Origin of the sequence: Pseudomonas sp. IT-196MI5 (assembly GCF_949767415.1) — a bacterium.
Classification (GTDB): domain Bacteria; phylum Pseudomonadota; class Gammaproteobacteria; order Pseudomonadales; family Pseudomonadaceae; genus Aquipseudomonas.
Genome location: NZ_CATKPZ010000022.1, coordinates 454967 through 512487 on the forward strand (window position 1 = coordinate 454967; position 57521 = coordinate 512487).

Sequence of the window (57521 nt, forward strand, 5' to 3'; positions counted from 1 at the left end):
GTCCGGCTGATGCGTGCGTGCCTTGGCCATTTATCGTCCCAAAGCGGAAAATCGCGTCATGCGCGGTTTTTCTGGAGTCATTCAGTCATGGCCAATTCAAACTCCCCGGCGCACAACGCCTCCACACCTGAAGCGTCCCGACAGGCTCAAGGGCAGTATCAAAACTTCACGCCGGTGCAACGTTTAAGCTTTGGCAAAACCATGGGCATCCTGTGGAACGCGCTGTTCCACAAACCGCAAAACACCCGCCCGAGCGCGCCCGTCCCGGTGCAAGCCCTGACACAAGCCGCGCTGATCGCCGCGCCCAACCACAGCGTCTATCGTCTGGGCCACTCCACGGTGTTGCTCAAGCTGCGCGACAAGTTCTGGATCACCGACCCAGTCTTTGCCGAGCGTGCCTCGCCCGTGCAGTGGGCCGGCCCCAAGCGTTTTCACCAGCCGCCGATCAGCCTGGAAGAATTGCCACCGATCGAAGCGGTGATCCTGTCCCACGACCACTACGACCATCTGGATCATGCGGCCGTGCTCAAGCTCGCGGACAAGACCAGACACTTCCTTACCCCGCTGGGCGTAGGCGACACCCTGATCAAGTGGGGCATCGACGCCAGCAAAGTCCGCCAACTGGATTGGTGGCAAGGCACGGAGGTCGATGGCATCCAGTTCATCGCGACCCCGTCGCAGCACTTTTCCGGTCGTGGCCTGTTCGACAGCAACAGCACCCTCTGGGCCTCGTGGGTGATGATCGACGGCGACACACGTATCTTCTTCAGCGGCGACAGCGGCTACTTCGACGGCTTCAAACGCATCGGCGAACAGTACGGCCCATTCGACCTGACCCTGATGGAAACCGGTGCCTACAACGTCGACTGGCCGCACGTGCACATGCAACCCGAACAAACCCTGCAAGCCCACCTCGACCTCAAGGGCCGCTGGCTTCTGCCCATCCACAACGGCACCTTCGACCTGTCGATGCACGCCTGGTACGAACCCTTCGACCGCATCCTCGCCCTGGCCTGGGAACGCAACGTATCGATCACCACACCGCAGATGGGCGAGGCGTTCAACCTGATGCATCCGCAGCGTGGTGGGGCGTGGTGGCTGGCGGTGGAAGGGGAGTGTGAGCGGGTTGTGCAGAACGCGTAGAGAAATTAGCTGAGTTGTAGACCTCAGCTAAAAACCACGTCAATTCGGCCTTCTTTGCGTGAGCGCGGGGCCGACTTGACCACGATTTGCACATCACGCCCGAGAAGTAACAGGCAATCCATCATCTTGGCCTCACTGATTCCACGAAACTTTCCGCGCAACATTTCGGAAAGCTTGGGTTGTGACAGACCTAAAATTTCGGACGCCTGAACCTGGGTCAAATGGCGAGCCTTGATGATTTCGCCTATTTTTGCGGCCAATTGGGATTTGACTCGCATTTCATTGGCGTTGGGTGTCCCGAGGTCTTCGTAGACGTTGCCACTGCTTTCTTCGATTTCAATCATTTCAATTCCTTTCGCATAAACGGGCCCTTCTGTAGGAGCGAGCTTGCTCGCGAAGCACTCAAGGACACCGCGTTTATCCAGGATTTGCGCGTTATCGTTAACGACCATCGCGAGCAAGCTCGCGCCTACAAAAAACGATGCCAGCACCGCCTTTTGATTTATGCGAAATATATCAATATAGGAATAATCGTCAATCGATGAATCGGCTCACTCCACCATCGCAAAATCCGCCCGCCCAACCGGATTCGGTGTAGACCCCCTCACATTCATCCCTCGACCCGGCGCAAACCCCGGGAAGAACACCAACCCTTCGGCTTCAAGCCGATAGGCCAACGCCAGGCGCGTGACATCCCGCACCTCCTGTCGCGCCTCGAAGCGTTGAATGGCCTCCACCGAGACGCTGGACTCCCGCGACAGCTCTTGCACACTCCAGCCCAGCATCGCTCGGGCCTGGGCGCAGTGGGTTGGGGTGAATTGGAAGAGGGCGATACGTTCCAGGGTGATTTTCATCGCTTGAGAGGCCATGGTGTTCTCCGGGCTCGAGAGTGTTGGTCAAAATATACTGTGTTTTTGTACAGTTGTTTTGAGCCCGGATCAAACGCATTTTTTGATTTTTCTTTTCAGGCAGACGAACGGCGCTGTGCTTATTTGCCCGCCAACCCCGGCGCTTCGCGCACGATAAAGTGATCCAGATTCTCGATATTGGCGCTGAACACCCCGAACGTCTGCTCGGGGTTTTTCTTGCTCGGCACCTGCTTCAGCTCAGGCGTCACCCCATAAAAGAAGCCATACAACTCCCGCCCGCTCTCGATGGCGTGCTTGATCTCTTCCAGGAACGCCTTGCGCTTGCGGTAGCTGTCGATGAGCTTTTTGCTCAGGTAGACATTGACCGAGTACGGCTTCTTCTCGAACCAGACCTTCTTCTCGAAGTCGATGCGAAAGCTCTGGGTGTAGTCCTTGATCTCCTTGACCTTGCCCCAGTAAATCAGCCCCTTGTTGTCCTGCAGGTATTCGATCTTCTTGAAAAACGACGCGTAAGGCGCGGTGTGCTCGCCAATCTTCAGCGGTACTCGCTTGAGCAGATCCTTGTCGTCGAAGTTTGAAACGAAACATTCCACCGGATGGGCGAAGACGCTGGTCTTGTCCGGGGCCGAGTCCTTGCCCGGTTGCTCGACGTTGTTGGCCACTTTAGGTGTCATCGGCTCATCCCGAGCCCCATCCGCAATCACCACCGGGATGGACGACTTACGCACATACTCACGCGGGGTCAGTAACAATTCCGACGGGAAATGTTCCTCGCGGCTGTCATCCGTTTCCGCCTCATCCGCACCCGACGCCGGCGTCTTCAAACTGACATAAGGGCAGCCCTCGACGTGCCGGGTACTCGGCAAGTTCTTGAAGTGCGGTGTGCGCACGTAATTCACGTTCTTCGCGTTGAACGTGCCCAGCGCATTGGCCGCATCGAACGCCAAACGACAGGCATCGTTGGGGCACTGGAAGTGTTCCCTGGCGGAATCGAAATCCATCGTCTCGTCGAAATTCAGGTCCCGAACGTCGTAGATTGACAACTTGTCGTTGAGGCTGAGGCAGTAGGCGAGGTCGAATTTCATGTCGGCTTCCAGGTCCTTTAGGTGACCAGCTTCCAGTGATGGCGCATTCGAAGCAATAGCTACACTGAGATCACTTCGATATCGCCGAGTCTGCAGAGTCCATCAAGGAGGTAATTGATCACTGATCACTGTAGGAGCGAGCTTGCTCCGGGCGGCGTTCCGACGATGGTCGTTAACGATATCGCGTGTTTACTGACTTAACGCGGCGCTCTTGAGTCCATCGCGAGCAAGCTCGCTCCTACAGACAGACAGACAGACAGAATTTTTAAATGAACAGCATTACATCAACGAGGGCGGTTAATGAGCCATTCAGATGCATCGCCCCCCGTTTCGGAGCCGGGCCGGATAGCTCGCCGGGATGAACAGAGCGGTTGGCGCCGCTGGCTGCCGGGGCTGGGCATGCTGCGTGAATACCAACCGGCATGGTTGCGTTACGACATCGTGGCCGGCCTGGTGTTGACCACGATGCTGGTGCCCGTCGGTATCGCCTATGCGGTGGCTTCGGGCGTGCCCGGCATTTATGGTCTTTACGCGACCATCGTTCCGCTGCTGTTCTATGCCTTGTTCGGCCCCAGCCGAATTCTGGTGATGGGGCCGGATTCCTCCCTGGTGACCGTCATCCTTGCCGTCATCCTTCCACTCTCCGGCGGCGACCCGCAGCATGCCGTCGCCCTGGCGGGGATGATGGCGATCGTCTCGGGAGCGGTGTGTATCCTGGCCGGTATGGCGCGCCTGGGTTTTATCACCGAGCTGCTGTCCAAACCGATCCGCTACGGCTACATGAACGGCATCGCCCTGACCGTATTGATCAGCCAATTGCCCAAGCTGTTCGGTTTTTCGATTGAGTCCAACGGTCCATTGAGAGACTTATGGTCCATCGCCTCCGCGGTGATGGAGGGAAAGGTCAACTGGACCACCTTCATAGTGGGCGGGCTCACTCTGGCGGCGATCTTGCTGCTCAAAAGATGGCCGCGGTTGCCGGGCATCCTGTTCGCGGTGGTTGGCGCGACGGTCGCGGTGGGAGTACTCGACCTTGCGACAAGCGCCGGCGTGAAGGTCCTCGGTTCGCTCCCGCAAGGCTTGCCCGGTTTCGCCATCCCCTGGATCACCAGCGCCGACATCGTCCCGGTCTTGATCGGTGGGTGCGCCGTCGCACTCGTCTCGTTCGCCGACACCAGCGTGCTCTCCCGTGTCTATGCGGCGCGCACCCGCACCTACGTCAATCCGAATCAGGAAATGGTGGGCCTCGGTATCGCCAACCTGGCGGCCGGTTTTTTCCAGGGTTTCCCGATCAGCAGCAGTTCGTCGCGTACGCCCGTGGCCGAGGCTGCCGGTGCCAAAACCCAGATGACCGGCGTCGTCGGCGCACTGACGGTTGCCTTGTTGCTGCTGGTGGCGCCGGACCTGTTGCAGCATTTACCGTCCAGCGCACTGGCGGCGGTGGTGATCGCCTCGGCCATTGGCCTGATCGAAATCACCGACCTGCGCCGGATCTATCGCATCCAGCGCTGGGAATGCGGGCTATCGATTGTCTGTACGGTCGGCGTGGCCGCGTTCGGCGCGATCGAGGGCATCGGCCTGGCCATCGTGATTGCCGTCATTGAATTCCTCTGGGATGGCTGGCGCCCGTACTCCGCGGTGTTGGGCAGCGCCGACGGGGTCAAGGGCTACCACGACATCAAACGCTACCCCGACGCGCGCCTGATCCCCGGCCTGGTCCTGTTTCGCTGGGATGCGCCCTTGTTCTTCGCCAACGCCGAGCTATTCAACGACCGAGTGCTGGACGCCGTGGCGGCATCGCCCACCCCCGTGCGCAGGCTGGTGGTCGCTGCAGGCCCCGTCACCAGCGTCGACGTGACCTCCGCCGACATGCTCGCCGAGCTTGATGACACGTTGCATGCGGCGGGTATCGAGTTGTGCATCGCCGAGATGAAGGACCCGGTCAAGGACAAGCTCAAGCGGTTCGGATTGTTTGCAAGATTGGGGGAGACGGCGTTTTTTCCTACGCTCGGGGCGGCGGTGGACAGCTATATGGCGAGCTACCAGGTGGATTACAGGGAGCGGGAAGATCAAGGGAAAGGATTGGCGTGAAACCCGCGAGATCGAAACAGAAACTTCACAGCAAGGAGCGAACCATGCCGAACAACTGGCCCGCCGGGATTGAGCACGTTGTCGTGCTGATGATGGAAAACCGATCATTCGATCATCTGCTGGGGGATTACACCCGCATCAACCCCGCGTGTAACGGTATCGACCGGAACGCGCCCAGCACCAATGCGCTGAAGCTGGCCAATGGCAAATCGACGGTGATCACCCAGGCATCGGAGTTCCCGGAGAACTACAGCCTGTGGGCGCCGCCACCCCCTCTACCTCCGGCGCTGCCGCCGAGCAACAGCGAAGGTTTCGACCTTGGCCACGAGTTCGTCAATGTAGAGAAACAACTGGGCGTCTCCTTCAAGACCAGCCCGGCCAACCCCTCGCTCAAGGGGTTTGCCCAGGACGCCTACGACAAGGCCCGCACCGACCTGAAGGTCTACAAAACCTGGTCGCAATCCATGGCCCAACGGGCGATGAACTACATCCCGTTCGGCGCCACACCGGCCGACGATACGCTGCCGGCCATCCACGGGCTGGCACGCAATTTCACCGTGTGCGACCGCTGGTTTTCCTCGGTGCCAGGCCCGACCTGGCCGAACCGGTTCTTCGCCATGCTCGGCAGTTGCAATGGTCATCTACTGATGCCCTCCACCGGCACGGTACTGGCCGGCATCAAAAGCCTGATCGCACAGTTCGGCGGCGAGAGCATTTTTTCGCTGCTGCGCAACAACGGCCATGACGCGCGCATTTATTCCGACGGCGCCGTTCCGCTGGCGGCGCTGGTCAAGGGTGGTTTGCAGCACCTGAGCATCGACGATTTCAAGTCGGACGTCGCCGGTAACAAGCTCCCGGAACTGTCCTGGATCGAGCCGAGCTATGGCCTGCTCAACGGCAAGCTCGGGCCCAACGTGTCGCATCATCCGCCTGAAGACCTGCGCTTCGGCGATCGGTTTGTCGGTGAGGTGTTCAACGCCTTGTCGGCCAACACCGCTGTCTGGAACAAAACCCTGTTCGTGCTGCTGTACGACGAACATGGCGGTTTCCATGACCACGTGGTGCCGCCGACCTGCGTGGCGACCGGTTCAACGGTCGATGTCCCCTGGAAAAATCCCTTCACCCGACTCGGCGTTCGTGTACCGGCGATCCTGGCTTCGCCGTGGCTCAAGCCGGGCTTGATCCCCTGGACGGGCGATGTCCAGGCGCAGCATTACGATCACACCAGCCTGCTGGCCTTTCTTTGCGATCACTTCAAGTTGCCGCGTAGTGCCCTCGGCCCACGGGTAGTCGCCGCGCAGCACTTCGGCAATGCGCCCATCTGGCGCGCTGCACCGGGCGTAACGGCTGCGCCAAAGTTGGCGGCCACCGTGGTGCCAAGTCGCGCCGGGTTGCCCTTGATCGAGTCCGAACTGGCGACCCAGAGTCGGCAGGTGGTGGACAGCGCCACCGGTTACCTCGACGGCCTCGATCCGGAGCAGATCTGGAAGCGCAGCGCCCAATGGGTCAGCGGTTTTCTCGACAATCGCAGCCGTGCCCTGGCCGATCCCGGTCAGGCCGCGCTCACGCCGGCCGCGCCCAGTGCGGACAGCCTGGAGGCGAAACTGCGGCGCCTGCAGGATTTGATGGTCACCGCCCAAGGGCAAACGGTGCCTCCGGTGGCGGCGCCGGCCAGCAAAGCCTTGGTCGAGCCGGGAGCGGAAGTCGCGCCAACGCGGCTGCGCATCCTGTGCCTGCCCGGTGTGGGGTTCACGCCGGCCAGCCAGGGGCAGGGCGGCGTCGATGGGAACTGGCAGGAACAATGGCGCACCTTGATCCGCACTCAACTGGCACAGAACGGCCGCCCCATCGATGACCAGGACATCGACTTTCTGTGTTTCGATGAGCAACTCAAGGAGGGGCCGGACTTCGCCCAGATCACCCGAGGCCTGGCGATGCTGAGGGCCGACGCCAAGGGCAAGGCCGACGAGAATTTCGGCAGTTGGGGCCTGCCGGTCAACCAGATGTTGCGCACCACGGTGGGCTCCATCGTGCAATGGATCGAAGACGCCGAGTTGCGCACGGAGTTGACTCAATTTCTGTTGGCGAAGATCGAGGCATTCAATCCGCAGATCATCTTCGCCCAAGGCCTGGGCAGCCTGATCGGCTACGATGCCCTGCGCCGGTCGGTGGCGAAAAAGGGGGCGGCGCTCAAGCGCATCGATGGCCGAGTGTTCGTCAGCTTCGGCTCGCCGATCGCGCTGCCGCTGGTGATGCGCGAAGTGTGGGGCGGGCGAGTCCTGCGCCTGAGCGAAAACGGTCGAGGTATCCGCCGCTGGTTCCACCTCTACAACCCCGACGATGGCTTGTTGACCCGGCCAATCACCTCGCCGGATTCAGCGCGGGTCGACCTGCAAACCGAATTCAGCGTGCCATTGCGCGATGACCTGCTCGACCTCAATCACGCCGCCCAGGCCTACCTGTCGTCACCCACCAGCCAGACCGGGCTGTGGCCGCAACTGGCCCGCGATGTGGTGGCCGCACGTGCGCTGGAAGTACCGGCGTTCCTGTCCCGCAGCGGCCAACGCAAACGCCGCGCTCTGGTGGTCGGCATCAACGATTACCCCGACCCGAGCGCACGCCTCGACGGCTGCATCAATGACACCTACCTGATCAGCCGCATGCTCCAGGAAAGCGGCTACGACGCCGGCGACATCCGTTTGCTGCACGACGCCCGAGCGACCCGGGCCAACTTCGTCGAACGCCTCGAATGGCTGGTGGAAGGCGCCCGCGCCGGCGACGAGCGCGTGCTGTTCTACTCCGGCCACGGCACCCAGCTGCCGGTCTACAGCAGCAGCGGCGAAGCCGATTGCATGGACGAAACCCTGGTGCTCCACGACTTCGACTGGGACGACGAAAGCACCCACTTCACCGACAAACTGTTCCGCCAGTTCTACAGCCACCTGCCCTTCGACCCGGACGGCCACGGCGCCAAACTCACCGTCATGTTCGACTGCTGCTACGCCGGCGGCATGACCCGCGGCAACGGCCGAGTGCGCGGCATCACCCCACCCAGCGACATCCGCCACCGCATGCTGCGCTGGGACCCCTACGCCGGCGACTGGGACCGCCGCGTCTACGCCGTCGACACCGACCGCCGCGACTTCAGCGAACAAGACCACACAACCCGCGGCCTCACCCGCACCCGCACCACCCAAGGCGCCGCCACCGGCCTGCGCCCCGAGAAAAAAGCCCAACTGCTGCGCCAAGGCAAACTCTACGGCCACCACGGCCCCTACATGCCGCTGATGCTCTACGCCGCGCGGGAGAATGAAAAAGCCAATGAATATGAGGTGGGGTCGAACAGCTATGGTGCGTTCACCTATGCCCTGGTTGAGCAACTGCGCAAATTGCACCAGGAGGATGCGACGTTGGGGTTTGATCAGTTGATTGAGCGGGTGGGGAGTGTGCTGAGCGCCAGGTCGTTGGGGCAGACGCCGGAGATTGTTGGGCCGAGTGGGGTGAGGGCGGCGGAGTGTCCGTGGCGGATTAGTGGGTTGGGGAGGTGAGTTTTTAGCTTTGTTGCAGGCAAAGAAAAGGGCCGCAGGAAAATTCTGCGGCCCTGATAACACCAACGTTCCAAAGGCTAGCGCAGACCACCTGTGGGAGCGAGCCTGCTCGCGATTCGCAAGATCAACACAGCAACTAAGCCAGCCACCAACCTTGTGGCGAGGGGGCTTGTCGGAACGCCGAACCGCCCCGTTGGGCTGCGAAGCGGCCCCAAATGCTGCAACTTGGGTGTATCAGATAAACCGAATTGTGCGGATTGACGGCTGCTCGCCTCAAAAAGCTGGCTGTCTGAAACTCGGACAGCCAAGAAAATTCAGCGGTCCTGATAACACAGACGTTCCCGAGCCAACCGCAGACCCCCTGTGGGAGCGAGCTTGCTCGCGATGGCGTAGGTGAATATGTCGCATAAACAAAGTCCACCACCGAGTCCCTAAGTGGGCTTCGTTCCGCAGAACGACTGTTTGATGATCGGCGGTCGAATGCTTCTAATCTCCGTAGCAGATTCGCCTCTCTGTACTGCTTTACCCGTGATAGCAATGTGGTTACCGTTGTAGGATTAATCTCCTGCGGCTGTAGCCTGTTTCCATGGTCGGGTTTTGGTTCCTATAACTCCTACCGACTTTGATCGAGCCGCCACCACGCGATGCCCCTTTTTTGCTCATGTAGCCAAGGAAAGCGACTCGATGACCTCGCCTGCACTCAACCAGATTTTGTTTGGCCCCCCCGGTACCGGGAAGACTTTCGCCACCATCGAGGCAGCGCTAGAAATCCTTGCCCCTGAGTTTCTTCAGATCAACAAAGAAAATCGGGCTGCGCTGAAGAAGCGCTTCGATGAGTTAGCCGCAGATGGACATGTCGAGTTCGTCACGTTTCATCAAAGCTTCAGCTACGAAGATTTCGTTGAAGGCCTGCGTGCGGAAAGCGGAGACGACGGGCAATTGCGCTATGAAGTTGTTGATGGTGTGTTCAAAAACTTGTGTACCACTGCCAGCGCTAAAGTCACCCAACAAGCGCCAGCGCCTATGGACATTGAGCAGCGTCGCGTCTGGAAAATGTCATTAGGCAACATTCACGGGGACGATGCGTACATTTTTGATGAGTGCAAAGAAAACAGCTATGCCTTGCTTGGTTACGGCGGGTGCATCGATTTCAATGGTTGCAAGAGTAGAGAAGACATAGCCCAACGTTTCGCGGAGGCAGGCGAGGTTCTACCTCAAAATGCGTATGGGATTACCGCCGTTTACAGCTTTCTGCTGAAGATGAAAATTGGTGATTTGCTGGTAGTGACCGAAGGTAATAGTAAGTTCCGGGCGATTGGTGAGGTGACTGGCGAGTACCGATGCCTGAGTGGTGAAGATCGTGAGTTCGAGTACGGCCAATGCCGCTCGGTGAAGTGGCTACGAATTTATGAACCGGCCCTGCCACATGATCAACTCATGAATGGAAAGTTCACCCAACGCACGCTTTACGAATTGAGTCCTGGGTCGTTGGACCGCAGTAAGCTAGCTCAACTACTGGGTGCTGAATCTTCGGTTGCTACAACAGAGGTTGGCCCGAGCGAGCTTTTTAAACTGGGTGAAAACTTCGGAACCGGTTACGTTGTAACCCATGCTTCTTCTGACATAGTGGAGTTAAGTAAACCTAAAGGTAACCAATTGCCTATAGGTATGAGTATTCTGAGTACGCTTGCAGGCTATGTGCGAGAAGGTCGTTTATCAATTGCAGATATACGCAACCGGCTCTTATTTAAAAAAGTACCGGAAACCAAGCTTGATCCACACTTGGTCAATGGTTATCTCAATGTTTTGCCCGCCTTGGTTGAGCACCTTTTGAAGGTTTCGTCTAACCACTCAGCGGTAACGGCAAAAGCTCCGGGAAATGATGCCCGCGTACTGATCATTGACGAAATAAATCGTGGCAATATCTCTCGGATTTTTGGTGAGCTGATTACGTTAATCGAACCTTCCAAGCGCGCGGGAGCCGATGAGGCTTTGAGAGTTACACTGCCATACTCGAAGCAGCATTTCAGCGTACCAAGCAATGTCTATCTAATTGGTACTATGAACACTGCTGACCGTTCATTGTCTAGCCTAGATATCGCATTGCGTCGTCGTTTCACTTTCCGCGAAATGCCGCCTAAGCCTGAGCTGTTGGAATACATTACCGTGGGCGAGCTCAATATTGCCAAGCTTCTGAGAGTGATGAATCAGCGAATCGAAATGCTGCTAGATCGAGATCATTGCCTAGGACACGCGTACTTTATGCCGCTAGACGGCGACCGTACGCTGGAACGATTGGGGCAAATCTTTCGCGAGCAAGTTCTCCCGCTGCTGCAAGAGTATTTTTTCGAAGATTGGCAGCGGATTCAGTGGGTGTTCAATGATCATCGCAAGGCCCCTGAAAATTGCTTTATCGAACAGCCGCCATTCAAGCCCGATTCGCTGTTTGGCGATCAAGTGGTGCTCAACAACCAAAATAATCGATGGCTGATCAACGAAGAGGCCTTTTCCCGGATCGAGTCTTATTGGGGTGTCATAGATCACCAAACAGTGCTTCCACAGCTGCAAGACGCTATTGAAACTGAAAAAGGTGACATCCAGATTCATCAGCTTGAAAAAGGCGTGACGGCGTGAAACCCGTCATCACGGTTCGCGAATACGCGAGGCTGACGACAGATTACGTCGCTGTGCCGACACTGGATATCGCTCAAGTATCAGTTTCCGCCTTCGATTGGTTGTGCAAATTAAATGCTTCTTTCAGCAGCGCTGGGGCTGCGCTGGTTCAGCTTGAGAGTCGTTGTTTGCTCAAGCTCGACAACTACGTCGGCGTATTGGAAACCCCCTGTGGTACGCGCCTTGAAATTCTTCCCAAGCATTTCGAGCGAGAGGATTGCATCAAGCAGAGCAGAGCGTTGCTGAGGCGCATGATCCAAGCTTCCTTAGATTTACCCACCCGTGAAGTCGGTGCGGCGGATCTTCAGAGTTTCGATGCGCCACTGAGCGAATGGGTCATGGGCCGATTCTTACTGGCTTTGGATCACTTGATCAATCGAGGCCTACGCTTTGACTACCAGCGAGTGGAGGAGGAACAGCGATTCCTGCGTGGTCAGTTAGATGTGGTCAAGCAAATGCGCCAACCCCCTGGTCGACAACACCATTTCCAGATACGACATGAAATTTATTTGCCCGACCGACCAGAGAATCGCTTAATCAAATTCGCGTTAGATCAGGTCTGCAAAGCAACAAAGGATGCTGGTAACTGGCGACTGGCTCATGAGTTAAGAACCGTGTTGTTAGAGGTGCCTACAAGCCGTAACGTGCAGCAGGACTTCAAGCAATGGAGTAACGAGCGACTGATGGCGCACTACGTACCGGTGAAACCATGGTGCGAACTGATCATCAAACAACAGATGCCTTTAGCAGTCGCTGGGGAATGGCACGGCATGAGCTTGTTATTCCCTATGGAAAAGCTATTTGAGCGTTATGTAGCTGCGAGCCTAAATAGGGATCTGCTGCATGATGCGCGACTGCTCACCCAAACCCGCAGCGAACACCTGTGTAAACATAGGGATGAAAACTTCTTTCAGCTGCGGCCGGACCTGATGATCCACCATCAGCAGAAAAGCTGGGTGCTCGACACAAAGTGGAAGCGGCTGAGTTCATCGGGAGAGAATAAAAACTACGGATTGAAGCAATCAGATTTTTATCAGTTGTTCGCCTATGGTCATAAATATCTATCGGGTGATGGGGAGTTGGTGCTGATCTACCCAAAACAAGCTGCGTTTGATGCCCCATTGCAGGTGTTCGAATTCGCACCACAACTTAAGCTCTGGGTGCTGCCATTTGATTTGGAACGGGGCATCTTGATAGGTGGGCCTGAGGGATTTCCACTGCAATCTCAGTGGTTACAGAAGACCAGTGGTGAGTCGATTGGATGTTCGGCAGGCTAAGTCAACATAGGGTGCAGAAGGTTGCACCCTTTTTGCGACAACCTGTTAAAACAGAAAAAACTGCGAAACCTTCCGCCACCAAGACGTTTGCCGCTGGCCCAGCAGTAAACAAGGCATATCCCGCAACCGAATCCACGGCTCATCCTGCCAATGCAGCAGGCTCAGCGACATTTCTGGCCAATCCAACAAACTCAGCATCGGCCGATGCGAATTGTCCGACTGCTCAGCATCACGTAAGGCCGGCACCACTTGATGAGTGATCCACTCTCGCAGCAACCGATTTCCTGGTGCGTAGTGATACACCAGCAGCGCGTATACACCCGACTCGCTGAGCATCAGCTGCTTTTCTGGTTGCCGGTAATACTCAATCCAAAGCGTGCGGTGCTGGTCTTTGTCTAGCTTGTTGACCATGCGTTCACTTAGATGGACACCCATCAAACGGCCGATATCGCGGGCGCAGAACCATGGTTGGTTTTCTAGGAGGAAGGCATGGAGAGGAAGGTTGTGGCGGGTGAAGACTGTTACAGAGAAGAGATCAGACATGACCGATCTCCATGATTCGGAGAGTGACGAGAAGGTTGTGTTCAGGCATATCCATTACCTCTACGTTTGGACTTTGGCGGGCCTGACCCCAACGTAGAGTGGACATAAGAAGCTCCAACGAGCAAAAGCCTCACACAGCCGTACGATTAATCACCAAGGGTGACTGCTCGTCTGTGTAATTGGCTAGCTTTCTACGTTGGGCGTTTCTTAGGCACCTGCGGTAAAGCTTAGGGCCGCTTGGAATTGCCCTCAATACAGAAGGTGCTGGAATGCATGTAGGAGGTTTAGCTACTACCGAGATTGCGAGTAAGAGTTTTCCTACCTCATAAAAAAGCCCCGATCAGATCGGGGCTTTTTGGTATTCGATTTGTCGACTCAAGTCGTCAAATCGCGGCTAGCTCCGGGAATCAATCCCAGCTCAAAGCCCCACCAGTCTGATACTCAATAACCCGCGTCTCAAAGAAATTCTTCTCTTTCTTCAAGTCCATAATCTCGCTCATCCAAGGGAACGGGTTCGTAGTCCCCGGATACTCTTCCTTCAACCCAATCTGCGACAGGCGACGGTTAGCGATGAACTTCAGGTAGTCCTCCATCATCGCCGCATTCATGCCCAACACCCCACGAGGCATGGTGTCACGCGCGTATTCGATCTCCAGCTGAGTGCCCTGCAGAATCATCTGCGAAGCTTCTTCCTTCATTTCAGCATCCCACAAATGCGGGTTTTCGATTTTGATCTGGTTGATCACGTCGATGCCGAAGTTCAGGTGCATGGATTCGTCGCGCAGGATGTATTGGAACTGCTCGGCGACGCCGGTCATTTTGTTGCGGCGGCCCATGGAGAGGATCTGGGTGAAGCCGCAGTAGAAGAAGATGCCTTCCAGGACGCAGTAGTAGGCGATCAGGTTGCGCAGCAGTTCTTTGTCGGTTTCGACGGTGCCGGTTTCGAACTTCGGATCGGAGATCGAGCGGGTGTATTTCAGGCCCCAGGTGGCTTTTTTCGCGACCGATGGGATCTCGTGGTACATGTTGAAGATTTCGCCTTCATCCATGGCCAGCGATTCGATGCAGTACTGGTAGGCGTGGGTGTGGATCGCCTCTTCGAAGGCCTGGCGCAGGATGTACTGGCGGCATTCCGGGTTGGTGATCAGGCGGTACACGGCCAGGACCAGGTTGTTGGCAACCAGGGAGTCGGCGGTGGAGAAGAAGCCGAGGTTGCGCATCACGATGCGGCGCTCGTCGTCGGTCAGGCCTTCCGGGTCTTTCCAGAGGGCGATGTCGGCGGTCATGTTGACTTCTTGCGGCATCCAGTGGTTTGCGCAGCCGTCCAGGTACTTCTGCCAGGCCCAGTCGTACTTGAAAGGTACGAGTTGGTTGAGGTCGGCGCGGCAGTTGATCATGCGCTTTTCGTCAACGGCGACACGGGCGGAGGCGCCTTCGAGTTCGGCGAGGCCTTCGGCGACGTCGAGGGAATCCAGGGCTGCCTTGGCGCGGGCCACGGCGGCGGAGTCAGACGCGGTCACGGCGCGGGCTTCCAGGGCGGCGGCACCGCCGGCGCTGTCGAGACGGTCCATGTTGGCTTCGGTGGCGTGGCCGGCGTTGGCGCTCTTGACTGCTACTTCCGTGTCTTCTTTGTCGAATTCGTCCCAGCTCAGCATGACGTGTCGTCTCCTGCGTGAGGGCCAGTGTGCCCGTGTGAAAATGGATAGTTGGTTTTTCACACGGCCTTACTGGCCGCGTTGGATCTAAAGGAATCGTTTTTTGCAGCAGCTATGCGCAGGCATCAAACAGAATTTTGTACGGGGTTCCGAGAGCCACTGATGGGCGCAGCAAGCGTCGATCGCTTGTGCGGGGCTTCAGACTGGCTTTTCGTCCCTGTAAGGGAATATTGCAGTCCCGTTTAAGGCCGCATTATAGGGAAGTTTTGCGTGCTGTGGGGCGGCGAAATGGCTCATGGATCGGTCGACGGCGGCCGTATTTCGGTCGGAGCGAGGGTTTACAGGGCTTTGCACGAGGTTGGCGGGGGAAGATTTTTTTTCCTGATTTTTTGCCCTGGATTATTTTTGCTCAAGAAATAACCAAAAAAGGCATTTTTCACTACATCTTGTGTTTCGGTGGGGTTTTCTCAGGCTCCAGACACAACTAAGCCCGACCGAAGTCGGGCTATGAAGTCTCGCTGGCGGATCAGCTCAGGCGAGCGGCACCGATGTGGTCGGCACCATCGGCGGCGAGGCGGGCGGCGCCAGTGTGGTCAGTGCCGTCGGAAGCCAGTTTGCCGGCGCCAATGTGGTCTGCGCCATCGGCGGCGAAGGACGCGGAACCGGTGTGGTCGTAACCGTCGGCAGCGACAGCGGCTTCAGTGGTGTAAGCAGCCGAGCCAGTGCGGTCGTAACCATCGGCGGCGAAGGTGTTGGCAGCCAGGACGGAGAGGGTCAGGGCGAGGATCAGTTGGGTTTTCATGGTCGTTGCTCCAGTGTCGTGGGCGTTGTTTGTCTTGGGTTGCAGTTGATTCTACGCGGACTATTTCGATTAAAAAGTGCAAATAAATGCTTAAAACAATCGATTTAATCGATCATTAAGGTTCGGCGCTTCATCTGCCTGATCGAGGCGGGTGGGTCGAACCTTGTTGGGGGAGGGGTGAAGCAGGGGATCAGCCGTTAGAGCAGCCGTTGCCCATCGCGCTGTAACGCAGGATATGCCGTTGACCGTTGGAGTCTTCGTATTCCATTTTCATCGGCACAACTTCACACACATTCGGGGCTTCGCTCATGGAGATCACTTTGGCGATGTCCAGATTCATCGAGTAAGTGTATTCCTCAACGGGCGGTTGTTGCTGGGCGACATCAGTCGGGACCTCGCCGGCCATGGCGGTTACGCACACGCTGCTGAGGGCCAGAACCCATAAAGCTTTCATTTGATATTTACCTTTTAAAGGTCGAGAGGGGGCACGCAATCCTTTTGGGATTGCGTGTGGAGCTTCAGTACCTGGGTGTTTGATTAACTGCCTTCGTGGGGGCTGCAACTGGGTTAATCGGGTTGCCTTGTTGGCGTGGCTGATTTTAGGCGTGGGCGCTTCGTCCATATAGCCGTGGATTTGATAAACACTTTTGACAGATTCTGTAACAATCCCTGAATAGCCGCTTCTTTTGTAGGAGCGAGCTTGCTCGCGATGGGCCAGAGAGCACCGTGGGGTGTCAGGCTGGGCGCGTTATCGTTGACGACCATCGCGAGCAGGCTCGCTCCCACAGGTGCTGCGGCGGAGCTGGCATTCAGGGTTTTTCATGACATTTTGTAGGGGCTTGTTACTACCATCGTCGAATGGTTCTATAGGCCCGGCCCGGCTAAAACGTGGTCATACAAAAACAACTATTCCACCGAGGTAAGAAAGATGAGTGCGGCTTCCCTGTATCCCGTTCGTCCCGAGGTTCTGGCCAACACGCTGACCGACGAGGCGACCTACAAGGCCATGTACCAGCAGTCGGTCGTCAACCCGGACGGCTTCTGGCGCGAGCAAGCCAAGCGCCTCGACTGGATCAAGCCTTTCACCACGGTGAAGCAGACTTCTTTCGACGATCACCATGTCGACATCAAGTGGTTCGCCGATGGCACCTTGAACGTGTCCTACAACTGCCTCGACCGGCATCTGGCCGAGCGCGGCGATCAGGTCGCGATCATCTGGGAGGGCGATGACCCTGCCGAAAGCCGCCACATCACTTACCGCGAGTTGTACGAGCAAGTGTGCAAGTTCGCCAACGCCCTGCGTGGCCAGGACGTGCACCGCGGCGACGTGGTGACTATTTATATGCCGATGATCCCCGAAGCCGTGGTCGCCATGCTGGCCTGTGCCCGGATCGGCGCGATTCACTCGGTGGTGTTCGGCGGGTTCTCGCCGGAAGCCCTGGCCGGTCGCATCATCGACTGCAAATCCAAAGTGGTGATCACCGCCGACGAAGGTATTCGTGCCGGCAAGAAGATCCCGCTCAAGGCCAACGTCGATGACGCGCTGACCAACCCGGAAACCAGCAGCATCCAGAAAGTCATCGTGTGCCAGCGCACCGGTGGCGACATCAAGTGGAACCCGCATCGCGACATCTGGTTCGAGGACCTGATGAAAGTGGCCGGCACCGTGTGTGCGCCGAAAGAGATGGGCGCCGAAGAAGCGCTGTTCATCCTTTATACCTCCGGCTCCACCGGCAAGCCGAAGGGCGTGCAGCACACCACCGGCGGTTACCTGTTGTACGCGGCCATGACCCACGAACGCGTGTTCGACTACCGCCCGGGTGAGGTCTACTGGTGCACCGCCGACGTCGGCTGGGTGACCGGTCACAGTTATATCGTCTACGGCCCGCTGGCCAATGGCGCGACCACGCTGCTGTTCGAGGGCGTGCCGAACTATCCGGACATCACCCGGGTGGCGAAGATCGTCGACAAGCACAAGGTCAACATCCTCTACACCGCACCGACCGCGATCCGCGCGATGATGGCCTCGGGTACCGCCGCCGTTGAAGGCGCCGATGGCAGCAGCCTGCGCCTGTTGGGTTCGGTGGGCGAGCCGATCAACCCGGAAGCCTGGGACTGGTACTACAAGAATGTCGGCAAGTCCCGTTGCCCGATCGTCGACACCTGGTGGCAGACCGAAACCGGCGGCAACATGATGAGCCCGCTGCCGGGTGCTCACGCGCTCAAGCCAGGCTCGGCGGCGCGTCCGTTCTTCGGCGTGGTGCCGGCCCTGGTGGACAACCTGGGCAACATCATCGAAGGCGAGGCCGAGGGCAACCTGGTGATTCTCGATTCGTGGCCAGGCCAGGCGCGGACGCTGTTTGGCGACCATGACCGTTTTGTCGATACCTACTTCAAGACCTTCCGTGGCATGTACTTCACCGGTGACGGCGCCCGTCGCGATGCCGACGGTTACTACTGGATCACCGGTCGCGTGGACGACGTGCTCAACGTGTCCGGCCACCGCATGGGCACCGCCGAAATCGAAAGCGCGATGGTCGCGCACCCGAAAGTCGCCGAAGCCGCGGTGGTCGGTGTGCCGCACGACATCAAGGGGCAGGGCATTTATGTGTATGTCACCCTGAAAAATGGCGAAGAGCCGAACGAGCAACTGCGCCTGGAACTGAAAAACTGGGTGCGCAAGGAGATCGGTCCGATTGCCTCACCGGATGTGATCCAGTGGGCGCCGGGGCTGCCGAAGACTCGCTCGGGCAAGATCATGCGCCGGATTCTGCGCAAGATTGCCACGGCTGAGTACGATGGGTTGGGGGATATCTCTACCCTGGCTGATCCGAGTGTGGTGCAGCATTTGATTGATACGCATAAGACGATGAATGTCGCGTAAACGCTGATTCTGAGTCACTGAAAGCCCCGTCAGGTGTTGAGCCTGGTGGGGCTTTTTTGTGCCTGCCGTTTTTGTGTTGGCTGGGGTGGCCTCATCGTCGGAACGCCGCCCGGAGCAAGCTCGCTCCCACAGGGGATCTGTGGTGAATGCGGAATTTGCGTTCGACACAAAACCATTGTGGGAGCGAGCTTGCTCGCGATAGCGGTTTGTCAGGCGCCACTTAAACATCGGCCAATAAATATCGGCTTCAGTCGTGGGACAATTCCTACTGTTACCTGCATTCCTTCAGGTTACTGAATGTGTAACCGTATCGCTTCAATGCGGGGCATTGGGAAACGCCACACCCCATATCAGGGTTTAAAAAGCACCGCTGAAAAATAAGACTCCACGCTGCGCTTGCCGGATTAGAAGGGTTTGCCAATAATAGGCCCGCAATTTGCAATACAGATCGGTTCAATGTCTTTTGCTCTTGCATGATTTTGCAGGGCTGTCAACGCGCTAAAACGGCTTTCTCAGTGCTTCTGTAATTAGTTGTCGCATTGAAGAAATATCGGCCTCGGGCCTGTCGTTAGAATGCCGATCACTCGCTCGTCGTTGCTCGTGTTGAATTTAAACACCGGCTTCTCAGGACGCAGCACTGCTTTCTGGTTCCACTCACTCGCATATTGGGCTGTTGCTCACTCTGCCGTTTTTGCCCTTTACCGATGGAGTCCCAAGATGAAGAAACTCGTGCTGCTTGGCGCCCTGGCACTGTCGTCCGTGCTGTCCCTGCCAACCTTCGCCGATGAAAAACCTCTGAAAATCGGTATTGAAGCGGCTTACCCTCCGTTCGCGTCGAAAGCGCCGGACGGCAGCATCGTGGGTTTCGACTACGACATCGGCAATGCACTGTGTGAAGAGATGAAGGCCAAGTGCGTGTGGGTCGAGCAAGAGTTCGACGGCCTGATCCCGGCACTGAAAGTGCGCAAGATCGACGCGATCCTGTCGTCCATGTCGATCACTGAAGATCGCAAGAAGTCTGTGGACTTCACCAACAAGTACTACAACACCCCGGCTCGCCTGGTCATGAAGGCCGGTACTCAGGTCAGCGAAGGCCTGACCGAGCTCAAGGGCAAGAACATCGGCGTGCAGCGTGGTTCGATCCACGAGCGTTTCGCCCGCGAAGTCCTGGCCCCGCTGGGTGCCGAAATCAAGCCTTACGGTTCGCAGAACGAAATTTACCTCGACGTGGCCGCCGGCCGCCTCGACGGCACCGTGGCGGACGCGACCTTGCTGGATGACGGTTTCCTGAAAACCGACGCCGGTAAAGGTTTTGCCTTCGTCGGCCCTGCATTCACCGACGTCAAATACTTCGGCGACGGCGTAGGCATCGCGGTGCGCAAGGGCGACAAGGTTGAGCTGGACAAGCTCAACGCAGCCATCCTGGCCATTCGCGAGAACGGCAAGTACAAGCAAATCCAGGACAAGTACTTCGCCTTCGATATCTACGGCAAGTAACACGTCCCTGCGACAAGTCCGAAATGGCGCAAGCAACAGGATCTCTGAGGTTTGCGCCATTTTTTCATCCCAACTTTCGAGGACCTGAATCATGTTGAAAGGCTACGGGGCTGTCATCCTCGATGGCGCTTGGCTGACGCTTCAGCTCGCCTTGTCGTCCATGGCCATGGCCATCGTACTGGGCCTGATCGGCGTGGCACTGCGCCTGTCGCCGGTGCGCTGGCTGGCCTGGCTGGGCGACCTGTATTCCACGGTGATCCGCGGTATTCCCGACCTGGTGCTGATCCTGCTGATTTTCTACGGCGGCCAGGACTTGCTCAACCGCGTCGCACCGCTGCTCGGTTTTGACGAGTACATCGACCTGAACCCGTTGGCCGCCGGTATCGGCACCCTGGGCTTCATTTTCGGTGCGTACCTGTCGGAAACCTTCCGTGGCGCCTTCATGGCGATCCCCAAGGGTCAGGCCGAAGCCGGCATGGCCTACGGCATGAGCAGTTTCCAGGTGTTCTTCCGGGTGTTGGTGCCGCAGATGATTCGTCTGGCGATTCCGGGTTTCACCAACAACTGGCTGGTATTGACCAAGGCCACCGCGCTGATTTCGGTGGTGGGGCTGCAAGACATGATGTTCAAGGCCAAGCAGGCGGCCGATGCCACCCGCGAGCCTTTCACCTTCTTCCTCGCAGTGGCCGCGATGTACCTGGTGATCACCAGTGTGTCGTTGCTGGCATTGCGTCACCTTGAGAAGCGCTACTCGGTAGGCGTAAGGGCGGCTGATCTATGATCTTCGACTACAACGTCATTTGGCAGGCTTTGCCGCTGTACTTCGGCGGCCTGGTGACCACCCTCAAACTGCTCGCGCTGTCGCTGTTCTTCGGCCTGCTGTGCGCCTTGCCGCTGGGCTTGATGCGCGTCTCGAAGAACGCGGCCGTCAACATGTCGGCCTGGCTCTTCACCTACGTGATCCGCGGCACGCCGATGCTGGTGCAGCTGTTTTTGATCTACTACGGTCTGGCGCAGTTCGAAGCGGTGCGTGAAAGCTTCCTCTGGCCGTGGCTGTCCAGCGCAACGTTCTGTGCGTGCCTGGCCTTCGCGATCAACACCAGCGCCTACACCGCCGAAATCATCGCCGGCAGCCTGCGCGCCACGCCGAACGGCGAGATCGAAGCGGCCAAGGCCATGGGCATGTCGCGGGTCAAGATGTACAAGCGCATCCTGCTGCCGTCGGCCCTGCGCCGCGCGCTGCCGCAGTACAGCAACGAAGTGATCATGATGCTGCAGACCACCAGTCTGGCGTCCATCGTGACCCTGATCGACATCACGGGTGCCGCGCGCACGGTCAACGCGCAGTTCTACCTGCCGTTCGAGGCGTATATCACCGCCGGCGTGTTCTACCTGTGCCTGACCTTCATCCTGGTGAAGCTGTTCAAGATGGCCGAGCGCCGCTGGCTGGGCTACCTGGCCCCGCGCAAGCACTGAATACCACTGACTGACTGTTTTTGTGAGAACCGACAGCATGTACAAACTTGAAGTCCAAGACCTGCATAAACGCTATGGCAGTCACGAAGTGCTCAAGGGCGTGTCCCTGAAAGCGGCAGCCGGCGATGTGATCAGCATCATCGGCTCCAGTGGCTCCGGCAAAAGTACTTTCCTGCGCTGCATCAACCTGCTGGAGCAGCCGCACGCGGGCAAGATCCTGCTCAACAACGAAGAGCTCAAGCTGGTGGCGAACAAGGAGGGCGCGCTGAAGGCGGCCGATCCGAAACAGCTGCAACGCATGCGTTCGCGCCTGTCGATGGTGTTCCAGCATTTCAACCTGTGGTCGCACATGACCGCGCTGGAAAACATCATGGAAGCGCCGGTGCATGTGCTGGGCATGTCCAAGGCACAAGCACGCGAGAAAGCCGAGCACTACCTGAACAAGGTGGGCGTGGCCCATCGCAAAGACGCGTATCCGGGCCACATGTCCGGTGGCGAGCAGCAGCGCGTGGCGATTGCCCGTGCGCTGGCGATGGAACCGGAAGTGATGCTGTTCGACGAACCGACCTCGGCTCTGGACCCGGAGCTGGTTGGCGACGTGTTGAAAGTCATGCAGGCCCTGGCTCAGGAAGGCCGGACCATGGTCGTGGTGACCCACGAAATGGGCTTCGCCCGTGAAGTGTCGAACCAGTTGGTGTTCCTGCACAAAGGTGTGGTCGAAGAAAGCGGCAACCCGCGCGAAGTGCTGGTGAACCCGCAATCGGAGCGTCTGCAGCAATTCCTGTCCGGCAGCTTGAAATAATCAGGACTGCCGTTGTGCACAGGGATAGTGCATGCTTCGCAGCCTAGAGGCTGGCCCCGACCCCTGTGGGAGCGAGCCTGCTCGCGAATGCGGTGTGACATTCAACGCAGATGTCGACTGATCCACCGCTTTCGCGAGCAGGCTCGCTCCCACATTTGATCTCTGTTGGTTCTGAGATTTGCGTTCATTTACGGGCTAGCATTGGCCCATGCCTTCATCACTGTTCTCCGCTTCGGATTGCCCACCATGACTGCCCATCGAATTGGTTTCCTGATTTGGCCCAGCACTAAAGCACTGACGCTTACGCTGGCTGAGGAGGCCTTGCGTGTTGCCCAGCGTGTGCATCCGGACGTGGTTTACGAACTGTCATTCCTGCAGGCCGAACCGCCGACCGAAGGCGAATGGCAGTTGCCGGGTGAGGCGTGGGCCGGCAAGCTGGAAAATTTCCAGAAACTGTTCCTGCTCGCTGACGAGCCACCGACCGCACTGGCGCCAGCGCTCAGCAGTGCGCTTAAACAACTGGTGCGTGCCGGCTGTGTGATCGGCGGGCTGTCGGCCGGGGTTTATCCATTGGCGCAGCTGGGCTTGCTCGACGGTTATCGCGCGGCCGTGCATTGGCGCTGGCAGGACGATTTTGCCGAGCGCTTTCCGAAGGTCATCGCCACCAGTCACCTGTTCGACTGGGATCGCGATCGCCTGACGGCGTGCGGCGGTCTGTCGGTGCTCGACTTGTTGCTGGCGGTGCTGGCCCGCGACCATGGTGCGGAACTGGCCGGTGCGGTCTCCGAAGAACTGGTGGTCGAGCGCATTCGCGAGGGCGGCGAACGCCAGCGCATTCCGCTGCAGAACCGCCTCGGTTCCAGCCATCCGAAGCTCACACAAGCCGTGTTGCTCATGGAAGCCAACATCGAAGAGCCGCTGACCACCGACGAAATCGCCCAGCACGTGTGCGTGTCCCGTCGGCAGTTGGAGCGCATCTTCAAGCAATACCTCAACCGTGTGCCGAGCCAGTACTACCTGGAACTGCGCCTGAACAAGGCCCGGCAGATGTTGATGCAAACCAGCAAGTCGATCATCCAGATCGGCCTGTCCTGCGGCTTCTCCTCGGGGCCGCATTTCTCCAGCGCCTATCGCAATTTCTTCGGCGCCACGCCGCGGGAAGATCGCAACCAGCGGCGCAGCAGCAGCCCGTTCGAATTGTCATCGGTGCCTTCAGAGCGCGGTTAGGTTTCACGGGGTGGGTGAGGGGAGCCATGGGGGCGTTATCGTCCCCCATGGCTCTATCCCTATGTCTTGCGCTTACTCTTCAGTGTCAGTATCTGGAGCTTCAATCTCCGGGGCCGGCCTGTCGCCTATCTCGTCAATACCAAGATCGCTACCCGTTTCGCGGAAATGAGCGGCGATGCGTTGCAGGCTTTCTTCTGTGAATGGATTACCACTGAAGTTGAAGCTGTCACTGATACCGGGATCGACCTCCATGATCTCGGCGGGCATCTCGGTAATGGCGTTGTTGGACAGGTCGACGTCCATCCAGCTTTCAATCGTGAGCAACCCCCTTGGAATCTCGGTTATGCCTGTATGACTGAGGTTCAATGAGGATATCTCCGTCATGTTGCTAAGGTCGGGCGTGAGACCTAACGGATTCTCCCTGAGATTCAGGTAGTCAAGGCGCTCCATGCCTGCCAGTGCGTTCAGGGTTTCCTGAGTCAGGGTGATACGGCACTCCGGCAGGCTTAGCGCGGTCAACCTCCCCATCCGGAATACGGCCTCGGGGATGTTGTCCAGCTGATAGCCCCGCACGCTAAGGCTTTCCAGGTTCGGAAAGTATTCCAGAAACTGGCTGGCTCTCGGGGCAATGTTCCCTGCGCTCGTCAGGTGCAGTTCGGGCACATGGCTGAAGTCGGCCGTCAGTACAGGCAGGTCTCCCATGATTGCCAGATGTGACGCGAACCCATAGTCGCTCACCGCGACACTGGGTGTCGGTATCTGGCGCCAGCACCGTTCCAGGTTTTGCATGAACTCCTCTCTTTTGGCGTGCTCGGCGAACATCTCATTGGCATTGAGTAGGGCGCCAGTGGTGGGGTGGACGTCGGGAACGTCGGTCGCCCAGAGGGTGAGGTCGCTGATCAAGGCGGTGAGTTCGGCCTCCTTGCGCGTCAGTTCGATCCGGCCTTCATGCAATGTTCCGGGCAGGCGATAGATAAAATCACTCGCTTGTTCATTATCCAGGCTTGGATACAGGGCTCTTGTCCGATCGATATCGGCCTGTTCGGCAAATACCCCAAGGTCCAGTTCGGTTTGGCCATAGTAAGTTTTTATCCGTTCTCGGGTGGTCGAGGACAGTGGGTTGTTTCCGAAATCGAACCCTTCGCCGATGTTGGCCGGAAGATCAAAGACCGAGGCGGGCAGTTCGCTTATATGATTGTCGTTGAAGATGGCTGTTCTAAGTCGCGGGTGATTCGTCAGGCCAGCAGGAACGCTGGAAATTCCGGTATTGGAAAGGTCGATGTAAGTCAGTTCGGGAAAGGCTTCCAGGCTGGGAGCGAGGCCTAGTGGATTGTTGTACAGATCCAGTATTGAAAGCCTGTGCAGCGATGAAAGTGTTGCCTGGCTGTCGGGGGTGAGGACGATGCCGCAATCACTCAATACCAGCTCATCAAGTGCCGGCATTGTGCTGATCGCCTGGGGCACGCTTCTCAGGACGAAATTGCGCATTTCCAGACGACGTAATCCCGGGAAGTGCTCAAGGAAAGGGTTGGTCGCGCGCGCTGCGCTGCTGCCATTGAGAGACAGCACGGAGATATGGCTGAAGTCAGCGCTCAGGACGGGGAATTCACCGAGTATCGGTTTGGAAAGTTTAAGTGTGTAGCCGTATTCTGCTCCTTGTAGCTCATCAGATAAGTCGGTCTCCTTACGCCAGCAGCGCAGTATTTCCTCCTGGAGCAATCTTCGGTTTCGTATTTCTGTGGATATTTCCTGCTGGCTGAGAATTGCCTGGGTTTCAGGGTGAATGCGTGGTGGGTTATTGGCCCAGATATGAAGATCATTCACCAGCTGAAAGTATTCGTTGCGCAGGCGCGAAAGTTCCGCGTGCGGGCCTTCGGGATGGCTGCGCAGTCTTTGAATCAGGGCCTGGATCTCGTCAGGTGAAAGCCCCGGATAGACCTCTCGTGCTCTCTGTTGCAGTGTGCGTGGAGCTTCACCTGTCGCGCGGGGATAACCGTCGCTGCCCAACAGGCGCAGGGTCTGGACGACCGGTTCCCGGATAGGCTGCAGTGAAAGGGTCACTCGAAGCTCGTTTCGTTCCAGAGGCTTATCGCGGATCGCCTGTCTGAGTTTGCCTTTTTGGCCGATATGAATATCCAGCATGTTTCGTTGGGTGTCCGGCAAGGCTTGCAGAACGGCGGTATAGAGATCGGTTGCACCGTATAATTGCAGGCCCTCGTCGTCATAGGGTTGGTACTGGCCATCGGTGTTCAGGGTCAGCACTCTGCGGATTGGCGCCTGTGGATTACCGATGCTGTCGAGCGGCGGACCGCCAAAGGTGCGGTCATGAACCTCCATTCGCACATCCGTTGACCAGCCGGGCAGTTTTTCGAGTGAGTGCAGAGCCAGCCTGTCGGTGTCCATGGTGTCTGAGGAGTCCAGATAAAGCCCTTCATACGCCCGTGTGACTCGTACCTCTTGGCTGGCCTGGTGTGCGAGCTCCTTCAGGCGCGTTGGCACAAGCCCATTATCGATCTCTCGAAGCTCATTGCCGCTGGCTTGACTCAGTAATTGCTGGGCGACGCTGCTGGGCAACCCTTTCTCTGCCGCCATGAGCTTTTGGGTGTGAGGATCCTGGGTAAGCTCCACCCCTCTGTAGCGTGACTCGAAAAGCGAGGCGCGATTATGTTCGGCGGTTTGTGCGAGCTTCTTTCTCAGGTTGTTGGCACGAGTGTCGATATTGATCGTTGGATCGCCGAAACCTTCACCGAATATCGTCTTGATCTCATCCTGATCAAGGGTTTCCAGTACGGTTTTAAGAAGGTCGCCTTTGTTCAATTGTGCCTCGTGCATCTGTACGACGGGCAGATGCGCTTTTTCGGAGAACTCCCAGACAGTCTTCCCTTCGGCGTTCAGAAAGCGCAGCGCTTTGGTTTTTGGCCACAGACCGTAGCTCGTCAGCAGTTGCAGCTGGGCTTGAGGATCGGCTTTGCGATACTCCTCGGGATCGTCGCTCTTCAGCTGATCGATAAGGCTCTGAATATCTTTTTCGATTCGGAATCGTTCAAGGGTATCCGTCAGGAGTGGCGGTACAGACTCGTTTTGGACATGCATCTTGCGTAGAACGTTTTCATGAACGTCGCTGACGCTCAGTATCTGATCGAGTTCAAGGTCACTGAAGGCGTCCGCCCTGTGCCCGAGGCGGCGCGCTAACCTGGTTTTGTCCCAGTGCAGGGGGCGATCAAGTTCGGTTTTCCAGGCACCTGAGCCATTGTGATTCAGCGGGGATTTGTAAGCATCCGGCCTATCGGGATGTTGAAGGTAATGGGCGTCTGTGTCGGGGGCTTTCTGCACGGCGTAGTGTTTACCCTCGATCGGTACAATGCTCTTGCCTTGGTGCTCATGTATGCCCAGATGGTCAGGCTTCGAGCCTTTTGGAAGTGTGATTTTCTGCTCATAGGCTGTCAGGTCGGGTTTCCAGTACAGGGTTTTACCGTTGGAGACCTGAACGGGTTTGAACTGATCGATGAATTTCACAATTTCACTGGGGAGCACTCGACGAAACTCACCGGCGACGATGGTGCCACCTACCGCAAAGGCACCCAGCTGGACCAGCGATTCGACCATTCCCATGAGGTGCTCGAACGCTTCGGCGGTCAGGCCTTGCGCCCAATCGACGATTCCTTCGAACGTTTCATCGAGCAGTTGCCAGGCCATGTAGGCCAGCATCATCTCCCCCAGAAATGGCACGAATGGCAAGGCGACGAACGCCGCAATCTGAAGAATCGTTGACGCGATGTTTACGAAGGAGTCCCACAGTTCCCAGCGAGCTTTCTGGTCGGCTGCTGCGGTTGAGACAGCAATGCCCCGTGCGTCGTTGAGGATCTTGTTGAGTTTTTCCTGATAAAGATGGGTCCACAGGTCGCGGTCGATCGGCGTCACCGCGAATTGCAGATCGGGTCGATCAATCGGCGTTTCGCGCCATGAAGGCAGCGGGTCACCCTTTTCGTGTTGATGCCATGTCACTTTCGCAAGGCGATTAGCGAGGTTGCCAAAGAAATAGCCTCGGTCTTCGTGGGAAACGAACCGGCTGAAAAAATTCTGATATTCGGCGTCGCGCAATTGCCGAGTCATTTTTTGCATGAGTTCGCCGGTCGATCGGTATTCCTTGATCGGGTGCTCGGGGTCATCGGGGATGTAGGCCACGACCCGTACGGATACGCGAGGGAGTTCCAGGTTCGGGGCAAACAGAATGACGCCAGTCAGTTTGGCGGACATCATCGTCAAGTCGTGACACAGCAAGGCTTCACCACCCAGTCTCATGCCCTGCAGGCCATCGAGCAGGCCCTGAATCAGGCGAAAATAGTCCTCCTGGATATCTCCGTTCATCCGTGCAAATTGCAGCGCGGCTTTGAGCGCGGCTTTCTGGCTCTCGTCGACCTTGGGTCTCAGTGCGGCCGCGACGTCCGGGTTGGACACGCCCAGGTTCTCTTCGAGGTAGGTTTTGTACTGGCCGCCAATATCCAGCTCCCGGCACAGCTTGGTAAACGCCGGGATGGTGAGTGTGCGTTTGATGGATGGCAGGGTGTCGAATTGCCCGGACGGGGAGGGTTCGGTAATGAAGGTCGAGTCAGGTTCGTAGGCGCCGTCTTCCGTTTCCTTGTCTTCGAAGTTGTGCAAAGCCGCGTCCAGCAGCGAAACCGTCCAGGTGCGTGCGGCTCCGGACTTGATCGGGAACCAGGGGATCGTCGCGGGTATGTACAGGCGCAGGAAGGTTTTTCTGACGTCCAGTTCAAGTCCGAACCGGGCTTTCAGGGCGTTTGTGAGCAAGGGCTCGGCAAATCTGCTCGCGTCTTGCAGGCGTGCCAGCTGCTGATCGACATCATTTTGCGCGGTCCAGTGCGCGGCGTTGAGTGCCTTCAGTTCTGCATGCTGCCCGCTCGACGCAGCCTTGAGTCGGTCAAGGAGCCGTGGCTGAGTGCTCTTCAGCGCCTGGCGCCTGGCAGGCGATGCCTTGCCAAGCCATTCGGGAGCCGCGCTCTTAAGGTATTGGTAGTGGGTAGCGGGGTGTTCTGAATGCGTCGTGCTGGTCGTGACTGTTGGTCGTTGTCCTTCAGGCGTTTGCATTGTGCTTGTCCTTGAGCGTTTAGAGAGTGCCAAGGAAATCAGCAAGTGACGATCAGGGTGCGGTACATAGTTAGGGGGTGAGCGAGTACTCGAAATCAAATCCCGACAACCCTGCCTCTAACCCCGCCGGGCAGTTTAAACTGCGCCTTTGCGACCCTATATGTCGCATTGCCGTAAACCCGGGAAAATCCGGGGTTTGCGCTATAAGAAGTTGTCGCTTGGCGGCAAGGCCGGGCTGAAAACTGTCCTTACAATCCTCACCAAGCTCGCCAGTTTCAGGCGAGTGTTTTCTCTTCAGGAGACTCCGATGTCCGTTGAGCACGCTGCGGTACAACGCGCCGATTTCGATCAGGTAATGGTTCCCAACTATGCGCCTGCCGCATTCATTCCTGTGCGTGGCGCCGGTTCCCGCGTCTGGGACCAGTCCGGTCGCGAGCTGATCGACTTCGCCGGCGGGATTGCCGTTAACGTATTGGGCCACGCGCATCCGGCGCTGGTCGGTGCCTTGACCGAGCAGGCGAACAAGCTGTGGCACGTGTCCAACGTGTTCACCAATGAGCCGGCCCTGCGCCTGGCCCATAAGCTGGTCGACGCCACGTTTGCCGATCGTGCCTTCTTCTGCAACTCCGGCGCCGAAGCCAACGAGGCCGCTTTCAAGCTGGCCCGTCGCGTCGGCTTCGACCGTTTCGGCAGCGAGAAGTACGAAATCATCGCCGCGCTCAACAGCTTCCACGGCCGTACCCTGTTCACCGTGAACGTCGGTGGCCAGTCGAAGTACTCCGATGGCTTCGGTCCGAAAATCACCGGCATCACCCATGTGCCGTACAACGATCTGGCCGCGCTGAAAGCCGCCATTTCCGACAAGACTTGCGCCGTGGTGCTGGAGCCGATCCAGGGCGAAAGCGGTGTGATCCCGGCTGAACTGGAATACCTGCAAGGTGCCCGCGAACTCTGCACCGCGCACGACGCGCTGCTGATTTTCGACGAAGTGCAAACCGGCATGGGCCGTACCGGCCATCTGTTCGCCTACCAGCATTACGGCGTGATCCCGGACATCCTGACCAGCGCCAAGAGCCTGGGCGGTGGTTTCCCGATTGCGGCGATGCTGACCACCGAAGACCTGGCCAAACACCTGGTCGTCGGCACCCACGGCACCACTTATGGCGGCAACCCGCTGGCGTGCGCGGTCGCGGAAGCCGTGATCGACGTGATCAACACCCCTGAAGTGCTGGCTGGCGTCAACGCCAAGCACGACAAGTTCAAGGCGCGCCTTGAGCAGATCGGCGAGAAGTACGGCCTGTTCACCAAGGTCCGCGGCATGGGCCTGTTGATCGGCTGTGTGCTGAGCGATGCCTGGAAAGGCAAGGCCAAGGACATCTTCAACGCCGCCGAGCAAGAAGGCCTGATGGTTCTGCAAGCCGGCCCGGACGTGGTGCGTTTCGCCCCAAGCCTGGTGGTGGAAGACGCCGATATCGATGCCGGCCTGGACCGCTTCGAACGTGCTGCAGCAAAACTGACGCAAGCCTGATAGACCCTTCGACGCCTGACCTTTCAGGCGTCGAACCCAATTTTTTATGCCGGCCCCGCTTTTATGTGGGAGCGAGCTTGCTCGCGATGAGGGCCTGACAGCCAACATCTTCGTTGCCTGACAGGACGCCATCGCGAGCAAGCTCGCTCCCACAGTGTCTCTCAGGCAGGCCAGGTTTTTTTCTCTGTAATTTTTGGATAAAGGAGTGACACCATGCTGGTGATGCGCCCCGCGCAAATGGCTGATCTGGGCGAGGTACAGCGTCTGGCTGCGGACAGCCCGATTGGTGTCACTTCCTTGCCGGATGACGTTGAACGCCTGAGCGACAAGATCGCGGCAAGCGAAGCCTCGTTCGCCGCTGAAGTGAGCTTCAACGGTGAGGAAAGCTATTTCTTCGTCCTCGAAGACTCTGCCACCGGCAAGCTGGTCGGTTGCTCGGCCATCGTGGCGTCGGCCGGTTACTCCGAGCCGTTCTACAGCTTCCGCAACGAAACGTTCGTGCACGCTTCCCGCGAGCTGAAGATTCACAACAAGATCCACGTGCTCTCGCAGTGTCACGACCTGACCGGCAACAGTTTGCTGACCAGCTTCTACGTGCAGCGCGAGCTGGTGGGTTCGCCTTGGGCTGAGCTCAATTCCCGTGGCCGTCTGCTGTTCGTCGCCAGCCATCCGGAGCGTTTTGCCGATTCGGTGGTGACCGAGATCGTCGGTTACAGCGATGAAAACGGCGACTCGCCATTCTGGGATGCCATCGGTCGCAACTTTTTCGACCTCAACTACGCTGAAGCCGAGCGTCTGTGCGGCCTGAAGAGCCGGACGTTCCTCGCCGAACTGATGCCGCATTACCCGATCTACGTGCCCCTGCTGCCTGACTCCGCGCAAGAAGCCATGGGCCAGGTGCACCCGCGGGCGCAGATCACCTTCGACATCCTGATGCGCGAAGGCTTCGAAACCGATCACTACATCGACATCTTCGACGGCGGCCCGACGCTGCATGCCCGTGTCTCGGGGATCCGTTCGATCGCCCAGAGCCGTGTAGTGCCGGTGAAGATCGGCGAGCCGGTCAAAGGCGTCGGTCGCCAGTATCTGGTTGCCAATGCCCAGTTGCAGGACTACCGCGCGGTCATGCTCGAGCTTGACTACGCGCCGGGTAAACCGGTGACCCTGGACCTGGAAGCAGCCGAAGCCCTGGGCGTCGGCGAGGGTGCCAGCGTGCGCCTGGTGGCGGTTTAACGTCGCAATTGATGCCTAGAAAGCAGCGAAGTTTCACGGGTGGCGCAAGCGGCCCGTTTGAGGAGATAGCATGATCGTTCGTCCCGTACGCAGCAGCGATTTACCCGCTCTGATCGACCTGGCCCGCAGCACCGGCACCGGCCTGACCACCTTGCCGGCCAACGAAGAGCGGCTGGCCCATCGGGTCGGCTGGGCCGAGAAGACCTTTCGCGGCGAAGCCGGGCGGGGCGATGCGGACTATCTGTTCGTGCTCGAAGATGACGACGGCCGCGTGGTGGGTATTTCTGCCATTGCCGGCGCCGTCGGCCTGCGTGAGCCCTGGTACAACTTCCGGGTCGGTCTGACGGTCAGCGCTTCGCAAGAGCTGAACATCTATCGTGAAATCCCGACGCTGTTCCTGGCCAACGACCTGACCGGCAACTCCGAGCTGTGCTCGCTGTTCCTGCACGCCGATTACCGCAGTGGCCTCAACGGTCGCATGCTGTCCAAGGCGCGGATGTTGTTCATCGCCGAGTTCCCGCAACTGTTCGGCAACAAGATCATCGCCGAAATGCGCGGTGTTTCCGACGAAGCCGGGCGTTCGCCGTTCTGGGAAAGCCTGGGCCGGCACTTCTTCAAGATGGAGTTCAGCCAGGCCGACTACCTGACCGGCGTGGGCAACAAGGCGTTCATCGCCGAACTGATGCCGAAATTCCCTTTGTACACCTGCTTCCTGTCGCCGGAAGCGCGCAGCGTCATCGGTCAGGTGCACCCGGACACCGAGCCGGCGCTGGCCATGCTCAAGAGCGAAGGTTTCAGCTACCAGGGCTACGTCGACATTTTCGACGCCGGCCCGGCCATCGAGTGCGAAACCGGCAAGATCCGCGCCGTGCGTGACAGCCAGGCGCTGGTGCTGGCCATTGGCACGCCGGGTGACGACGCCACGCCATTCATCATTCACAACCGCAAGCGCGAAGACTGCCGCATCACTGCCGCTCCGGCACGTCTGGCCGCCGGTACCCTGGTGGTCGATTCGAAGACCGCCAAACGTCTTCAACTCAACGCTGGCGATCAAGTGCGCGCCGTGGCGTTGTCCGCAGCTCGGGAGTCGAAATAATGAAGTCGCTTTACATCGCAGGTGAATGGCTGGCAGGTGGGGGCGAAGCCTTCGAGTCGCTGAACCCGGTGACCCAGCAGGTGCTGTGGTCCGGCACCGGTGCCACCGCCGCTCAGGTCGAGTCGGCTGTGCAAGCGGCGCGTCAGGCGTTCCCGGGCTGGGCCCGGCGTACCCTGGAAGAACGTATTTCGGTGCTGGAAGCCTTTGCTGCTGCCCTGAAGACTCACGCGGACGAACTGGCCCGTACCATCGGCGAGGAAACCGGCAAACCCCTGTGGGAAGCGGCGACCGAAGTCACCAGTATGGTCAACAAGATTGCCATCTCGGTGCAGAGCTACCGCGAACGTACCGGCGAGAAGAGCGGCCCGCTGGGCGACGCCACCGCTGTGCTGCGCCACAAACCACACGGTGTGGTGGCGGTGTTCGGTCCTTACAACTTCCCGGGTCACCTGCCGAACGGCCATATCGTGCCGGCACTGCTGGCCGGTAACAGCGTGCTGTTCAAACCTAGCGAGCTGACACCGAAAGTCGCCGAGCTGACGGTCAAGTGCTGGATCGAGGCCGGTCTGCCGGCCGGCGTATTGAATTTGCTGCAAGGCGCTCGCGAAACCGGTATCGCCCTGGCGGCGAACCCGGGCATCGACGGCCTGTTCTTCACCGGCTCCAGCCGCACCGGCAATCACCTGCACCAGCAATTCGCCGGTCGTCCGGACAAGATCCTCGCGCTGGAGATGGGCGGTAACAACCCGCTGGTGGTCGATCAGGTCGCGGACCTCGATGCCGCGGTGTACACCATTATTCAGTCGGCGTTCATCTCCGCCGGCCAGCGCTGCACCTGCGCCCGGCGCTTGCTGGTGCCGCAAGGTGCCTGGGGTGACTCGCTGCTGGCGCGCCTGGTGGCGGTCAGCTCGACTCTTTCAGTCGGTGCCTTCGATCAGCAACCGGCGCCGTTCATGGGCTCGGTGGTTTCCCTTGGCGCTGCGAAAGCGTTGATGGATGCGCAAGAACACCTGCTGGCCAACGGCGCCGTGGCGCTGCTGGAAATGACGCAGCCTCAGGCTCAATCGGCCTTGCTGACCCCGGGCATTCTGGATGTGACCGCTGTCGCCGATCGTCCTGACGAAGAGCTGTTCGGCCCGTTGCTGCAGGTGATCCGCTACGCTGATTTTGCAGCGGCGATCGCTGAAGCCAACGACACCGCCTACGGTCTTGCCGCCGGTCTGTTGTCGGACTCCGAAGCGCGTTATCAGCAATTCTGGCTGGAAAGCCGTGCCGGTATCGTCAACTGGAACAAGCAGCTGACCGGTGCCGCGAGCAGTGCGCCGTTCGGCGGCGTCGGCGCCTCGGGCAACCACCGCGCCAGTGCCTATTACGCGGCGGATTACTGCGCGTACCCGGTGGCCTCGCTGGAAACCCCGAGTTTGGTGATGCCTGCCACTCTCACGCCTGGCGTGAAGATGGCGTAGCGCCCATTCGCGAGCAGGCTCGCTCCCACAGGATTTGTGTCGTACACAAAATTTGTGAACACCACCGAACCTGTGGGAGCGAGCTTGCTCGCGATGGCCGCGCCTCGGTCTTACTCAATTGTTACCAGAAGCCTATAACAACAGATTCTCGTGGAGCCTCGCCGATGAAATCCTATGAAGTCAATTTTGACGGTCTAGTGGGGCCGACCCATAACTACGGCGGCCTGTCCTACGGCAACGTCGCGTCCCAGAGCAACAGCCAGCAATCTTCCAACCCCAAGGAAGCGGCGCTGCAAGGCCTGGCAAAAATGAAAGCGCTGATGGAAATGGGTTTCCAGCAAGGCGTACTGGCACCGCAAGAGCGCCCGGATGTGGCCGCACTGCGTCGCCTGGGCTTTGGCGGCACCGATGCGCAGGTGATCGAGCGCGCCGCCAAAGAGGCGATGCCGCTGCTGGTGGCCAGTTGCTCGGCGTCGAGCATGTGGGTGGCCAACGCCGCCACCGTCAGCCCGAGCGCCGACACCGCTGACGGTCGCGTGCATTTCACCGCTGCCAACCTCAACTGCAAATACCACCGCAGCATCGAACACCCGACCACCAGCCGCGTGCTGGGGGCGATGTTCGCTGACCAGAAACACTTCGCCCACCACGCCGCCTTGCCGGCCGTGGCGCAGTTCGGTGACGAAGGCGCGGCCAACCACACGCGTTTCTGCCGTGAATACGGCGAAGCCGGTGTCGAGTTCTTCGTGTTTGGCCGCAGCGCGTTCGACACCCGCTACCCGGCTCCGCAGAAGTACCCGGCGCGCCAGACCCTTGAAGCGTCCCAGGCCGTTGCCCGTTTGCACGGCTTGAGCGATGACGGCGTGGTCTATGCCCAGCAGAACCCGTCGGTGATCGATCAGGGTGTGTTCCACAACGACGTGATCGCGGTCGGCAACGGCGAAGTGCTGTTCTATCACGAGGACGCGTTCCTCGAGACCGAGAAAATGCTCGCTGAATTGCAGAGCAAACTCGCCAAAGTCGGTGGGAAATTTCAGTCAGTCTGCGTACCGCGTTCCGCGGTAAGCGTGGAAGACGCGGTTCGTTCCTACCTGTTCAATAGCCAACTGCTCTCGCGTCCTGACGGTTCCATGCTGTTGATCGTGCCGGAAGAGTGCCGTGGCAACGAGCGTGTCTGGCAATACTTGCAGGGTTTGACCAGCTCCGGCGGCCTGATCCGCGAAGTGAAAGTCTTCGATCTCAAGCAGAGCATGCAGAACGGCGGTGGCCCGGCTTGCCTGCGGTTGCGCGTCGCACTCAACGAAACCGAGCTGGCGGCGGTCAATCAAGGGGTTATCATGACGGCGCCGTTGTACGGCACACTGACCGAATGGGTCGAGAAGCACTACCGCGACCGCATGACCGAAAACGATCTGGCGGACCCGCAATTGCTGCTCGAGTGCCGGACGGCACTGGATGAACTGACGCAAATCCTTAAACTGGGCGCGGTTTATCCATTCCAGATCAATTGATCGACGGCGCGCCGCCCTGTATGGCAGCGCGCTGCTTCATCTCAAACGAGAGCGTAAAGACATGAGCGATACCCTGCAGCTGATCCTTGAAGACACCGACGGCACGCAACTGGAGACTTCCTGCACCCGCGTCGCGGTCATGTGGCAAGGCAAAGAGCTGTGGATCCAGCAGGACGGCCGCGGCCAGCTGCTGATCGGTGTGGACGTCGAAGAAGGCGATGCCGAATACGCCAACCTGCTGCTGCGCCCGTTGGCGACTAATCTGGTAAGTCTGCAACTGGAGATGGAACCTGCCGACCTCACCGACGAGGAGCATGTTCACGGCCCGGATTGCAACCACGATCACTAAGGAAACCGCTCTATGCTCGCCCTCGGCAAACTGCTTGAACTGACCCTCGCCGGCCGCGAACCGGCGGAGAAGACTCAACTGACTGTCGAAGGCGTGCGCATGCGCTGGTTGAGCGAAGGTGCGCTGGAAGTCCGGCCGCCTGAGGCGCGTGACAATGGCCTGGACCTGCTGCTGTCGGCGGGGATCCACGGCAATGAAACAGCGCCGATCGAGTTGCTCGATCGCCTGTTGCACGACATTGCCCGCGGCGACTTGAAGCCGCGCGCACGTATTCTGTTCCTGTTCGGCAACCCCGAGGCGATTCGCAAGGGCGAGCGTTTCGTCGAGCAGGACGTCAATCGGCTGTTCAATGGCCGTCATGAGCAAAGCAGTGGCTCCGAAGCCTTGCGTGCTTGTGAACTGGAGCGGTTGGCGGCGAGTTTCTTCAGCCTGCCTGATCGTCAGCGCCTGCATTACGACCTGCACACGGCCATTCGCGGCTCGAAAATCGAGCAGTTCGCCTTGTACCCGTGGAAAGAAGACCGCCAGCATTCGCGCCAGGAACTGGCGCGCCTGCGCGCCGCCGGCATGGAAGCGGTGTTGCTGCAGAACAAGCCGTCCATCGTGTTCAGCGCCTACACCTATGACAAGCTCGGTGCCGAGGCTTTCACCCTGGAACTCGGCAAGGCGCGGCCATTCGGGCAGAACGCCGGGGTCAATGTCTCGCTGCTGGAGGCGCGTCTCAAGCAGATCATCGAAGGTACCGAGCCGGAATTGACTGACAAAGCACTGGACGGTTTGCAGCTGTACAGCGTGGCGCGGGAAATCATCAAGCACAGCGACAGCTTCCGCCTGAACCTGCCGGCGGACATCGAGAACTTTTCGGAGCTGGAAGTGGGTTATCTGCTGGCGGAAGACATCGCCAACACCCGCTGGATCATCGAGGAGGAGGGCGCCCGGATCATCTTCCCGAACCCCAGGGTGAAGAACGGTTTGCGTGCCGGCATCCTGGTCGTGCCGACCACCGACGAAAACCTGGCCTGAACCAATCTCAGGCATGACATAGAACCCTGTGGGAGCGAGCTTGCTCGCGATGGCGGACGACCAGTCGATATTTATGTTGACTGAACCACCGCTATCGCGAGCAAGCTCGCTCCCACAGTTGATTTGGGTGAAGCCAGAAGTATCACCCAGATCACGGGTTTTGTGCTTAGACCGCTACCGCACGCGGCTCACTACGGCGCAGGCTGCGGATCTTCATCAGCGTATCCGCACAGGTCTTCGCCGCTTCCTGGCCTTTATGCACGAAATGCTCGAAGAAGAACTTCTGGTGCTCTTCGCCGGCATGGAAGTGGTGCGGGGTCAGGGACACCGAGAACACCGGCACTTCGGTTTCCAGCTGAACCTGCATCAGGCCGCTGACCACTGACTGGGCGACGAACTCGTGACGGTAGATCCCGCCGTCCACCACCAGGGCTGCCGCGACGATGCCGGCATAACGACCGGTCTTGGCCAGCAACTTGGCGTGCAGGGGCATTTCAAAGGCACCGCCGACTTCGAAGAAATCGATGTCGGATTCCTGATAACCCTGGGCAATCATTTCGGCGACGAAACCTTTGCGGCTCTGGTCGACAATATCCTTGTGCCAGCAGGCCTGGATGAACGCAACGCGCTCGCCGTGATGGTGTTTGCTTTTGCTGTCGATTGCGGTGGGTTGCATGTTCTGACTCCTGTTTGTGTGAAAAACAGGGCGTTATGAATCGAAGGGGATCTGAGGGTACGCACGCTCGCACGAATGCCGGCGGACGGCCCTTTGTTGTCAATCCCGTTCTCTCTTCATCCGGACTATGACCGTCGGCCCCGGGATCACACCGGGTCTGCTGACCTTGCTGTCAGGCACTGCCGAAGCGGTGCTGTCACCAAGCGCTCGCGGGCTATGCGCATTGCGCGCAATTACCGCCGGTGGGGAGTTGCACCCCGCCCTGAGAACGTTTTTGCCGCCGGAATGTTTGGCGGCGTAGCGTTTTTATCACATATTTGCGCGCCATGCATGGCCAATACCGGTCACTAAACTGTGGGAGTGAGCCTGCTCGCGATGACGGCGGTACATTCAGCATCGATGTTGGCTGATCCATTGCCATCGCGAGCAAGCTCGCTCCCACATGGATCGCGCGTTCACGAAGGTTTCTTCGTTCAAGGGTTGATTAATCGGCGCCATGCCCGCAGTAATTCTTTCCTGAAAGGGATTTCCCCTGCTTACCGAGGCCGGATTCATGAGCGTTATCGATCTTCGCAGCGACACCGTCACCCAACCTTGCGCCGGCATGCTCGACGCAATGACCAAGGCCGCCACCGGCGATGACGTGTATGGCGAAGATCCGACGGTCAATCGTCTGGAAGCCGAACTTGCCCAGCGCCTGGGCTTCGCCGCCGCGCTGTTCGTGCCGACCGGCACCATGAGCAATCTGCTGGGTTTGATGGCCCACTGCGAACGCGGTGACGAGTACATCGTCGGCCAGCAGGCTCACACCTATAAGTACGAAGGTGGCGGCGCGGCGGTGCTCGGTTCGATCCAGCCGCAACCGCTGGAAGTGCAGGACGATGGTTCGCTGGACCTGGCGCAGGTCGCGGCGGCGATCAAGCCGGATGACTTCCACTTTGCCCGCACCCGCTTGCTGGCGCTGGAAAACACCATGCAGGGCAAAGTCCTGCCGCTGGAATACCTGGCCCGGGCGCGCAGTTTTACCCGCTTACACGGTTTGCAATTGCACCTGGACGGCGCACGCTTGTACAACGCGGCAGTGAAGCTGGGTGTGGATGCCCGGGAAATCACTCAATATTTCGATTCCGTCTCGGTCTGCCTGTCCAAAGGGCTGGGCGCCCCGGTGGGTTCGGTGCTGTGCGGCTCGGCCGAGCTGATCGGCAAGGCGCGGCGCCTGCGCAAAATGGTCGGTGGCGGCATGCGTCAGGCCGGGATTCTGGCGGCGGCAGGCCTGTATGCGCTGGATCACAATGTAGAACGCCTGGCCGACGACCACGCCAACGCGCTATTGCTGGCCGAAGGCCTGCGGGCGGCGGGGTTCGAAGTCGAACCGGTGCAGACCAACATGGTTTATGTGCAGATGGGCGACAAGGCCGAGGCGATCAAGGTGTTTGCCGCCGATCGCGGGATCAAGCTCAGTGCCGCCGCCCGTCTGCGCATGGTCACGCACATGGACGTCAGCCGTGGGCAAATCGAGCAAGTCGTCGCGACATTCGTCGACTTTTCTGGCAAGTGACGGCGTTAACCGTCTAAATGAGTGTTTGCAACGTACAAACACACTGTACCTAGTCACTAACGCCGATATAATGCGGCCCTTTGCCGTCGCTTCGTCTGTTGACGTTTCGAACAGGCCTTTGGCCGCAGCCTCCGTGGAAGAACCTAATGAAAAGCGCAGAAATCCGTGAAGCCTTCCTTCGCTTCTTCGAAGAGCAAGGCCACACCCGTGTAGCCTCCAGCTCTTTGATTCCGGGCAACGACCCAACCCTGCTGTTCACTAACGCGGGGATGAACCAGTTCAAGGACTGCTTCCTGGGCCAGGAAAAGCGCGCGTACACCCGCGCGGTCAGCAGCCAGAAATGCGTGCGCGCCGGCGGCAAGCACAACGACCTGGAAAACGTCGGTTATACCGCCCGTCACCACACCTTCTTCGAAATGCTGGGTAACTTCAGCTTCGGCGATTATTTCAAGCGTGATGCCATCACCTACGCCTGGAACTTCCTGACGTCCGACAAGTGGTTGAACCTGCCGAAGGAAAAGCTCTGGGTCACCGTCTACGCCAGCGATGACGAGGCGTACGACATCTGGACCAAGGACATCGGGGTTCCGGCCGAACGCATGGTGCGCATCGGCGACAACAAGGGCGCGCCGTACGCCTCCGACAACTTCTGGACCATGGGCGATACCGGCCCGTGCGGTCCTTGCACCGAGATTTTCTACGATCACGGCGCCGACATCTGGGGCGGCCCACCGGGCTCGCCGGAAGAAGACGGCGACCGCTACATCGAAATCTGGAACAACGTGTTCATGCAGTTCAACCGCACCGCCGATGGCGTGTTGCACCCGCTGCCAGCGCCGTCGGTCGACACCGGCATGGGCCTGGAGCGGATCAGTGCCGTGCTGCAGCACGTTCACTCGAACTATGAAATCGACCTGTTCCAGAGCCTGCTGAGCGCGTCGGCCAAGGCCATCGGCTGCACCAACGACGCCCAGGCTTCGCTGAAAGTGGTGGCTGACCACATCCGTTCCTGCGGCTTCCTGATCGCCGACGGTGTGCTGCCGTCCAACGAAGGCCGCGGTTACGTGCTGCGCCGGATCATCCGTCGCGCCTGCCGTCACGGTAACAAGCTGGGCGCCAAGGGCAGCTTCTTCTACCAGATCGTCGCGGCCCTGGTTGCCGAGATGGGCGAAGCTTTCCCGGAACTGAAATCCCAGCAGGCGCACATCGAGCGCGTGCTGAAGGCCGAAGAAGAGCAATTCGCCAAGACCCTGGAGCAGGGCCTGAAGATCCTCGAGCAGGATCTGGCCGAACTCAAAGGCGACGTGGTACCGGGCGACGTAGTGTTCAAGCTCTATGACACCTACGGTTTCCCGATGGACCTGACCGGCGACATCGCTCGCGAGCGCAGCCTGACCATCGACGAAGAAGGTTTCGAGCGTGAGATGGAGGCCCAGCGCGTCCGTGCCCGTTCCGCCAGTTCCTTCGGCATGGACTACAACAGCCTGGTCAAGGTTGACGTGGCCACCGAGTTCACCGGTTACATCGCTCACAGCGGTTCCGCCAAAATCGTTGCGCTGTATAAGGATGGCCAGTCGGTCGACGTATTGAGCGAAGGCGATGAGGGCGTGATCGTTCTCGACAAGACGCCGTTCTACGCCGAGTCCGGTGGCCAGGTCGGTGATTGCGGTTACCTGCAGGCGGGCAGCGCGCGTTTCGACGTGCGTGACACCACCAAGACCGGCGGTGCATTCCTGCACCACGGTATCCTGGATTCGGGCAGCCTGATCGTCGGTGCGCCGGTCGAGACCCACGTTGACGCCGAGGTGCGTCACGCCACGTCGTTGAACCACTCGGCGACGCACTTGCTGCATGCTGCATTGCGCCAGGTGCTGGGCGATCACGTTCAACAGAAAGGTTCGTTGGTCGACAGTCAGCGCTTGCGTTTTGACTTCAGTCACTTCGAAGCCATCAAGCCTGAGCAGATCAAGGCGCTGGAAGAAATCGTCAACGCCGAGATCCGCAGGAACTCCGAGGTTGAAACCGAAGAGACCGATATCGAAACCGCCAAGCAAAAAGGCGCCATGGCGCTGTTCGGCGAGAAGTACGGCGACAGTGTGCGCGTGCTGAGCATGGGCGATTTTTCCGTCGAACTGTGCGGCGGCATCCACGCCAACCGCACCGGTGACATCGGCCTGCTGAAAATCATCAGCGAAGGCGGTGTGGCATCGGGTGTGCGTCGTATTGAAGCCGTTACCGGTGCGCAAGCGCTGGCCTACTTGAACGCGGCGGAAGAACAACTCAAGGAAGCGGCCAGTCTGGTCAAGGGAAGCCGCGACAACCTGATCGACAAGCTGTCGGCTGTGCTGGAGCGCAACCGTCTGCTGGAGAAGCAACTCGAGCAGTTGCAAGCCAAGGCTGCCAGTGCCGCGGGCGACGATCTGTCGGCCCAGGCGCAGGACGTCAAGGACGTGAAAGTGCTGGCTGTGCGTCTGGACGGTCAGGATGGCAAGGCGCTGCTGGCGCTGGTCGATCAACTGAAAAACAAACTCGGCCGCGCAGTGATCCTGCTCGGCAGTGTCCATGAGGAAAAGGTCGTTCTGGTTGCAGGCGTAACCAAAGACCTGACTGGCCAACTCAAAGCCGGTGATTTGATGAAGCAAGCCGCTGCGGCAGTGGGCGGGAAGGGCGGTGGTCGTCCAGACATGGCGCAAGGCGGCGGTACCGACGCTGGCGCACTGGATGCGGCACTGGCCCTGACCGTTCCGTTTGTAGAGCAGGGTCTATAAGGCAGTACTTGCGGCCCGCAGTCTAGTGGTGGGCCGCCATACTGTTCGAGTGATTATTTGGGCGCCCTTCATGGGCAGAGGCGGCTTTGAAATGGCTTTGATCGTACAGAAATTTGGAGGCACCTCGGTCGGCACCGTCGAGAGAATCGAGCAGGTCGCCGACAAGGTTAAGAAATTCCGCGATGCCGGCGATGACCTGGTGGTTGTGCTGTCTGCAATGAGCGGCGAAACCAACCGTCTGATCGATCTGGCCAAGCAAATCAGTGGCGACGGCCAACCGGTTCCGCGCGAGCTGGACGTGATCGTTTCCACCGGTGAGCAGGTGACGATTGCCCTGTTGGCCATGGCGCTGATCAAGCGCGGCGTGCCGGCGGTGTCGTACACCGGCAACCAGGTGCGGATCCTGACGGACAGCGCGCACAATAAAGCGCGTATCTTGCAGATTGATGACCAGAAGATTCGCGGTGACCTGAAGGCGGGTCGTGTGGTGGTGGTCGCCGGTTTCCAGGGCGTCGACGAGCACGGCAACATCACCACCCTCGGTCGTGGCGGTTCCGACACCACCGGCGTGGCGCTGGCGGCAGCCCTGAAGGCTGACGAATGCCAGATCTACACCGACGTCGACGGCGTCTACACCACTGACCCGCGTGTGGTGTCCGTGGCTCAGCGCCTGGACAAGATCACCTTCGAAGAGATGCTGGAAATGGCCAGCCTCGGTTCCAAGGTGTTGCAGATCCGCGCGGTCGAGTTCGCCGGCAAGTACAACGTTCCGCTGCGCGTACTGCACAGCTTCAAGGAGGGTCCGGGCACCCTCATTACTATTGATGAAGAGGAAACCATGGAACAGCCGATCATTTCCGGTATCGCTTTCAACCGCGATGAAGCCAAGCTGACCATCCGTGGCGTGCCAGACATCCCGGGCGTTGCCTTCAAGATTCTCGGCCCGATCAGTGCCGCGAACATCGAAGTCGACATGATCGTGCAGAACGTCGCGCACGATAACACCACCGACTTCACCTTCACCGTGCACCGCAACGACTACCAGGCGGCGCAGGCCGTGCTGGAAAAGACCGCTGGCGAGCTGGGTGCCCGTGAAGTCGTGGGCGACACCAAGATCGCCAAGGTGTCGATCGTCGGCGTTGGCATGCGTTCTCACGCAGGCGTGGCCAGCCGCATGTTCGAATCCCTGGCCAAGGAAAGCATCAACATCCAGATGATCTCGACGTCGGAAATCAAAGTCTCCGTAGTGATCGAAGAGAAGTATCTGGAACTGGCTGTGCGCGCTCTGCACACGGCTTTCGAACTGGACGCACCGGCCCGCCAGGGCGAGTGATGCGTTTGCCAAAAGGCGCGGTTTGACCGCGCCTTTTGTTTTTTTGAATGGCGTGGCCCCCGAGGCTGTTCTTTTGCTCGCGCTAGTCAATACTCAGGCATGTAGGGCTGCGACCGCTCCGGTTGTGGGTCGAGTGCCTTTTTTTTGCAGACTGTTGTCCCTGAAATGTAATGCGTGAGGAGAAAGGTATGCTGATTCTGACTCGTCGGTGCGCAGAAAGCCTGATTATCGGTGATGGCGAAATCACCGTGACCGTGCTCGGCGTCAAAGGAAATCAAGTGCGCATCGGTGTTAATGCCCCCAAAGAGGTGGCGGTTCACCGGGAGGAAATTTACCTGCGTATCAAGAAAGAGAAGGACGAAGAACCAAGCCATTAATTTTTATCGTTTTTTATGTTTGCAAACGGGGAAGAAGCTGGTTAATATACGCCCCGTGTTGCGGAGAGCTGGCCGAGTGGCCGAAGGCGCTCCCCTGCTAAGGGAGTACACCTCAAAAGGGTGTCGGGGGTTCGAATCCCCCGTTCTCCGCCATTATTTGCGTAGTACGTTGTAATCTGGCTTCTTCGGTAAGTTGTTGAAATTACTAGAAAAAGTGCTTGACATAGAGATTAGACGGACTATAATGCGCGGCAACAAATGCACTCGTAGCTCAGCTGGATAGAGTACTCGGCTACGAACCGAGCGGTCACAGGTTCGAATCCTGTCGAGTGCACCATTTAAGAGTTAGTTGCAGTAATGCAAGTAACTTGGTTTCAGCCAGTTGTGGTCTGGTCTAAAAACACAAATTGCACTCGTAGCTCAGCTGGATAGAGTACTCGGCTACGAACCGAGCGGTCACAGGTTCGAATCCTGTCGAGTGCACCATACAACAGAAAGCCCGCATTTAATGCGGGCTTTTTGCCGTCCGGGATTTGGCTTTTTCTTTCGTGCATCCCCTCTCGTCGAACTCCACCTGTGCGCTGCGACCTCGCAGGGTGTCGTAACGGTAGCTCGTGGCTGAATTGCGAATACTGATCTTGTCCGGCTTGCCGAGGGCGCTTTCGACGTCTTGCTGGCTCATGCCGGCGACCACTCGCCGATTGATGATCGCTTCGCGGCGCTCCCTGGCAGTGATCAGGTTTCCACACTTGTCCTGCGCCTGACCGACCACGGTCGGCTCTTTCCTCTGGATTTTCATTCCTGGTGTTTCACGGGTTTCGGCTGGCGGCATCGGTGCCATCGTGCTGCCGGGTGTAAAGGCGCGCACGTCCTGAAGTGAAACGCTTTCTCCCGCGGCACAACTCAGTGTGGTGAAGGTAATGCGCCCATTGGCCGCCTCGCAGCGCTGAACGGTGGTGGCGAGCGCCAGGGGCAGGGGGCTGAACAGGCCGAGCAGTAACAGGAATTGTGCAGCTGATGGCATCAGGCATCCTCCATGACGTTCCTCTTCAAGGGTAGCGGCTACAATTTTCGAGAGGTGGTGTGTTTTCTTTTCAGGATACGTCGTCGCATTTTCATGGATCAGGAGATGCTCAGGTTTGTTGTGCAAGCGCTTGTTTCAGCCGAGATTTTTTAACGTTTAAAACCGTCAGGCGGTGTATCATTGCGCCCGTCAGCCCCGCCGGGGCTTGTGGAATACCTCCATGGACTTACCCAGTAGTTACTCAGCACCCCGTTTCACCAATCATGAATTGACTGATTGATCCTTCCGGCGTGCCCCGCTGCTGGGAGTGGAGTTCGCCTATGTCCGAAGTTGAAGTAAAGAAAACGCAGGAAAGCTTGCAGGATCGCCTGGCTCAGGTGGTTGAGTTGCTGCAGCGCCAGCGAGTGATAGAAGACCTGACTCACCGCCAGGAAGGCCCGCATCATGACCGGGTCGAGAACCTGGTCCACCGGCAGAACCTCGTCGAGTTGCAACGCAAGCTCGATGACCTGCACTCCGCCGACGTCGCCTACATCCTTGAAGCCTTGCCGCTGGACGATCGTCTGACGCTCTGGCAACTGGTCAAGGCCGATCGCGACGGCGACATCCTTCTCGAAGTATCCGATTCGGTTCGTGAAACCCTGATCGCCGACATGGACGATCACGAGCTCCTGGCAGCCGCCAAGGACATGGATGCCGACGAACTCGCTGACCTGGCCTCCGAGCTGCCGCGAGACGTCGTCCATGAGCTCATGGAGACCCTCGACCAGCAACAACGCGAGCGCGTGCGTTCGGCACTGTCCTACGACGAGGAGCAGGTCGGTGCGCTGATGGACTTCGAGATGGTGACCATCCGCGAGGATGTCAGCCTCGAAGTGGTCTTGCGTTATCTGCGCCGTCTCAAGGAGTTGCCAGGCCATACCGACAAACTGTTCGTGGTCGATTACGACGGTGTCCTCAAGGGCGTGTTGCCGATCAAGCGTTTGCTGGTCAACGATCCGGACAAACAGGTTTCCGAGGTGATGGCCAGCGATCCGGTGAGTTTCCACCCGGACGAAGACGCCTACGATGCGGCCCAGGCGTTCGAGCGTTACGACTTGATCTCCGCGCCTGTGGTCGACAAGAACGGCAAGCTGATCGGCCGTCTGACCATCGATGAAATGGTCGACCTGATCCGTGAAGAGAGCGAAAGCGAAGTTCTCAACATGGCGGGTCTGCGTGAAGAAGAAGACATTTTTGCGTCGGTCTGGAAGTCCCTGCGTAACCGTTGGGCCTGGCTTGCGATCAACCTGATTACCGCGTTCGTGGCTTCTCGGGTCATCGGTTTGTTTGAAGGTTCGATCGAGAAGCTCGTGGCGCTTGCGGCTTTGATGCCGATCGTGGCGGGGATCGGTGGTAACTCGGGTAACCAGACCATCACCATGATTGTTCGGGCCATGGCGCTGGACCAGGTGAGCACCGGCAATACCTCGCGCCTGATGCGCAAGGAATTGGCGGTCGCGTTGATCAACGGCGTGATATGGGGGGGAGTGATCGGTGTGGTCGCCTATCTGCTCTATCACAGTTGGTCATTGGGCGTGGTGATGACTGCCGCGATGACGCTCAACCTGTTGCTGGCGGCATTGATGGGGGTCTTGATTCCAATGACCCTGGCGAAGATGGGGCGTGACCCTGCGATGGGTGCCAGTGTGATGATTACTGCCGTGACCGACAGCGGAGGCTTTTTCATCTTCCTGGGGCTGGCGACGATCTTCCTGCTCTAAAGTCCGCTTCACTAAAACCCGCCGTCCGGCGTAATGCTGTGTAGGCGCGAGCTTGCTCGCGATGGTCGTTAACGATAACGCGTATTTACTGGCTAAACGCGGCGTTCTTGAGTCCATCGCGAGCAAGCTCGCTCCTACAGGGACCACAGCATTACGCCGTCAGGCGGGTTTTTTTGTGCCCGGATTTCAGGCAAAAAAAAGCCAGCGATCAGGCTGGCTTGAGCTTCTGGCTGAATCAGGACGCGTCGGCGGCCATTTCAGCGTCATGGGCGATCAGCGAAACCAGGGCGTTCTGCTGTCGGTGGGAGAGTTGGCGGAAGCGCTGCAGCAGCTCGCGTTCGTGCAAGGAAAGCTCCGGGCTGTCCAGGCGCATGCTCAGCTCTTCTCCCAGTGCACCTTCCTGAATAAGACTTTGCTCAAGGCGCGCGATGATTTCGGAGTTCATGCTGCGATGATGATTGCGAGCCACCTCGGCAATGCGTTCACGCATTCCGTCTGGCAGACGTACGACGAACTTGTCAGCCGTACGGCTGGAATAAATTGCCTGTTTCAATGGGCGCATATATTTAACCGGTTAGTTCAGGGGAGCGGTTTTCGGGATTGGCCGCAGGATGTCTGGTAGGACAAGCGCTCTGACCAAATGTTCAACCTGAATTGATAGAGGCGCGCATCATGCCCCAAACAAGCCAGATCCTTGGCGTCAATTCTGTGACAAATATTGAACTGTATAAAGGCGTTCTGCCAGCACCAATTATCAGAAATGCGAATTGGTTTGAAAAGTTCGACCGGGCCGTATTGTCTAACGCGTCTGCACCCGACGAAAGAATTCTGACGGGCCGCAAAAGCGGACTCGATCACTGCTCCTTGCCTTTACAGGATAGTGGCAAATGGCCGATTTACTAGGGAGCGTCGTCTGGAGGGTGGGAGTTCAGGATGGATGGCAGGCCTTAGCGGCGGATCTGCCATACCTGGATTAACGCAGCACCGGATCGAACTTGATCTTGCGTCCGGCAATCAGTGCGAGCACGAACAGAGCGCTGAATGCACCACAGGCAATCAGGGGGAGGGTGACGACCATGTCCTGGGTCAATGACAGATGAAAAATGCCGCTCAACAAGGCGAGGATGAAAAAGCTCACGGCTGATTTGGACATGCTGTGCTCCTGGTGAGGGTCATTCAAAAGACCAAGCGCTCGGCAGACGGAGCCGGCACCAGGATGGTTTCCTGGCTGACCTCCTGACTGACAAAGCCGAACTGGCCGCTCATCACGGCCAATTGCGGTGCTTTCTGCAGTTGAAGGTAATGTGGCATTCGCTGGGCAACCTGCGTAGCACCGCTCTCGTGGGTAAAATGAAAACCCGGCAAAACCGTCAGAGCGATTGCACTCGAGAGTAAAAGGGCGCTGTTCATGAGCGGCCTCCGTTGTTCTGTGAGAACAGCTGAAGCAGCTCGCATGCCAGAGTCTATCGACAATTAAATTCTTTAAAAACAACGAATTAGGATATTTTTGCGAAAGCCGGATCTTGCATTTTGCAATGATGGCTTTTTGCGGCAATGCAATTTGCACGGTAAACAAGTCCGCACCTTGCCGAGGCGTCTGCCTACACTTAAAAAGCCCAACGGACGACATGACAAAAGCCGGCCCGGCCGTTAACATGCACGCCGTCCATCGCGCCGCGTTTCTTCGCGGCCGACTTGTGTCCCAGTAGCTCAATTGGATAGAGCATCCCCCTCCTAAGGGGAAGGCTGGCAGTTCGAACCTGCCCTGGGACACCATATTATTCAAGCCCTCCAGCGATTAAGGCTCTTAGCATCAGCACCTCATGGGTGCATGGTGGGTGCATTAGTAGACTTCTTTCGATTTCCTGCTGCTTGCTATGGAGGGTGAAATGCACAAGATATTCAGCGATATTCACGCCGAACTGAAGCTGATTGAGGGGACACTGGAGTCATCAATTCCAGCTAATGTGCCCTTAGGGCAAGCTGTCGGACACTGGGGTGTGGCTGGGATCAGCCGATCCAATCTTGTTGGATGGGTTTCATCCATTGGCGAGAAACTTTCTGCGGCCAATCCAGAAGACCCTGCAAGTAATCTTACTGAGCTGACTGAGTTCGTCGCGGCGCTGCAATGGACCCGTGCGAATACCATGCCTCAGATCGTATCGACGAACGGTGCCTCCGCTTTACCTGCCTTTACTATTACGCTTGAAGCGCTAGAGCGGGTTCTGCTTCCGTTTGTTGAGCCAAGTAGCAAGCAGGCGCTAGAGAACAGCAAAGCTCTCAGGAAAGCAGCCACTCAGATCCGCGGGATGGAAAGCAGGCTCAGGGATCTGTCACCTAAAGTTGCATCAGTGCAGACCATGGTTGAGGGGATTGAGCGTGCTTACGAGGCGGCTGACCAACTGCCCGCTGACCTCGAAATTCTCAATGAAGCTCGATTGCGAATCGACACCATGACTTTGGAGGCGGAGAAAGACAGAGGTCAGATACTTGCTGCCAAAGAGGCTGTAGAGGCTGCTAATGCTAACTTATCTGAAATCTCCAAAGAGGCGTCTGCGATTTTGACGCAGTGCGAATCCGTTTACTCGTCTGCTACAAGCGTTGGGTTGGCGGCAGCGTTTAGCGAGCGCTCTAAGAATTTAGATAAATCAATGTGGTTATGGGTTTTTGGTCTGATGACCGCGCTGATTGCCGGAGGAGTATTTGGAACCGGCCAGCTTTCAAATCTTTCCGCTTTGCTTACTCAGCCAGGTGGCGCGTCCACTCCGTTGATAGGTCTCAATATCACTCTGGCAACTCTGTCTATCGGCGCACCTGTATGGTTTGCATGGCTCGCGACAAAGCAGGTAGGCCAGCGCTTTAGACTGTCCGAAGACTATGCCTTTAAGGCATCGATCTCTCGTGCCTATGAAGGCTATCGACGAGAAGCGGTAAGGATTGATCCTCAGCTGGAGGTCAAACTTTTGCAGTCGGCGCTTGATCGACTAGATGAGCAGCCTTTGCGGCTGGTTGAGTCGGCAAGCTATGGAAGTCCTTGGCATGAGCTGCTTTCTTCGCAGGTAATGAAAGATGCGATGAAAGCCGTCCCTAATTTTACGAATCAGGTGGCCGGCTTTGCAGGCGAATCACTGAGTAAACTGAAAACCAAAAGAGAAACCACTGCGGCGAATTCTGCAACGCCTGTTGTTCCGCCCGGTGAAGAGAAAGCTTAATTTGTGATGGTGTCCCTAATGCGCAACACCGTGGTAGTTGAGCAACTGGCGTGCCGGGCTGTTGCTCGAATGCCGAGACCTGCGCCAAGCAGTTCATTGACGCGCTTGTGAAGATCGGCGTCGACAGGCCGGCCCTGGTATTTTCCGGCCGCCTTTGCCTTCTCAATACCCTGAGCCTGGCGCTCGCGCCGTTGTTCGTAATCCTTGCGGGCAATGGCGGCCATCATTTCCACCAGCATTGAGTTGATCGCGCCCAGCATCCTGCCAGTGAACTCGTCGCCCTTGGTGTCCTGCATTCCCTGGTGACTGGTCGGCAGATCGAGCGCAACGATACGCAGACCCTTGGAGTCGATCGCGGTCTTCAGCTTTTGCCAGTCTTCCACCGGCAAGCGGGAAAGGCGGTCTATCGATTCCACCAGCAGCACGTCACCTTTCCGCGCATCCTTGAGCAGGCGCAGCAATTCGGGCCGGTCGGCCGCAGCGCCGCTGGCATTCTCCAAATACACGCTGGCGATGACCTTGTTGTGATCGCTGGCGAACTGCTCAAGGGATTCGCGGGCGCGACCAGCGTCCTGCTCTTCGGTCGATGCTCGTAGGTATGCGCGGATGAACATGATGGGTGCCTGTATCAGTTAGGGTGTTCTCCTAACACTGTTTCACTTTGGGTGTTACTTATCAAGCGAAAAGGCTGAAAAAGGCAAAATCTGCTCGTATCTGGATAGGCATACCTATAACTGACGTATTTGCATGATTGTGTCTGTGATGTCTTGAGCATTCCGGTCCAGCGTATCCATGGCCGCACATATGGCGTGCTGGTTGTACAAGAGCAGTGTAAGTGCGTCCGTGGTGGCCATATTGGCTGCAGCGTTATTCGGCGCTGCGTTATGTCGAGGCCGCCGAGCCGTTTGGCGATTGGGCGCGTTGAGCAGGCTTGGTTGGCGGAGGGCCGAAGGGCTCGTTTGTCCAGCGACGCGGTATCTGCCGCGTCGCCGGACACTTGGTTAGAAGTTAGTGCGTTGATAGCGGATCAAGTGGAAGCTCAACTCGCCGTCACCATCGAACATTGATTCCTCCAGGGGGTTGGCCCCTCCGTTGGAGGTTGGATCGAACGCCCGCCCACTGGCCTGCAAGGTTGGCGCTGCCTGAAGCTGCTCGGACAGCCCTTGGACGCGCAGGATCTGCCCTTCGCGGATGGCTTTCTTCAGCAACTTCAGCGGCTGGCGTTCCACCAGTATGAGCAAGGCTGATTCAATATTGCAGTACAGCGTCTTCTTGTCCCCATCGCTTTGAATCACGCGCCGACCGATCATATGGGCACTGTGGAAGACTGTCTGTTCGATACAGTTCATCGACAGGCTCAGATCAACGCTGGCGTCGTCGGCCGGCAGATCAATGCGCATGGCGTACTGCACACCGAACGTAGCGTGCTCGTAGCGAATGAAATCCCCCTTGTGCACCCGTTCCAGCACTTCTATGGCAAGGTCTGGATTGTCGGTCTGCAGGGTAAGGAGCGTTTCATTGGGCTCGGGCTTGATCTCCACCCGCAATTGGCATTCCAGGGTGAAGCGGCAGGCGGGGTTGATGAATAACAGGTCACCCCAACCGTGCAGGGGCGCGGTGACCCAGCCGGCGGCCACCGCGCCGTCCAGCAATCCGTTGCACAGCACCTGGTGATAGTCGGCGTAATCCCAATCCTGATATTGAGCAGATTTGGGCTCGATCAGCATCTTGATCTGCAGCAACTGGCCACCGAGCAGGATAACTTGAGAGCGGTTACTGTCTTCGCCCGGGAACTGGATGTACTGCCGACGCAACGGCGGGTGCATCACCGGTTCGGCGCAGGGCACACCGAAGACCAGGTAGGCGTGGCCCTGGTAGAGGAACGGAATGAATTCCTCGCCCTCGTCATTGTAGTGACGCTCCTGCGACCACCCTTTCAGACACTGGGCAAACCACCGAGCATGCTGTTGCATTCGCGCACAGTCGGGAATCAGCGGTTCCACGAAGTCTGGCAGATCGTCCCACTCGTCTCCACGTTGATACTCGAACAGGTAGTCTCGGCTCGCTTGATACCACGGAGCGACCTCCCACATGATTTTGAGGTCGTCGCCAAAGGGCTCTGCAGTCACTGGCTCGACGGTGATCTCTGCATCAAAGGCAAATAACCGCGGCCAGAAAATCCGGGTTCCCAACAGCAGCAGATTCGCCCCGTTAACACAGACTCGACTTTGAATCACTGCCAGTGGGTCAGGCCCCATGTCGGTGGGTAGCCACTCACTTGGCGTGATGGCCTGCAACACATCCTGCAGCGCCACCGGATTGCCCGGTACCGCGAAGACTTGTCGCAGCGCTTCGCAGAGCGAAGGCAGGTTGTGGTTGGTGATGATCAGTTGGCTGACCGAGGCGGCCAACGAACTTAGGTGCTTGGCCAGATATGCTGTTGCGCTCGGGGACTCGGGCAATTCGGCCAGTTGCAGCGAACCTTGAAGATGCGGCTCCTGATCGAGTCGGGTACACAGATCCGCCCAATTGGCACAGCCATAGGGGCCGCGCGCTAAAACGTATTTGGCAGTGGTCAGGTCGATATCGAACAAATTACGCAGGCGCTTGGCCTGCACTTTGATGGTTTCGCGGCGTGTAGTCGGTACCATAAGTTTCTCCGTTGCTCCCAAGGAGCGACATCGGAGACGCCCACCCGCCATCCCCAATGCCCGGAAGAGGCTTAGGTCAAGAGATTGCTGTGATGATCATGGTTCGATCCGGTTAGCTGCGGCCGGTGAGGCCTCAAGGGGTGGGCAGCCCGTCGACCATGTAGCGACGTGTGGCCAAACTAGCGCAAAGTGATTTGCGACGCAAACTATTGGAATCACGCGAAAAATCTTGACCGTGAATGGCCATGAGCGATTTGCAGACCAGTTTCCCATCTGCAGAGCCTCCGCTACCTTAATTGACGCGTTGCAAGAGTAGTGTCGAACATCGGTGTAGGCGAAGCTTTGTGAGATAGGTATCTAGAAAAAGGCCAAGCGCTTTATGGCGCTGTCACGAGCTTGAGCTGGTTGGTATCACCGACCACAATTTTTCTGGAAGGTCCGCTTCTGGCCGCTCTCTGCCGCTCGTCTCTTGTGCGTGCATTGCTCAACCGGACGCAAGCAGTGGTCACCTCGAATGCATTGCCTGGTCAGTAGCAATGCAATTGGTGGTCATGTGCGATGCAATTGGTGGTCATGTGCGATGCAATTACGCGACAAGTAGCTGATGCTGACGGGCGGCCCATCTTGCGCCGTGACCACCACCAGCGACCCACTTCACGCGGTGCTTTGGACATAAAGCCTAATCTTTCCCAGATGCCCCACAGGCCTCTGGGGCATTTCCCGACGTCAAGTAACTTGCGTGAATCAAGAAATTTCGAGGTACGCCTTCCTTATGATTGTGTTCCCAGAATTAGGTAATTCGGCGGTTTTTTGTTGGATTGCAACTCTTCCCCTGTCATCTTTTCACTGCCTACATGGAGGGGATGGTTTTGGCTAATGACCGCTTCAGAAAGCTGCGAGCACCCACATTGCCTAGATAGGCCGAGAAGAATCAGCCTTTTGCTATGCTTGCGTAGTGGTTAGCTCAGGAGCCCGTCAATGCTTACTCTTCAATTGCCATCCGATCTTGAAGAACGCCTTCAAAAGCTCGCTCAAGCTACTGGCAGGTCCACAGCCTTTTACGTCACTCAAGCTATTGCGTTGCATCTCGACGATATTGAAGATTTGAGTATCGCAGAGCGACGCCTGGCTGATATTCGGGCTGGTAGTTCAGAGACAATACCTTTGGAGCAGGTGCTAACGAATAGGCGCAGGCGATAACGCATGGCTTCTGGCAGCTTTGCTGCAAAGGCGGTAATCGAGAAGTCAGCAGTCATTCGACAAGTGTTCTGATCAGGCGTAATTTGAAATCGTTGCGAAGAGCAGGTTTGAATTCCTAACGCCAGCTGAGTGGGGCTGGTATCGGCGTCAGAAGGTACCTCTAGCAACCCCCCTAAACCCCGGCCTTGCTGGGGTTTTGCGTTTCTGGCGTTACACTCTGCCGCACTGTTCGAAATGATAGCGTTGATGGCCCCCGCCTTTTTTTGGACAACAACGCCCATCGCCGCGTGTTTGAAAGCAATGCACTTCCCACCGATGAGACTCCCGCGTCTGGTTGCGTTTACGCCCGCTGGGGTGTGCCCGTAACCATTACGTGAGCCGGAATATCGGACATTCGATCTTCGATCTGAGAGGTCAAACTGTAGTCTCAATCAAATGGCCGGAGGGCCAATCATGAGCGATGCTCAGCAAGTACAGGCAGAAATCCTAGCGTTGTCGGTCGCTGTGTTGAAGGCGCGCGCCACAGTAGTTGAAGCGGGTGGGTATGATGAATCTATCGACCAGCTCCGATTCGCTTTTGCCGATGCAGGGGGCGATATTTGTGCATTCCAAAAACGAGTTCTGGACGATCTGGAAGTTAGGCGCAAGGTTGCTCAACTGGCACGGAAAGTCGAAAGCGAGACTGCTCACCGTCTGCTTAACGATGAGGTTGCGATGGCTGAGAGGGTTTACTCCCGGGAGCTCGATGCCGAGGCGGCGCGCCTTGAACTTCAGTGCAAGGTGGCTAGTTCTGAGTACCAGCGCAAATTCGCCGTTTTAATTAAAACCGGTTTGACAGAGTCGCAGGTATTGGTTGCGATCGGACCTGAGCCAGATGTTCGGGCGCTGGCTTTGCGAGCGCAGGAGTTGCGGCAAAACGCTGAAGGTCGCCGTCAAGCCATTCGCGAGACAACCCAAATGTTAGCCCGTATCGAAGCCTTGCCGCACCGTATAGCTGCGGGGCACTCAGCTTAATGGCAATTCGGATTGATCCCCAAGCTGTGAGTACGTTGGCAGCTCAGTTGGGTAGGAGGCTTAAGCTTGCCAGGGCAGCGGCAGGAATGACTCTTGATGATGCTAGGAAAGCTTTAAGTCAGCGGAATCTTGGACAGGTCTGCCAACATGAAAAAGGCCGCCGCTTGCCTGGCACCCTTCAGATTCTGCGGTATGCCAGCCTGTATGGTGTGAGTGCAGATTTTCTGCTCGGATTGACGGGTGTGCCAACACGCCGACCGACGCCTGAGAATGTTCCCAGCGCGGCAATCGCTGGCGCTGTTCAGAGGGGCATGACCGAGTCACTTGAGTCGCTAACACACCTTACGGCGAACCGCGTTGGCGTATTGATGGTCGGCTTCGGTCAAGATAGGGTTGGGCTGCGCAAGGCACTCGAAATCGCTAGGCAAGCCAGCGAAACCCTTGCTCGCATTCGAGCGCGACATCCCCAATTTGATGACCGCATTTGTGGTGGTGCAAAGCTGATCTCTTTGCTGGGTCAACTCTCGACAGTTGCGGTTGAGTTTGGTGCCCGCGAAAGGCGTGAACGTCTTGAGCTGGGGGATATCGAAAAGGCTGTTCTCAGTCCGATGCGATTTGGGCTCTGTGATTGACCTGCTCATGCTCACGCTGAGAATTCAGTGTTTTGGACATAAAACCTAATGTTTCTCAGTAAGCGAGATGAGGGGCTGATTGATCGTTACAACCTGGAAGTGACCAATACGCGTAACGGCAAGGTCGAGCAGGTCTCCATCAAGCTCAGTCAACTTGCCTCGCCACTGAGCATGAAGAGATACCTTCTACGCAGATGCATGTTCTACAGATCCACGCGGAAAGAGCACAGGCAGATGCTCTCAGAGCTGTCCGACCCTCAACCAGGATCAAACTGAAGCTCAGCCTTAAACGTCGAAAGTTGCGAAACTCCAGCGCGGGGCTGGCTTCACAATAGTACCTGCCATTGCTTATCTGAAAGACTTTGTGCCAAAACCTAGGACATCCATGATTGCGTCAAAGAAAGAGGGCGGATTCAAAGTCGCTCGGGAATAGACCCTAAGGGCCTCTGCGAGTCCTGCGATCATACGACTTGCAGCCTCCTCCCCATATTTTTGGTACATGAGAACTTGGTTGTGCTCTGCCAGATCCCGTTGAACCTCGGTAAACGAATCGAAGCGTGTGCCAGTGTCCCAGTCTACGGCGACTGCGTAGTACTGCTCCCAAGTAGGCTCCAAGAATCTATTGCCCTTGGCATCGACGAGGGCGGTCGTAGGTTCAGTAGTTGGCGGATAGTCCCTCTCCGCAACTTTTGCAGCCCAGTCGAGCTGGTAGCCGCGATAAAAGTGAGCAGAATAAAGTCCAAGCAATGTTACGCTGACCCCAATCGCAGCGACGCGGATTGACCATCGCTTGATGAGAAAGCTCATACGCTGCTTTTTTTGTCGTCGCGCGGGCGCGCAAGCCTCTTCCTCCAAGTGGAGTGCCAGCATATCGATGTATTCAGCTTTAGCTTTTTGAAGGTCGCCCGCAGACTTGGCTAGTGCCCTGCCCCAAAGAGCATCTCGCCGTGTGCCACGCTCTATTTCGCGCAACGCCATACCGTAGAACTCGTTACTCCCTCTTCCTCGCATCCTGCAGCGCTCCCAATTTACCCGGGCCTATAAAAGGCTCTGAAGTATATGGCCATCCTGTCCGCCCATCCAGCGTGGATGAAAAGCCAGTGCCTGGTAGCTTGCGCGAACCAAGAGGTTTTGAGGCATGAACCCCGGCCTTGGTTTACATCCCAAGGTAGGTTTTTTTGGTTTCCCCCAGCGATGAGGAATGCCATCAGCGGACCATGGAAGGGGCACCCAAATCTGAACGACTGGATGTAGGTCTGATTTGCGTAGGCTGGAGTGGAGTCATCACACCGCCCCCAACGCATCCCCTCCCAACCTCTATTTAAACTGGATTTAAATCTGACTTGGCGGGCTCCCCGGTTGTGGTGACACCCTGGGGGGCTGAAGCAGGTACTATTTAATTGTGATCTCCGCTCGCCTTTAGCCCTGGCTGATAAAGTTCGCTTTGTATCAGGCGTCGAAGACAGGCCCTGAAGATACTGGGCGAGGAAATACCGCTGATGAGCGTTGGTACATTTCAAGGAATGTATTAAGAAAACGCGTCACCAAATCGTCGTCCGCTAGAGATGACATCAGCTCTTCGTCTGAGAGCTCATCGTCTTCCAGGCAATCACAAGCGTGATCCAGAATAAGCTGCCATTGCACATCTTGGTCATAAGTGATGCCGAACTTCACAGCAAGCCAAGCATACTCATCAGGCTTGCCCCCAAAGCCATCCTCCCCCCAGACACGATCCGTCTCCAGTAGAACTGCTCTGATTAACGTTTTCCTGCTCATAGTTAGCTCCTGGGATTACCTGACAAAACTGTTAAAGATTGAGACGGCGTCATGTTGCAAGAGGTACAGCTCCTTTTGCTGGGAAGCCGCCACCTTCGCGACCAAACGAATGGAGGTGGGTTGTATGCAGGTTGGTCAACCTGGGCGAAAGAAACCCGGCAGGCGCGAACGCCACCCACAAACAGCCGCCATAACTCGAAACGACAGGCACAAAAAAGGCGGCTGCATTCTTATGGGGCGCTTATGCGCCTTTTGCTTTATTGAGTGACCAAAGGGACGATCAGGGGATGATTTTCAACGAGCGCGATCAGCAGAGCATTTGCCTGGACGCTGCCTTGATTCGCTGCATTGCGCAGGCGTCCCCAGGCGGCTTTGACTTCGGCGCGGGTTGGTTTGGCCTGGTGGCCGCGGAGCTTGGTAGGAGTCGACATGATTTGTCCTCTATGAGCTGTAAAAGTCGTTCAAGGCTCACATTAGGCCTGATCTGAGCGTATATCCAGTGCTTTTAGGGTGCACTATATGTGCTACACACAACTGGATGAAACGGGACTGAAATAGTTGGTTTGCAGGGGATTGAGGAGGACGTTTTTGTTGCACTTTGTTGTTGGCACCCAAAATGATACATAGCCAAATGCTATTAGCCAGGCGGACTG

At 57.8% G+C, this 57521-nt stretch carries 45 protein-coding genes, 4 tRNA genes and 1 riboswitch; of the genes, 31 read left to right on the plus strand and 18 right to left on the minus strand.

The genetic code is table 11. From position 1 onward, the window contains the following. Positions 1-87: 87 nt before the first annotated feature. Complete coding sequence (locus ACM6IK_RS16425) at positions 88-1143, plus strand: MBL fold metallo-hydrolase (protein WP_414875158.1); 1056 nt, start codon at positions 88-90, stop codon at positions 1141-1143. A gap of 23 nt (positions 1144-1166) precedes the next feature. On the opposite strand, the gene ACM6IK_RS16430 is transcribed toward ACM6IK_RS16425, so the two are convergent. The 3 genes from ACM6IK_RS16430 to ACM6IK_RS16440 all read right to left on the minus strand — a co-directional run bounded on the left by ACM6IK_RS16430 (position 1167) and on the right by ACM6IK_RS16440 (position 3097). Continuing rightward, the gene (locus tag ACM6IK_RS16430) at positions 1167-1487 is read right to left on the minus strand and encodes a helix-turn-helix domain-containing protein (protein WP_095944548.1); all 321 of its coding nucleotides are present in this window, start codon (positions 1485-1487) and stop codon (positions 1167-1169) included. A 207-nt stretch (positions 1488-1694) separates the two neighbouring features. After that, positions 1695-2012 (minus strand): XRE family transcriptional regulator, encoded by a 318-nt coding sequence (locus ACM6IK_RS16435; protein WP_414875159.1) that lies wholly within the window; start codon positions 2010-2012, stop codon positions 1695-1697. Positions 2013-2131: 119 nt separating this feature from the next. After that, complete coding sequence (locus ACM6IK_RS16440) at positions 2132-3097, minus strand: hypothetical protein (protein WP_414875160.1); 966 nt, start codon at positions 3095-3097, stop codon at positions 2132-2134. 300 nt (positions 3098-3397) lie between these two features. Between ACM6IK_RS16440 and ACM6IK_RS16445 the strand changes: the two genes are divergently transcribed. The 4 genes from ACM6IK_RS16445 (at position 3398) to ACM6IK_RS16460 (ending at position 12686) form a co-directional block, all read left to right on the plus strand. Next, a complete protein-coding gene (locus tag ACM6IK_RS16445; RefSeq protein WP_414875161.1) occupies positions 3398-5188 on the plus strand; it encodes a SulP family inorganic anion transporter in 1791 nt (596 codons plus the stop codon). 44 nt (positions 5189-5232) lie between these two features. After that, on the plus strand, positions 5233-8736 hold the full coding sequence (locus ACM6IK_RS16450; RefSeq protein ID WP_414875162.1) for an alkaline phosphatase family protein: 3504 nt from the start codon (positions 5233-5235) through the stop codon (positions 8734-8736). 684 nt (positions 8737-9420) lie between these two features. Continuing rightward, entirely contained in the window at positions 9421-11370 is a 1950-nt protein-coding gene (locus ACM6IK_RS16455; RefSeq protein ID WP_414875163.1) for an AAA family ATPase, read from the plus strand. Continuing rightward, positions 11367-12686 (plus strand): McrC family protein, encoded by a 1320-nt coding sequence (locus tag ACM6IK_RS16460; protein WP_414875164.1) that lies wholly within the window; start codon positions 11367-11369, stop codon positions 12684-12686. Before ACM6IK_RS16455 ends, ACM6IK_RS16460 begins: the two co-directional genes overlap by 4 nt. Positions 12687-12731: 45 nt before the next feature. Here ACM6IK_RS16460 and ACM6IK_RS16465 read toward each other — a convergent pair whose 3' ends face one another. From ACM6IK_RS16465 to ACM6IK_RS16480, 4 genes are all read right to left on the minus strand, one after another. Next, positions 12732-13229, minus strand: coding sequence for a Bro-N domain-containing protein (locus tag ACM6IK_RS16465; RefSeq protein WP_414875165.1), 498 nt, complete (start codon positions 13227-13229; stop codon positions 12732-12734). A gap of 407 nt (positions 13230-13636) precedes the next feature. Continuing rightward, positions 13637-14884 (minus strand): ribonucleotide-diphosphate reductase subunit beta, encoded by a 1248-nt coding sequence (locus ACM6IK_RS16470; protein WP_108215199.1) that lies wholly within the window; start codon positions 14882-14884, stop codon positions 13637-13639. A 526-nt stretch (positions 14885-15410) separates the two neighbouring features. Beyond that, positions 15411-15686, minus strand: coding sequence for a hypothetical protein (locus ACM6IK_RS16475; protein WP_414875166.1), 276 nt, complete (start codon positions 15684-15686; stop codon positions 15411-15413). A gap of 190 nt (positions 15687-15876) precedes the next feature. After that, positions 15877-16140: a DUF2790 domain-containing protein gene (locus tag ACM6IK_RS16480; protein WP_414875167.1), complete on the minus strand. Its 264-nt coding sequence runs from the start codon at positions 16138-16140 to the stop codon at positions 15877-15879. Between the two features lie 474 nt (positions 16141-16614). Here ACM6IK_RS16480 and acs point away from each other — a divergent pair, with 474 nt between their 5' ends. The 6 genes from acs (at position 16615) to argR (ending at position 23572) form a co-directional block, all read left to right on the plus strand. Then, positions 16615-18570 carry an acetate--CoA ligase gene (gene acs, locus ACM6IK_RS16485; protein ID WP_414875168.1) on the plus strand — a complete coding sequence of 652 codons (1956 nt, stop codon included), beginning with the start codon at positions 16615-16617 and terminating at the stop codon, positions 18568-18570. A 717-nt stretch (positions 18571-19287) separates the two neighbouring features. Beyond that, the gene (locus tag ACM6IK_RS16490) at positions 19288-20067 is read left to right on the plus strand and encodes an ABC transporter substrate-binding protein (protein ID WP_414875169.1); all 780 of its coding nucleotides are present in this window, start codon (positions 19288-19290) and stop codon (positions 20065-20067) included. Positions 20068-20158: 91 nt separating this feature from the next. Further along, positions 20159-20848: an ABC transporter permease gene (locus ACM6IK_RS16495; protein WP_015096506.1), complete on the plus strand. Its 690-nt coding sequence runs from the start codon at positions 20159-20161 to the stop codon at positions 20846-20848. Further along, entirely contained in the window at positions 20845-21543 is a 699-nt protein-coding gene (locus tag ACM6IK_RS16500) for an ABC transporter permease (RefSeq protein WP_414875170.1), read from the plus strand. The genes ACM6IK_RS16495 and ACM6IK_RS16500 overlap by 4 nt, the downstream gene beginning before the upstream one ends. Positions 21544-21580: 37 nt before the next feature. Next, positions 21581-22345 carry an ABC transporter ATP-binding protein gene (locus ACM6IK_RS16505; RefSeq protein WP_414875171.1) on the plus strand — a complete coding sequence of 255 codons (765 nt, stop codon included), beginning with the start codon at positions 21581-21583 and terminating at the stop codon, positions 22343-22345. Positions 22346-22591: 246 nt separating this feature from the next. Then, on the plus strand, positions 22592-23572 hold the full coding sequence (argR, locus tag ACM6IK_RS16510) for a transcriptional regulator ArgR (protein WP_414875172.1): 981 nt from the start codon (positions 22592-22594) through the stop codon (positions 23570-23572). A 72-nt stretch (positions 23573-23644) separates the two neighbouring features. Here the strand turns inward: argR and ACM6IK_RS16515 are convergent, their stop codons facing one another. Next, positions 23645-28678, minus strand: a complete 5034-nt coding sequence (locus tag ACM6IK_RS16515) for a dermonecrotic toxin domain-containing protein (RefSeq protein ID WP_414875173.1) — start codon at positions 28676-28678, stop codon at positions 23645-23647. 307 nt (positions 28679-28985) lie between these two features. On the opposite strand from ACM6IK_RS16515, the gene ACM6IK_RS16520 reads away from it, so the two are divergent. The 7 genes from ACM6IK_RS16520 (at position 28986) to astE (ending at position 36884) form a co-directional block, all read left to right on the plus strand. Then, positions 28986-30206 carry an aspartate aminotransferase family protein gene (locus ACM6IK_RS16520; protein WP_414875174.1) on the plus strand — a complete coding sequence of 407 codons (1221 nt, stop codon included), beginning with the start codon at positions 28986-28988 and terminating at the stop codon, positions 30204-30206. A gap of 213 nt (positions 30207-30419) precedes the next feature. Next, positions 30420-31439, plus strand: coding sequence for an arginine/ornithine succinyltransferase subunit alpha (aruF, locus tag ACM6IK_RS16525; RefSeq protein WP_007992774.1), 1020 nt, complete (start codon positions 30420-30422; stop codon positions 31437-31439). 70 nt (positions 31440-31509) lie between these two features. Further along, the gene (gene astA / locus ACM6IK_RS16530) at positions 31510-32535 is read left to right on the plus strand and encodes an arginine N-succinyltransferase (RefSeq protein WP_414875175.1); all 1026 of its coding nucleotides are present in this window, start codon (positions 31510-31512) and stop codon (positions 32533-32535) included. Beyond that, positions 32532-34001: a succinylglutamate-semialdehyde dehydrogenase gene (astD, locus tag ACM6IK_RS16535; RefSeq protein WP_414875264.1), complete on the plus strand. Its 1470-nt coding sequence runs from the start codon at positions 32532-32534 to the stop codon at positions 33999-34001. The genes astA and astD overlap by 4 nt, the downstream gene beginning before the upstream one ends. Before the next feature lie 164 nt (positions 34002-34165). Beyond that, entirely contained in the window at positions 34166-35512 is a 1347-nt protein-coding gene (gene astB / locus ACM6IK_RS16540) for an N-succinylarginine dihydrolase (RefSeq protein ID WP_223459297.1), read from the plus strand. A gap of 61 nt (positions 35513-35573) precedes the next feature. After that, positions 35574-35861: a topoisomerase II gene (locus ACM6IK_RS16545; protein ID WP_108215213.1), complete on the plus strand. Its 288-nt coding sequence runs from the start codon at positions 35574-35576 to the stop codon at positions 35859-35861. Between the two features lie 12 nt (positions 35862-35873). Further along, the gene (gene astE, locus ACM6IK_RS16550) at positions 35874-36884 is read left to right on the plus strand and encodes a succinylglutamate desuccinylase (RefSeq protein WP_218427272.1); all 1011 of its coding nucleotides are present in this window, start codon (positions 35874-35876) and stop codon (positions 36882-36884) included. Positions 36885-37050: 166 nt separating this feature from the next. On the opposite strand, the gene ACM6IK_RS16555 is transcribed toward astE, so the two are convergent. Continuing rightward, positions 37051-37560 (minus strand): 6,7-dimethyl-8-ribityllumazine synthase, encoded by a 510-nt coding sequence (locus ACM6IK_RS16555; protein WP_218427274.1) that lies wholly within the window; start codon positions 37558-37560, stop codon positions 37051-37053. A 103-nt stretch (positions 37561-37663) separates the two neighbouring features. Further along, positions 37664-37834: riboswitch (FMN riboswitch) on the minus strand. 279 nt (positions 37835-38113) lie between these two features. Between ACM6IK_RS16555 and ltaE the strand changes: the two genes are divergently transcribed. The 7 genes from ltaE to ACM6IK_RS16590 all read left to right on the plus strand — a co-directional run bounded on the left by ltaE (position 38114) and on the right by ACM6IK_RS16590 (position 44082). Continuing rightward, the gene (gene ltaE, locus ACM6IK_RS16560) at positions 38114-39118 is read left to right on the plus strand and encodes a low-specificity L-threonine aldolase (RefSeq protein ID WP_414875176.1); all 1005 of its coding nucleotides are present in this window, start codon (positions 38114-38116) and stop codon (positions 39116-39118) included. 146 nt (positions 39119-39264) lie between these two features. Continuing rightward, positions 39265-41886 (plus strand): alanine--tRNA ligase, encoded by a 2622-nt coding sequence (alaS, locus tag ACM6IK_RS16565; protein ID WP_414875177.1) that lies wholly within the window; start codon positions 39265-39267, stop codon positions 41884-41886. Positions 41887-41977: 91 nt separating this feature from the next. Continuing rightward, the gene (locus ACM6IK_RS16570) at positions 41978-43219 is read left to right on the plus strand and encodes an aspartate kinase (RefSeq protein ID WP_007971040.1); all 1242 of its coding nucleotides are present in this window, start codon (positions 41978-41980) and stop codon (positions 43217-43219) included. Positions 43220-43407: 188 nt separating this feature from the next. Then, positions 43408-43596, plus strand: a complete 189-nt coding sequence (gene csrA / locus ACM6IK_RS16575) for a carbon storage regulator CsrA (protein ID WP_002554426.1) — start codon at positions 43408-43410, stop codon at positions 43594-43596. A 62-nt stretch (positions 43597-43658) separates the two neighbouring features. Continuing rightward, positions 43659-43749: transfer RNA gene (locus tag ACM6IK_RS16580), tRNA-Ser, on the plus strand. Positions 43750-43856: 107 nt separating this feature from the next. Next, positions 43857-43933 (plus strand) — tRNA-Arg (locus tag ACM6IK_RS16585). Positions 43934-44005: 72 nt separating this feature from the next. Next, positions 44006-44082, plus strand: a tRNA-Arg gene (locus ACM6IK_RS16590). Positions 44083-44101: 19 nt separating this feature from the next. On the opposite strand, the gene ACM6IK_RS16595 is transcribed toward ACM6IK_RS16590, so the two are convergent. Further along, entirely contained in the window at positions 44102-44620 is a 519-nt protein-coding gene (locus ACM6IK_RS16595; RefSeq protein ID WP_414875265.1) for a cell envelope protein SmpA, read from the minus strand. Between the two features lie 320 nt (positions 44621-44940). Here ACM6IK_RS16595 and mgtE point away from each other — a divergent pair, with 320 nt between their 5' ends. Next, positions 44941-46383, plus strand: coding sequence for a magnesium transporter (mgtE, locus tag ACM6IK_RS16600; protein ID WP_414875178.1), 1443 nt, complete (start codon positions 44941-44943; stop codon positions 46381-46383). Between the two features lie 235 nt (positions 46384-46618). On the opposite strand, the gene ACM6IK_RS16605 is transcribed toward mgtE, so the two are convergent. The 3 genes from ACM6IK_RS16605 to ACM6IK_RS16615 form a co-directional block, all read right to left on the minus strand. Continuing rightward, positions 46619-46945: an Arc family DNA-binding protein gene (locus tag ACM6IK_RS16605; protein WP_003178899.1), complete on the minus strand. Its 327-nt coding sequence runs from the start codon at positions 46943-46945 to the stop codon at positions 46619-46621. Positions 46946-47356: 411 nt separating this feature from the next. Continuing rightward, positions 47357-47536 (minus strand): PA3371 family protein, encoded by a 180-nt coding sequence (locus ACM6IK_RS16610; RefSeq protein WP_414875179.1) that lies wholly within the window; start codon positions 47534-47536, stop codon positions 47357-47359. Positions 47537-47559: 23 nt separating this feature from the next. Beyond that, positions 47560-47793 carry a hypothetical protein gene (locus ACM6IK_RS16615; RefSeq protein WP_414875180.1) on the minus strand — a complete coding sequence of 78 codons (234 nt, stop codon included), beginning with the start codon at positions 47791-47793 and terminating at the stop codon, positions 47560-47562. 289 nt (positions 47794-48082) lie between these two features. Between ACM6IK_RS16615 and ACM6IK_RS16620 the strand changes: the two genes are divergently transcribed. Together ACM6IK_RS16620 and ACM6IK_RS16625 are read left to right on the plus strand one after the other, a co-directional pair. Next, a tRNA-Arg gene (locus tag ACM6IK_RS16620) sits at positions 48083-48159 on the plus strand. A 113-nt stretch (positions 48160-48272) separates the two neighbouring features. Further along, on the plus strand, positions 48273-49595 hold the full coding sequence (locus ACM6IK_RS16625) for a hypothetical protein (RefSeq protein ID WP_414875181.1): 1323 nt from the start codon (positions 48273-48275) through the stop codon (positions 49593-49595). On the opposite strand, the gene ACM6IK_RS16630 is transcribed toward ACM6IK_RS16625, so the two are convergent. Continuing rightward, the gene (locus ACM6IK_RS16630; protein ID WP_414875182.1) at positions 49592-50209 is read right to left on the minus strand and encodes a recombinase family protein; all 618 of its coding nucleotides are present in this window, start codon (positions 50207-50209) and stop codon (positions 49592-49594) included. The two genes, ACM6IK_RS16625 and ACM6IK_RS16630, sit on opposite strands and share 4 nt — an antisense overlap. Before the next feature lie 387 nt (positions 50210-50596). Further along, on the minus strand, positions 50597-52213 hold the full coding sequence (locus ACM6IK_RS16635; protein WP_414875183.1) for a hypothetical protein: 1617 nt from the start codon (positions 52211-52213) through the stop codon (positions 50597-50599). Between the two features lie 1011 nt (positions 52214-53224). Here ACM6IK_RS16635 and ACM6IK_RS16640 point away from each other — a divergent pair. The 3 genes from ACM6IK_RS16640 to ACM6IK_RS16650 all read left to right on the plus strand — a co-directional run bounded on the left by ACM6IK_RS16640 (position 53225) and on the right by ACM6IK_RS16650 (position 55092). Then, positions 53225-53446 (plus strand): TraY domain-containing protein, encoded by a 222-nt coding sequence (locus ACM6IK_RS16640; RefSeq protein WP_414875184.1) that lies wholly within the window; start codon positions 53225-53227, stop codon positions 53444-53446. A gap of 453 nt (positions 53447-53899) precedes the next feature. After that, the gene (locus ACM6IK_RS16645; protein ID WP_414875185.1) at positions 53900-54460 is read left to right on the plus strand and encodes a hypothetical protein; all 561 of its coding nucleotides are present in this window, start codon (positions 53900-53902) and stop codon (positions 54458-54460) included. Positions 54461-54546: 86 nt separating this feature from the next. Continuing rightward, positions 54547-55092, plus strand: coding sequence for a hypothetical protein (locus tag ACM6IK_RS16650; protein WP_414875186.1), 546 nt, complete (start codon positions 54547-54549; stop codon positions 55090-55092). A gap of 348 nt (positions 55093-55440) precedes the next feature. Here the strand turns inward: ACM6IK_RS16650 and ACM6IK_RS16655 are convergent, their stop codons facing one another. From ACM6IK_RS16655 to ACM6IK_RS16665, 3 genes are all read right to left on the minus strand, one after another. Next, positions 55441-56070, minus strand: a complete 630-nt coding sequence (locus tag ACM6IK_RS16655) for a hypothetical protein (protein WP_414875187.1) — start codon at positions 56068-56070, stop codon at positions 55441-55443. Positions 56071-56541: 471 nt separating this feature from the next. Further along, complete coding sequence (locus tag ACM6IK_RS16660; protein WP_414875188.1) at positions 56542-56868, minus strand: hypothetical protein; 327 nt, start codon at positions 56866-56868, stop codon at positions 56542-56544. 257 nt (positions 56869-57125) lie between these two features. Further along, positions 57126-57299, minus strand: a complete 174-nt coding sequence (locus ACM6IK_RS16665; protein WP_414875189.1) for a hypothetical protein — start codon at positions 57297-57299, stop codon at positions 57126-57128. Between the last annotated feature and the right edge of the window lie 222 nt (positions 57300-57521).

What these genes read in the sequence shown, in the direction of transcription:
- astE (WP_218427272.1), top strand. Translation starts at nt 35,874, where the DNA reads ATGCTCGCCCTCGGCAAACTGCTTGAACTGACCCTCGCCGGCCGCGAA.
- ACM6IK_RS16660 (WP_414875188.1), bottom strand. Translation starts at nt 56,868, where the DNA reads ATGAGCAGGAAAACGTTAATCAGAGCAGTTCTACTGGAGACGGATCGT.
- mgtE (WP_414875178.1), top strand. Translation starts at nt 44,941, where the DNA reads ATGTCCGAAGTTGAAGTAAAGAAAACGCAGGAAAGCTTGCAGGATCGC.
- ACM6IK_RS16645 (WP_414875185.1), top strand. Translation starts at nt 53,900, where the DNA reads ATGAGCGATGCTCAGCAAGTACAGGCAGAAATCCTAGCGTTGTCGGTC.
- ACM6IK_RS16570 (WP_007971040.1), top strand. Translation starts at nt 41,978, where the DNA reads ATGGCTTTGATCGTACAGAAATTTGGAGGCACCTCGGTCGGCACCGTC.
- ACM6IK_RS16450 (WP_414875162.1), top strand. Translation starts at nt 5,233, where the DNA reads ATGCCGAACAACTGGCCCGCCGGGATTGAGCACGTTGTCGTGCTGATG.
- astA (WP_414875175.1), top strand. Translation starts at nt 31,510, where the DNA reads ATGATCGTTCGTCCCGTACGCAGCAGCGATTTACCCGCTCTGATCGAC.
- ACM6IK_RS16500 (WP_414875170.1), top strand. Translation starts at nt 20,845, where the DNA reads ATGATCTTCGACTACAACGTCATTTGGCAGGCTTTGCCGCTGTACTTC.
- ACM6IK_RS16465 (WP_414875165.1), bottom strand. Translation starts at nt 13,229, where the DNA reads ATGTCTGATCTCTTCTCTGTAACAGTCTTCACCCGCCACAACCTTCCT.
- ACM6IK_RS16520 (WP_414875174.1), top strand. Translation starts at nt 28,986, where the DNA reads ATGTCCGTTGAGCACGCTGCGGTACAACGCGCCGATTTCGATCAGGTA.
- astB (WP_223459297.1), top strand. Translation starts at nt 34,166, where the DNA reads ATGAAATCCTATGAAGTCAATTTTGACGGTCTAGTGGGGCCGACCCAT.
- ACM6IK_RS16665 (WP_414875189.1), bottom strand. Translation starts at nt 57,299, where the DNA reads ATGTCGACTCCTACCAAGCTCCGCGGCCACCAGGCCAAACCAACCCGC.
- alaS (WP_414875177.1), top strand. Translation starts at nt 39,265, where the DNA reads ATGAAAAGCGCAGAAATCCGTGAAGCCTTCCTTCGCTTCTTCGAAGAG.
- ACM6IK_RS16605 (WP_003178899.1), bottom strand. Translation starts at nt 46,945, where the DNA reads ATGCGCCCATTGAAACAGGCAATTTATTCCAGCCGTACGGCTGACAAG.
- ACM6IK_RS16475 (WP_414875166.1), bottom strand. Translation starts at nt 15,686, where the DNA reads ATGAAAACCCAACTGATCCTCGCCCTGACCCTCTCCGTCCTGGCTGCC.
- ACM6IK_RS16505 (WP_414875171.1), top strand. Translation starts at nt 21,581, where the DNA reads ATGTACAAACTTGAAGTCCAAGACCTGCATAAACGCTATGGCAGTCAC.
- ACM6IK_RS16625 (WP_414875181.1), top strand. Translation starts at nt 48,273, where the DNA reads ATGCACAAGATATTCAGCGATATTCACGCCGAACTGAAGCTGATTGAG.
- argR (WP_414875172.1), top strand. Translation starts at nt 22,592, where the DNA reads ATGACTGCCCATCGAATTGGTTTCCTGATTTGGCCCAGCACTAAAGCA.
- ACM6IK_RS16470 (WP_108215199.1), bottom strand. Translation starts at nt 14,884, where the DNA reads ATGCTGAGCTGGGACGAATTCGACAAAGAAGACACGGAAGTAGCAGTC.
- ACM6IK_RS16555 (WP_218427274.1), bottom strand. Translation starts at nt 37,560, where the DNA reads ATGCAACCCACCGCAATCGACAGCAAAAGCAAACACCATCACGGCGAG.
- ACM6IK_RS16440 (WP_414875160.1), bottom strand. Translation starts at nt 3,097, where the DNA reads ATGAAATTCGACCTCGCCTACTGCCTCAGCCTCAACGACAAGTTGTCA.
- aruF (WP_007992774.1), top strand. Translation starts at nt 30,420, where the DNA reads ATGCTGGTGATGCGCCCCGCGCAAATGGCTGATCTGGGCGAGGTACAG.
- ACM6IK_RS16515 (WP_414875173.1), bottom strand. Translation starts at nt 28,678, where the DNA reads ATGCAAACGCCTGAAGGACAACGACCAACAGTCACGACCAGCACGACG.
- ltaE (WP_414875176.1), top strand. Translation starts at nt 38,114, where the DNA reads ATGAGCGTTATCGATCTTCGCAGCGACACCGTCACCCAACCTTGCGCC.
- ACM6IK_RS16495 (WP_015096506.1), top strand. Translation starts at nt 20,159, where the DNA reads ATGTTGAAAGGCTACGGGGCTGTCATCCTCGATGGCGCTTGGCTGACG.
- ACM6IK_RS16610 (WP_414875179.1), bottom strand. Translation starts at nt 47,536, where the DNA reads ATGTCCAAATCAGCCGTGAGCTTTTTCATCCTCGCCTTGTTGAGCGGC.
- ACM6IK_RS16455 (WP_414875163.1), top strand. Translation starts at nt 9,421, where the DNA reads ATGACCTCGCCTGCACTCAACCAGATTTTGTTTGGCCCCCCCGGTACC.
- ACM6IK_RS16595 (WP_414875265.1), bottom strand. Translation starts at nt 44,620, where the DNA reads ATGCCATCAGCTGCACAATTCCTGTTACTGCTCGGCCTGTTCAGCCCC.
- ACM6IK_RS16630 (WP_414875182.1), bottom strand. Translation starts at nt 50,209, where the DNA reads ATGTTCATCCGCGCATACCTACGAGCATCGACCGAAGAGCAGGACGCT.
- ACM6IK_RS16435 (WP_414875159.1), bottom strand. Translation starts at nt 2,012, where the DNA reads ATGGCCTCTCAAGCGATGAAAATCACCCTGGAACGTATCGCCCTCTTC.
- ACM6IK_RS16655 (WP_414875187.1), bottom strand. Translation starts at nt 56,070, where the DNA reads ATGGCGTTGCGCGAAATAGAGCGTGGCACACGGCGAGATGCTCTTTGG.
- ACM6IK_RS16490 (WP_414875169.1), top strand. Translation starts at nt 19,288, where the DNA reads ATGAAGAAACTCGTGCTGCTTGGCGCCCTGGCACTGTCGTCCGTGCTG.
- ACM6IK_RS16425 (WP_414875158.1), top strand. Translation starts at nt 88, where the DNA reads ATGGCCAATTCAAACTCCCCGGCGCACAACGCCTCCACACCTGAAGCG.
- ACM6IK_RS16445 (WP_414875161.1), top strand. Translation starts at nt 3,398, where the DNA reads ATGAGCCATTCAGATGCATCGCCCCCCGTTTCGGAGCCGGGCCGGATA.
- ACM6IK_RS16430 (WP_095944548.1), bottom strand. Translation starts at nt 1,487, where the DNA reads ATGATTGAAATCGAAGAAAGCAGTGGCAACGTCTACGAAGACCTCGGG.
- ACM6IK_RS16545 (WP_108215213.1), top strand. Translation starts at nt 35,574, where the DNA reads ATGAGCGATACCCTGCAGCTGATCCTTGAAGACACCGACGGCACGCAA.
- ACM6IK_RS16640 (WP_414875184.1), top strand. Translation starts at nt 53,225, where the DNA reads ATGCTTACTCTTCAATTGCCATCCGATCTTGAAGAACGCCTTCAAAAG.
- ACM6IK_RS16480 (WP_414875167.1), bottom strand. Translation starts at nt 16,140, where the DNA reads ATGAAAGCTTTATGGGTTCTGGCCCTCAGCAGCGTGTGCGTAACCGCC.
- acs (WP_414875168.1), top strand. Translation starts at nt 16,615, where the DNA reads ATGAGTGCGGCTTCCCTGTATCCCGTTCGTCCCGAGGTTCTGGCCAAC.
- ACM6IK_RS16615 (WP_414875180.1), bottom strand. Translation starts at nt 47,793, where the DNA reads ATGAACAGCGCCCTTTTACTCTCGAGTGCAATCGCTCTGACGGTTTTG.
- ACM6IK_RS16650 (WP_414875186.1), top strand. Translation starts at nt 54,547, where the DNA reads ATGACTCTTGATGATGCTAGGAAAGCTTTAAGTCAGCGGAATCTTGGA.
- csrA (WP_002554426.1), top strand. Translation starts at nt 43,408, where the DNA reads ATGCTGATTCTGACTCGTCGGTGCGCAGAAAGCCTGATTATCGGTGAT.